Here is a 57,671-nt window from a genome sequence, read left to right as displayed (position 1 = left end):
TTAAAAAGTGAAATCGACCGCATGGACGTCGAAGCCATTGACCGGGTGGTGGCGCTGCTCAAGGAGAAAAAGGGGACGCAGACCCAAATTTTCTTGGCCGGCAACGGCGGGAGCGCCGCGACCGTCAACCACTTCATGTGCGATTTTTCCAAAAATGCCATTCCCGGCGATGTGGGACGCTTTAAGGTGATCTCACTGGCCAATTCGGTCAGCTCCATCACTGCTCTGGGCAACGACTACACCTTTGCGGACATCTTTTCCGAGCAACTGAAAAACCTGATGAACGACGGCGATATCCTGCTCGCGGTTTCCGCCAGCGGCAACTCCCCCAACATCCTTCAGGCTTGTGAGTACGTCAAATCCAGGAACGGCATTGTCATCGGTCTCACCGGTTTCGATGGGGGCCGCCTCGATCAGATGGCTGACTATCCGATCCACTGCGACTGCGACTGTATCGAGCAGGTGGAGGACATGCATCTCATGGTGCTCCATATTCTTGTCTGCGCTTTTAAATTAGGATTTTAGTGACAATCTTTTGGAAAAAGCGGATGGGCGATTGCCCATCCGCTTTTTTGCGCTCCAATTTTAAATTTTGATAGAAAGCCCATTAGGGCGAAGCTCGTTGCACGAATGCGCTTCGCATCGTCTTTTATGGCCGGGCGGTGCGCTCTTCTTGTGCCAAAAAGAAGAAAGCTGATTTTAGCCCCACCAGATGTATGGACGAAACCTCTCTCGCTTTGCTTGCAGCTAAAAGCGATTTTGCAAGCCCAGTCATAAAAAAAGGGTGCGCAATTTCTTGCGCACCCTTTTCGGAATTGTGGGTATGTATTAGAATTTCTGTCTGCTCTTCTTGACGATATCGAGGTAAACAGCCGCCAGGATGATCAAGCCTTTGACAATGTACTGCCAGAAGGAGTTAACGTTCATCAGGTTCAGGCCGTTGGACAGGATACCGATAACGAGAACACCGATGATGGTGCCGCCGAGTTTACCAACACCACCGAGGAAGGAAACGCCGCCCAGAACGGATGCCGCGATAGCATCGAGCTCGAAGCCGTTACCAGCGGAAGGCTGACCGGAATACATACGGGCTGCCAGGACGATACCGGACAGGGATGCAAAGATACCGGACAGGGTGTAAACGGTGATCTTAACTTTCTTAATGGAGATACCGGAGAATTTCGCAGCCTCTTCGTTGCCGCCGACTGCATACAGATGACGGCCGAATTTGGATTTGGTAAGAACCAAAGTCATGATGATGAAGAGGATTGCGGAAATGATAACAGGTACCGGGATGCCCAGGATGTAACCGACGCCCCAGAAGTTGAACTCGTCAACGAAGCAGCGGATCGGCTGGCCGTTTGCATAAACGTAAGCAGCACCACGGCCGATGTTCATCATTGCCAAGGTTACAACAAACGGCGGCATGCCAGTGTAGGCGATGATCAAGCCGTTGCAGATGCCCATAACAACACCGATGAGGAATGCAATGAGGATTGCCAGCCAGACGTTCATGCCGTTGTTGGAGATGAAGCCGGCGGCCAGGGTACCGGAAATAGCGACAACAGAACCGACGGAAAGGTCGATGCCGTTGATGATGATGCACATGGTCAAACCAAGAGCCAGGTTGCAGTTAACAGTTACCTGACGCAGAACGTTCAGTATGTTATCAACGCTCAGGAATACCGGGGACATAATCGCCAGTGCCACGCACATGACAACGAATGCACAAAGGATTGCCAGGTTTTCTTTTAAGTAAGTTACGACACCATGGCCAAATCTTACCATGGCATTTTCTTTCTTTACTGCTTGAGCTGCCATCTTATCTTCCTCCTGTTGCAAAATGCATTACTCTCTCTTGCGAGAAATCTTTTCTATCTACCACGCCAGTGATTTCGCCCTCATACATGACACAGATTCTGTCACACATACCAAGGACTTCGGGCAGCTCCGAAGAAATCATGATGATCGAAACACCCTGGTCAGCCAGATTGTTCATGATCTGATAAATCTCAGCTTTGGCACCGACGTCAACGCCTCTGGTCGGCTCATCCATGATTAAGATCTTGGGAGCAGCCGCCAACCATTTACCAATCAGAACCTTCTGCTGATTTCCGCCGGACAGGTTGCCGACCAGCTGGTTAACAGAAGGAGTTTTGATAGCCATAGCATCAACATAAGTATTGATGATTTCGGTTTCTTTGCTCTTTTTAACAGAAATACCTTTGATGAAGTCACCCAGGACCGCCAGCGTCAAGTTGAAGCCAACGGAGTTCTTCAGAAGCAGACCCTCTTTCTTCCGGTTTTCCGGAACAAGGACAAGGCCCTCTCTCTGTGCGTCAGTGACGCCGTGGAACTCTACCTTTTTGCCATCAACGAACACTTCGCCGCCTTCGCGGGGATCCAGTCCGATCATGTCCTTCATCAGCTCGGAACGGCCGGAGCCGACCAGGCCTGCAAAGCCAAGGATTTCACCCTTGCGCAACTGGAAGCTGGCGTCTTTAACCAGGCCGCCTTTGACATTCTTAGCTTCCAGAACCACGTCGCCCAACTCATGGAAGGTTCTGACGTAGTAGTTATCCAGTGTACGGCCAACCATCATGGAGATCAGCTCATCACGAGTGGTCTCAGCGGTGACCTTGGTACCAACATACTGACCATCACGCATAACGGTGATTCTGTCGCAGATGCGGAACAGCTCATCCAGCTTATGAGAGATGTAAACAATGCCGATGCCCTGTGCTTTCAGTTTCTCGATGATCTCAAACAGATAATCGACCTCGCTGTCTGTCAGGGAGGAGGTCGGCTCATCCATGACCACAATCTTCGCATTGATGGAGATTGCCTTCACGATAGCGACCATCTGCTGCTGTGCAATGCTCAGCGCCAGGATCTTTCTGCTGGCCTTCATCTCCAGTCCGAATCCGTCGATCAGCTCCTGAGATACGCTCAGCATCTTTTTGAAGTCAACAGTACCGAATTTGGTTTTCGGCTCTCTGCCAAGAAAGATATTCTCAGCAATTGTCATCTCGGGTACCGTCATGATTTCCTGGTGGATGATACTAACGCCAGCCGCGTCGGCATCCATAACCGTGTTGATCTTGACTTCTTTGCCGTCAATAATGATTTGACCTTGGTCGGGATGATAAATACCGCCAAGAACCTTGATCAGGGTCGACTTACCTGCACCGTTCTCACCGAGCAATGCATGTACTTCGCCTGCTTTCAGTTCGAAGTCAACACTATTTAAGGCATAGACTCCAGGAAACTTCTTATGAATGTTCTTCATTTCTAATACAGTTTTTCCCACAGATTCTCACCTTCTTCTGCTATGATAAAACGCACAAAAACTGCCGGAAAATCCATCAGTTCCTGTGGCGCTTCCGGATATGACGAATCCAAGTTTCCACTTAGGCTCCCCATTCCGCGCACCCGGCCTCCGCCGGAAAGATTGCTCTTTTGCTTTTCTCTTCGCTCCACAAAGAAACGCCAAGAAAAACAACCACTTATTTACAGCCTGCCGTCCTTAACACTTGTTTCATTTCCGAATGCCCAACACAAACACTTTTTTCAAACTGTCCGTACTGAACATACAGATGTAGCCGCTAGAGCCCTTAGCAACTCACGATAAAACTGTTTAAGTTCAACAAATCCGTAAATTCAATGTGATGTTATTATTATAGCTGTCGAACCACTGCTTTTCAATATACCATCCGTCGAATTTCATCACAAATTTTTATAAGTTATTCACAAACACTTCATATGGTTTTCTCATTTCTTTTGATTGTATCGTTATCATATGTACTACTTACAGTTTTCGACGGGAAGGATTATTTATTTCATGCATTTTACTCGGAAACTCGATAGCTAATACATGTATACGTAAGCTTGTACCCAAATATTACTAACGATTCTACCAAAAATATGCACACGCCTTTGACGCCACTCCCCCGTTCCTGCGGAAAAAAGAGGGAACCACCTCATTAAGTTGTCTGTACTTGATTTTTTAAAAACCATACAACTTTTTCGTCTATGCGCGTTCTGTTCTCTTTCTCCCTTACCGTCCCTGTTTGAAAAGAATTTTTCACCCTTTTTGCATGCTTGTCCATTGAAAAGCTTTATTATTGCAATTATTGAGCAGGGTCAGAACTTTTTTTGAAATATCATGCTCTTTTTTGATTGTTCCCAAAGAAAAACCGCTATCCGATTGGATAGCGGTTTCTTTCCATTGGTTAGACGTAAACCACTGACTGTAGCTTACTGCCAGCTGTCGACACCGAAATCATCAACATTTTCAGGATTGATGTTAAAGGTGGGAACCAACTGTTTGTGCTCGCCGACATCTTCACCGGCCAGCAGTTTGTATGCCAGTTCGATGGAGCCTTCTGCCAAGCCCTTCGGGGACTGGGCGCCGGAACCATGCATTTTACCCTCTTTCATGGCCTTTTTGCCTTCGGGGGCACCATCAACGCCGTAAACTTTGATCTGACCAACCTTCTTGGCTGCTTCCAGAGCGGCTACGCAACCCATTGCGGAGGGGTCGTTGATCGCAAAGAAGCAATCCAAATCCGGATGTGCCTGCAGGATGTTTTCAGCCGGAGCCAGAGCACTCTGGGTCTCGCCCTTACCATCCTGGGTCGCGACTACTGTGTAGCCAGCGCCTTCGCCACCGGCATCCTCAAGAGCCTGACGGAAGCCTTTTTCACGGTTGTTGGTAGCCTCGCCGACGGGGCTGTTCAGAATGGCGATCTTTGCGCCGTTGGGGAAGTCCTTGGCAACCTGCTCGCCCATGACGTAACCAGCGTTCACGTTATCGGAAACCAGGATGACGTCGACCATGTCGGTATCAATGACGTCGGTATCAAAGTTAACGATAAAGACACCTGCTTTTTTCGCAGCATCCAGTCCAGGTCTAATACCTGCGGAGTCAAACGGGCAGACCAACAAAACGTCGATGCCGGCCATGCACATATCTTCAATACCGGAAACCTGCTTGCTGGTATCCTGCTGCGGGTCACTGGTGATCAGCTCGTCACCTTCATGCAGTTTGGATTTCATAGTGTCTTCAATGTAAATGAAGAAGGGGTTGTTCATAGTTGGCGGGGAATAACCGAATTTGTAGGGGCCCTCTTTGTTGGTGGAGCCGCCGCTGGATGAATCACCCGCGACAGAACTGGACTGATCGTTGCTGGGAGCGGAGCTTTCCTCTTTTGCCGCGCAGCCTGCAAAAACAGTAATGACCATCAATACTGCCAGTACAAGCGCCAGTAGCTTTTTCATAGTATTCCTCCTTAAAACAAAAAAACATTCGCCTCACTTTGAGGTTGTCTATATTATAAACTCATAGCTGTCTGTTTTCTATGTGCAACTTTACTAAAATTACTTCACCAAAAAGAAGACTTATGCCAATTTCTTGCGAATTTGTCCGAATTCGACCTGATTTCCTCCTTCTTTTCATTTTTTATTCTGATAAAATTGCCTTTACTTTTTTTTCGATGGAAAAGTCCTGACTTTGAATTCCCAGAATATCACAGCTTAATCTCGTGAGAAACAAGTTTCAAAAAATGAATAAATCCAAAAGATTATCTTTTGGATTTGCTTCATAATTTAGTCATATTTTTTAACAGTAACATTTTTCACGCTTAATTCGTCTTTCTTTGTATTTTTTATTTTCACTTATGGGAAAAACACACAGAAGACAAGGAGCAATCAAAAAAGAAAAAAGGCTCCGCTAAGCGGAGCCTTTTTTTAATTTTCGATCAAAACTCGCATAATAGAGTTCCTATTACTGCCAGCTGTCGGTGCCGTACTGGTCAACGTTGCTGCCGTCGATCAGGAAGGTGTCAACAAGGATCTTGTGCTCAACAGTCTCACCAGCGAGGAGCTTGTAAGCTACTTCGATGGAATCCTCAGCGATAGCTTTCGGGGACTGAGCGCCGGTAGCGACCATCTCGCCAGCTTTGATGGCTGCTTTGCCTTCGGGAGCGCCGTCAATACCGTAAACTTTGATGTCGCCGACTTTGTTCGCTGCTTTCAGAGCTGCGACAGCGCCAACAGCAGACGGGTCGTTGATGCAGAAGAACAGATCCAGGTCGGGGTTACCCTGCAGGATGTTCTCGGCCGGAGCCAGGGAGTCCTGAGTGGAACCGCCGCCGTTCTGCTCGGCAACTTCTTTGTAAGCATCTTTGTTAGCGGCTTCGGAGATTGCTCTTCTGAAACCAGCAACACGGTCGATGCAAGCCTGAGCAGTGGGCTGATGCAGGATAGCGATCTTAGCGCCATCGGGGAAGTCTTTGACGACTTTCTGGCCAACAACGTAACCAGCGTTCTCATTGTTGGAAACCAGGATGCAGTCTACCATGTCTTTATCAGCAACGTCGTTATCGAAGTTAACGATGATGACATTGGCTTTTTTCGCAGCGTCGAGGCCGGGGCGTACGCCTTCGGAGTCAACGGGGTTGAGCATGAGGACATCGATACCCTGGGTAACCATGTCTTCAATCTGGGAGATCTGCTTAGAAACGTCGAACTGCGGGTCAGTGGTAACCATCTCATCGCCTTTATCTTCGACGATTTTTCTCATAACGCCTTCAATATAGGTGAAGAAGGGGTTGTTCATGGTTGCGGGGGTGTAACCGAATTTGTAGGGGCCTTCTTTGCTGTCGCCGCCAGTGCTGGAAGAATCACCAGCAGGGGTGGAACTGGACTGAGAAGAAGAGCTTTCTTCTTTTGCTGCGCAGCCTGCGAAGATGGTAACTACCATCAGGACAGCCAGCACAAGTGCTAACAACTTTTTCATAATTTTCCTCCTTAAATACCAGATAAGTTCTGGAATCTTTGTCCTCATCTCTGAGGTCTTCTCTATTATACGGTGATCAGTTGTACCTTTTCTATATGCAACCTATCCAAAAAAAGACGACGAAACATTGCAACAAGTTTCATCGTCTTTTTTCTATTTAATTCTTATAAAAATCATCAACAATTTTCTTATTTTTTCCCGTTTATCATAGACAAGTTTTCTTATTGCCCAAAATTGTCAATGATGCGTCCCTGTGTTGTTTCGATTTCGTTACTTTTTATTCCGGTGGAACCCCCTTTGTATGGTATATTCACAATTTAGTCATTATTTTTTCTCTGCAACAAGTTTCATGCAGTGTTGTGAAACTTGTACCATTTAGCCTGGCGAAAACCGTCTAAAATACCTCATATGTACACAACACTTTTTCCTCCATAACGGCGGTGCCCTCGTTTATTTATTTGATTATGCGTTCTTTACTGGAAATTTCAGCTATTATTTCCCTTTGTAAAGATAAATAAAAAATGCCCTGCTAAAAGCAGGGCATTTCTTTTCATCGTAAGCTGCGCTTCGATTGTCAGGAATCAAAGGACTCCTTCGATCTTACTGCCAGCTGTCGGTGCCGTACTGATCAACATTGGTGTCATCGATCAGGAACACGTCAACCAGGATGTTCTTCTCAACAGTTTCGCCAGCCAGGATCTTGTAAGCTACTTCGACAGACTGCTCAGCGATTGCTTTCGGGGACTGAGCGCCGGTGCCGTGCATCTGGCCCTTTTTGATGGCAGTTTTGCCTTCGGGAGAACCGTCGATACCGTAAACTTTGATCTCGCCAACTTTGCCAGCGGCTTCCAGAGCTGCGACAGCGCCCATTGCGGACGGGTCGTTACCAGCGAAGAATGCGCCGACATCGGGGTTAGCCTGGAGGCAGTTCTCAGCCAGAGGCAGGGAGTCCTGAGTGGAGCCCTTACCATCCTGCTGGTAAACGACAGGATATTTGTCCTTGCCGGCCTCTTCCAGAGCCTGCATGAAGCCCGCAACGCGGTCCAGAGTGGATTTCGCAGTCGGGGAATCCAGGATAGCCAGTTTGGTGCCGTCCGGGAAGTCCTTAACAACCTTCTGGCCTACCAGATAGCCGGCCTGTTTGTTGTTGGAAACCAGGATGGATTCGACCATGTCGGTGTCATAAACGTCAGCGTCGAAGTTGACGATGGGGATGTTTGCCTTCTGGCAGGCATCCAGCGCCGGGCGAATGCCCTTGTTGTCAACCGGGTTCAGAAGCAGGACGTCGATGCCCTGGGTAACCATGTCTTCGATCTGGGAGATCTGTCTGCTCTGATCAAACTGGGGGTCAGCGCTGACAAATTTGTCGCCTTTGCCTTCAACAACAGCTTTGGCGGTGTCGCCAATGTAGACGAAGAAGGGGTTGTTCAGAGTCATTGCGGAATAACCAAAGGTGTAGGGGCCCTCTTTAGCGTCGCCACCGGTGCTGGAAGAATCGCCAGCGGGAGTGGAGCTAGACTGAGAAGAAGAGCTCTCTTCTTTTGCTGCACAGCCTGCAAAGATGGTAACTACCATCAGTACAGCCAGTACAAGGGCTAACAGTTTTTTCATGGATTTTCCTCCTCTTTTTTCCAGCTATGTACTGGAATATTAATTCTCTCCTCACATTTTTTGAGGTTGTATTCATTATACCGATGAAGTTGTACAATTTACTAGTAACAACCTGCTAAATATTAGCCTTTGAAACTATCTATGTTTTCTAAATCAATGATTTATTTGTGATTTTATCCTATTATATCAATGGTTCTTTTAATTATGACTAAATTATTAAGAAACAAGTTTCTTTCCGCCCATACTGGCAAACTGTTAACTTTCTGTCACTTCCAAATATTACAACTGACAAAAACTGGACAAAGACACAAGTTCCGGTACAAGTTTCTTTTTTATTCACAATTTAGTCATATTTATTTTTGTGCAAACTTGCATGCTCCTTTTTGTTTTTTGACCATAATTTTGCACGAACTTGTCTGTATCAATTTAGTGAAAAACGAAAGTAAGAGCGTGTGTATAAAACACACGCTCTTACTTTCTTGTATTTTTTCCCAAAAACATCTTTTAAAATGACGAATATGGGTTTTTCCTATTTGGCTTCGCTTTGGCCACCTGTACTAGTAATTGGAGCGGTGAGACTGGGGGTTTCCCCCTCCGCCGGCTGCTGGATGGAAACGATGTAATACTGGTTCTTCTCCTTTTTCAGGATGTACTTCATATATTTATCCGGCTCGGTCTCGTAGGTGTTGCCCTGCAAGTCCGCCATCCACTCGTTTCCGGTGGGGACATAGCCCACAATGATATGGTATTCCCCGCCGCTCTCCTTCTGCATGCTCACCACCTTGGCCTTGTAGGTGGCCATGATCCCGGTGACAGGCACCTTGTAGACCTGCTCCGTGCCCTCATAGATATAGCTGACGTCGAAGTCGCCGAAGCTTTGGTGCTGGAGCTTGAGGGAGCTGCCGAAGAGTTTGGCGCCGCTGAGGTCCACGTCGCTGACTTTCAGTACCCGCATCCCGAAGTCGTCGAAGGACTGCTTCTCCTCCGGCTCGTTGATGATGGTGTACCAAAGGGCCGACTGAAGCACCACCAGGGGGTCGGCGTCCTCCACCTTCTCAAAGGGCAGGGGGTCGAACATGACCACCGGTTGGAGATAGCGTTCCAATTTTCCCTTCTGTTTGCCGTTGTCCATGATATTGCCGGTGAGCTTGATGCTGGACACCACCACCGCAATGACGCCCACCAGCGCCAACAGCAGCAGGATGAGCCCCGCCACCGCGTATTTATTCTTCCGCTTGTGCCGGCCCACGTTCCTTCCGTGGCCGGGCCGTATCTGTTCAGTCTCCCGGCCCGGCTCCTCGTCGGGCACCAGAGGCGTGTTTTTCTCCAAATCCATGCCTAAACCATCCATTCCGCCATTTCCTGGCAAGATTCTTCTCTTTGCTTAGCGCACCTGTCCATCGCCATAGATGATATACTTCACGGTGGTTAGCTCCTTGAGCCCCATGGGACCCCGGGCGTGGAGCTTCTGGGTGGAGATGCCGATCTCCGCGCCGAAACCGAACTCCCCGCCGTCGGTAAACCGGGTGGAGGCGTTGACATAGACCGCCGCGCTATCGACGGTGTCCACAAACCGCTGGGCGCATCCCAGGTCCCGGGTGACGATGCACTCGCTGTGGCCGGAGGAATAGCTCCGCACATGGTCGATGGCCTCCTCCAGGGAATCCACCACCCGCACAGCCAGGATATAGTCGAGAAACTCGGTGGCATAGTCCTCCTCGGTGACGGGCTTGACACTGGGCCCTAAAATGGACCGTGTGTTTTCATCCCCCCGCAGCTCTACGTGCTTGGTGTCCAAAAGGACCTTGGCCACCGGCAGGAACTCCTGGGCAATGTCCCGGTGAACGAGCAGCGTCTCGGCCGCGTTGCACACCGAGGGCCGGGAGGTCTTGGCGTTAAAGATGATGTTGGCGCCCATCTGCACGTCGGCGCTTTTATCGATATAAATGTGGCAGTTGCCGGTGCCCGTCTCGATGACGGGAACGGTGGCCTGCTCCACCACGGCGCGGATGAGCCCGGCGCCGCCCCGGGGGATGAGCACGTCAAGATAATCGTTTAACTTCATCAGGGCCGTGGCGCTCTCCCGGGAGGTGTCTTCTATTAAAATGACGCTGTCGGCGGGCAGTCCCGTGCTCTCGATGGCGTCCCGCATGACGCCGGCCAAAGCCGTATTGGAACGGATGGCTTCCTTTCCGCCCCGTAAAATCACCGCGTTGCCTGTTTTAAGACACAGGGCCGCGCCGTCCACCGTCACATTGGGACGCGCTTCAAAGATGATGCCCACCACTCCCATAGGGACGCGGGTCTTTCTGACCTGCAACCCGTTGGGGCGGACAAAGCCGGTTTCGATGACCCCCACCGGGTCCTCCAGGTCCACAATCTTCTCCACCGCCGCGGCGATGTCCTCAATCCGGCTTTCCGTCAGGGTGAGCCGGTCAACCATAGAGGGCGACATTCCCCGCTCTTTGGCCGCCACAATGTCCGCGGCGTTTTCAGCGAGAATGGCCGCCTTTTCCCGGCGCAGCGCCTGCGCAATGGAAGAGAGCGCCCGGTTTTTTTCCATGGTGCCCGCGCACATCAGCGTCTGGGAGGCCTTCTTGGCCCGCTTCCCGATTTCAATGATCTGTGTCACATCCATCAGCCTTTCCGTTTAAAATGGGTGCCCACCTGCTGTCCTTCAAACAGCCGGTAGAGGATATAGGGGTCCTTGCCGTTGACGATGGCCATATCGATGCCCCGCTCCATGGCAAACTCGGCGGCGTTGAGCTTGGTGATCATACCGCCGGTGCCCCGTCTCGTGCCCGCGCCCGACGCCTTGGCCCGCAGCGCGTCGTCCACCTGGTCCACCTGACGGATCAGCCGGGCGTTTTCACAGGTGCGGGGATCGGCGTCGTAGAGACCGTCCACGTCGGTCATCACCACCAGCGCGTCGGCCTGGGCGATGGCCGCCACAATGGCGGACAGGCTGTCGTTGTCGCCGAACTCGATCTCCTCGACGCTCACCGTGTCGTTTTCGTTGACGATGGGGATGGCGCCGTAGTCCATCAGACGCTCAAAGGTATTCATAATATGCTGCTTGCGGTCGGGATTGTCGATGGCGTCCCGGGTGATGAGCACCTGGGAAATGGTGTGGTTATATTCAGAGAAGAGCTTGTCGTAGAGGTACATCAGCTCACACTGCCCCACCGAGGCCGCCGCCTGCTTGGAGGGGGTGTCCTGGGGCCGCTCCTTGAGCCCCAGCTTACCCACGCCCACGCCGATGGCGCCGGAGGACACCAGAATGACGTCCCTCCCCGAGTTTTTTAAATCGGAGAGGGTCTTGACCAGTCTCTCCAGATGGCGGATATTGATGAGTCCCGTGTCGTAGGTGAGCGTGGAAGTGCCCACCTTGACGACCACCCGTCTCGCTTTTTCAAAACAGTTCATCTTCGTTGTTCCCCTTCCGCCCGCATCCCCCGCTCCCACGGGGCCAAATTTCGGACCCGAGAGCCTTCTTTATATATAGAAGGGATACGGCGCCTTTTCATTATAACAAAATCCCCTTGCGCCAAACAAGAAACGGAATATGAATTTTGCACGCTGTGCCTATTTGCGCAGCGGGCCCTTGTCGTTTTTCTTTCTCTTCTCGATGATGACCATGATCATGCCGATGACGCCCACGAAGGTCAGGACCACAATGGCGATGTCCTGCTCCCTGGTCGTCTTGGGACGGCCGTCGCTGTTGGTCTCCGGCAGGGTGGTGGTGCTCTGGGGCGCACTGGTCGTCACAGCGCTTTGCTCCTCCATCCGAATGACCGGCGCGGCAATAGCCGTTTGCACGCCGGTGAAGGCGAGAACCATACATAGGATGACAGCCATGAGCTTCTTTTTCATTTTACTTCCCCTTTCGGATGTTGCCTGTGGACGCTGACACCTTGCGCCGCTTCAAAAGAGCAGCCGCGCTGCCCGCACTTTTTCAGGCGGGGGGCCTTCTCCACGGCACTTCATGTAGACATCATTATAGCACAAATGCCTATGCCCTGAAAAGAATATTTGTGAAAAAGGCCCCGGACACGGCAGTGTCCGGGGCCTCTATCGAGAGCGGCTTCGCTCTTATTCTTTTTCTTTGTTCTTCTTTGCCTGGATTTCCATCAGCGCGTCTTTTCTGGAGAGGTTGATTCTGCCCTGGGAGTCGATCTCGGTGACCTTGACGATGATCTCGTCGCCCACGGTGACCACGTCCTCCACCTTCTCCACCCGCTTCATGTCCAGCTTGGAGATGTGAACCAGTCCCTCTTTGCCCGGAGCGATTTCCACAAAGGCGCCGAAGTTCATCAGTCTGGTGACGCGGCCCTTGTAGAGCGCGCCCACCTCAGGGTCGTTGGCGATGGTCTCGATGACCTGAACCGCCCGGCGGGCATTGTCGATGTCGATGGCGGAGACGAAGACCTTGCCGTCGTCCTCGATGTCGATCTTGACCTCGCACTCGGCGCAGATTCTCTGGATGACCTTGCCGCCCGAACCGATGACCTCGCGGATCTTCTCCGGATCGATGGTCAGGGTGAGCATCTTGGGCGCGTATTTGGAGAGCTCCTCGCGCGGGGCGGGGATGCACTTGAGCATGATCTCATTTAAGATGTAAAGTCTGGCCTTTCTGGTCTTCTCAAAGGCTTCCTTGATGATGGGCAGCGTCAGGCCGTCCACCTTGATGTCCACCTGGATGGCGGTGATGCCCTTTTCGGTGCCGCCCACCTTAAAGTCCATGTCGCCGTAGAAGTCCTCCAGCCCCTGGATGTCCACCATGGTCATCCAGTCGTCGCCGTCGGTGATGAGGCCGCAGGAGATGCCGGCCACCGGCGCTTTGATGGGCACGCCCGCGTCCATCAGGGCCAGAGTGGAGCCGCAGATGGAGCCCTGGGAGGTGGAGCCATTGGAGGAAAGCACCTCGGAAACCAGGCGGTAAGCGTAGGGGAACTCCTCCACCGGCGGGATCACCGGCTCGAGGGCGCGCTCAGCCAGCGCGCCGTGACCGATCTCGCGGCGGCCGGGGCCGCGGCTGGGACGGGTCTCGCCCACCGAGTAGGAGGGGAAGTTATACTGATGCATATATCTCTTGGAATCCTCGCCGTCGATGCCGTCGAGGATCTGGGAATCGCTGACAGGGCCCAAGGTGACGATGGTGAGCACCTGGGTCTGACCGCGGGTAAACATGCCGGAACCGTGGACGCGGGGGATGAGTCCCACCTCGGCGGCCAAAGGCCGGATTTCATCCAGCTTTCTGCCGTCGACCCGCTTGCCCTGCTTGAGCCAGGCGCGGACGATCTGCTTCTGGAGCTGGTACATGCACTCGTCGACGGTACCCACCAGCTCCGGATACTCCTCGTCGAACTGGGCGTGGATGTCCTCGACGATGGGGGCCAGTCTCTTGTCCCGCTCGTTCTTGTCGTCGGTGTCAAGGGCCTCTTTGACCCGCTCCTCGGCAAACTCCTTGATCTTGCCGAAGAACTCGGGATTGACCTCCATGGACTCGAAGGTGAATTTCTCCTTGCCGATTTCGGCCTGGACGCCGAAAATGAAGTCGACCATCTTCTTGATCTCTTCATGGCCCTGGGCGATGGCGTCGAGCATGACGTCCTCGGGGACCTCGTTGGCGCCCGCCTCGATCATGACAATCTTCTCTTTGGAGCCCGCCACCGTGACAGACATCTCGGAGACCTTCCGCTGCTCCTCGTCGGGGTTGATGACCACCTTGCCGTCCACCAGGCCCAGGCTGACGCCCGCGATGGGTCCGGCCCAGGGGATGTCGGAGATGGACAGGGCGAAGGAAGTGCCGATCATGCCCGCGATTTCAGGGGAGCAGTCCGGGTCCACCGAAAGGACGGTCATGACGACGGAGACGTCGTTTCTCATGTATTTGGGGAAGAGGGGCCGGATGGGGCGGTCCACCAGCCGGGAGGCGAGAATCGCCTTCTGGGTGGGGCGGCCCTCCCGCTTCATAAAGGAGCCGGGGATTTTGCCCACGGCATAGAGCTTTTCTTCAAAGTCCACCGACAGCGGGAAAAAGTCGATGCCGTCTCTCGGCTTCTTGGAAGCGGTGGTATTGACAAGGACCGTGGTCTCGCCATAGCGCACCAGCACCGACGCGTTGGAGAGAGCGCACATCTTGCCGGTTTCAAAGGTGATCTTTTTCCCCGCCAGCTCTGTTTCAAAGACGCGGTAATTCTCGAACATGGTTGTTACCTCCAGTTTTGCGGCGGGAAGGGTCCCTCTGGTTTAGCAATTCATCCGTTACGCAAGTCCCCTTGCGTCCCCGATGCACTGCTAAAGCCGCGAGTGAAATTTCCCCGCCTGTATTTTTTGTCCCCCGGTTTTCCCGGCAGGACTTTGGCACGTTTTCCCTTCGCCCGAGGTTTTTTCCACCTCCGGCGAAATGCATTTGAAGGCAGGTGCTTTTTTACACCTGCCTTCAGAGCATAACTTACTTACGAATACCCAGCTTCGCAATGATCGCACGATAGCGGTTGATATCTTTTTTGATCAGGTAGTTGAGAAGGTTTCTTCTTTTACCGACCATTTTGAGCAGACCCCGGCGGGAGTGATGGTCCTTTTTGTTGACCTTCAGATGCTCGGTGAGCTCGTTGATTCTCTTGGTGAGAATGGCGATCTGCACTTCGGGGGAACCGGTGTCGCCCTCGTGGGTCGCGTTCTCCGCGATGACCTGGGCTTTGACTGCTTTGTCCAGCATGAAAATGCACCTCTTTTTCTAAAATTCGCCAGTACCATAGAAGAGGGCGGGCGCCTTCCCGTTGGGGGCTTTCTCCCTAAACCATGCATACGGCGCGCTGTGAAATTTCGGACCAAAGGCCGAACTCCACTAACTATCATAGGATACCACAGCGGGTACCCGTTTGTCTATATTTTTTGTAAATTTCTTGTTCTTTTCCAGTCCCGCCAGATACGCCCCCGAAATGCGGCGGGCGTCCTCGCTGTCCATCCAAATGCGCTCCTTGAGCTCCTCCAAGGAGCCGAACTTTTCCTCGGGGCGCAAAAAGGAGAGAAGCCGCACCTCCACGTTTTTGCCGTAGAGGTCCCCAGTGAAATCCAGGATATAGGTCTCGGCCAGGGGGTCCTTGACCGCCACCGTGGGTTTGATCCCGACGTTAGTCACCGCCTCCCGCCACCGTCCGCCCGCAAAGGCCAGAGAGGCGTAGACGCCAAAGCGCGGGATGATGCATCCCGCCGGAAAGGGCTGGTTGATGGTGGGGAAATCCAAGGTGCGCCCCAGCCGCCGGCCGTGGACGACCCGGGTGCCGATGGAAAAGAGGCTTTCCATCAGGCGGTTTGCCTCCTCGATCTCCCCGTTCTCGATGTGATGCCGGATGCGGGTGGAGCTGACCGGATGGCCGCCGTCATCCACGTGTTCCACCACCCGGACCTCGATGCCCCGCTCCCCGCAAAGTTCCCGCAGCGTCTCCACGTCCCCGGCGGCCCCTTTGCCAAAGCGGAAGTCGTAGCCGCAGGCGACAAACTTGACCCACAGGCGCTTCATCAGGATTTCCTCCACATACTCCCGGGGCGTCAGGTTGCAGAAGGCGGAGAAGGGGGGGCAGATTTCATAAGCAAAGCCCAACTGGGAAAAGATTTCACTGCGCCGCTCGGGCGTCATGATGGCGAGATTCCCCTGCTTGGAGGGAGGGGCCCCGCCGTCGAAGGTGAAGGTGAAAACGCAGGGAATAAGGCCCCTTTCCCGCTGGGCCAGGGCCTGGGCGAGCACCGCCCGGTGACCTTTGTGGACCCCGTCGAAGAGCCCCAGCGCCACGGCGGTGGGTTCCTTCCCCTGTATGTCCAAGGTGTTCTCTCGAATCAAAGAATGCCCTCCCCCAAAAATAGCTTTCGTATCCGCAGCTCCCCCTTCTCCTCGTCCCGGTAGCCGAGGCCGCCGAAGGCCCCGTCCTCCCGGAGCACCCGCAGATCGCCGGCAGCCGCGGGACAAGCGATGCGGTCTAAGGAGAGCTTCGCGCCGTTACAAAATAAGAAAAACGCCCGCTCGGAGAGCCGCACCGCAGGATACGCAGCAAAGGCACGCTCCACCGGCAGGAGTTTTTGTTCGATTTTCCCCGCCGCCATCAGTTCTTCCACTTCCTCAAGCGTCAGACAGTCGTCCAGATGAAAGCCGCAGGCTAGGATGCGGGTGAGCGCCGTCATGGTCCCTCCGCACCCGAGAAGCCGCCCCATATCGTGGCAGATGGTGCGGACATAGGTACCCTTGGAGCAAAAGACCTCCATTTCCACCTCGTCCCCCTCGACGCCCAGCACCCGGATGTCCCGGACGGTGATGGGACGGGCGGGGCGCTCCACCGTGATGCCCTGGCGGGCCAGATCGCAGAGCTTCCGCCCGCCGATCTTGACCGCCGAGTACATGGGCGGCACCTGCATCCCCTCCCCGCGGAAGGATTCCGCAGCCCGGCAGATTTCCGCCTCGCCGGGGCGCAGATCGCTTTGGGAGAGGACCCGGCCGGTGATGTCCTGGGTGTCGGTGGAAAGGCCCAGCCGGAAGCGGACCCGGTAGCCCTTGTCCTGATCGGGCAACAGGTCGCAGGCCTTGGTGGCCGTGCCCACAAGCACCGGCAGGACGCCGGTGGCCATGGGGTCCAACGTGCCGCTGTGGCCGATTTTTCTCGTCTTTAAGATCCCCCGGAGCTTTGCCACCACGTCAAAGGAGGTAAAGTCCTGGGGCTTATTGATGCAAAGGATGCCGTCCATGGATTATTTCCCCTCCAGCTCCGGGCGCAGCGCCTCCAAAATGGCCCCCTTGGCTTCCTCCAAATTTCCCGCGATAAAACAGCCCGCCGCCCGGGCGTGACCGCCGCCGCCCAGCGCGCTGCAAACGGCGGTGGCACTGATATTGTCGGACGTGCGCAGGGAGATTTTGTAGCCGCCCTCTTTCTCCCTGAGGGTGATGCCAGCCTGCACCCCCTCGATCTGCCGGGGGATGGCGGAGATGCCGTCGAGCTCACTGTCGGTGATGCCGGTTTGCTCGATGGCGTCGAGCGTCACCACGATGAGGGCGCAGCGGTTATCAAAGTGGTATTCCATGGTGGAGAGGACCAGCTGCTCCATCCGGATGCGGCTGAGGCTCTTGGTTTCGAACATGACGCGGTTGATCATCCCCGCCATGGCGCCCTTTTCATACAGGTCGGCCGCAATCCGGTGGGTGCGTGCCGTCACGTTGGTGTATCGGAAGCATCCGGTGTCGGTGGCGATGCCGGTGTAGACCGCCGACGCCATCACCGGGTCAAATTCCACCCCCATGGCTTTGATGACCTCATAGATCACCTCGGCGGTGGCGGCGCTGTCCGCTTCCAAGAGAACGCGGCGCGCGTAATGGGTGTTGGAGGGATGGTGGTCGATGCAAAGGTCCACCTGGTCCCGATAGGGCCATAATTTTTCCCCGAAGAGCTGGGTGTCGGCGATGTCCACCGCCACAATCATTTGGGGGACAAAGCTCTCCTCGGTATAGTGGTCGGTCAGGTAATCGTACCGGTCGGCGATGGGGTCGCTGCACTCGATTCTCGCCCGCTTGCCGCATTTTTGCAGCGCGAAACAAAGCCCGAAGGCCGAGCCCAGGGTGTCCCCGTCCGGATGCTGGTGGGATAAGATCAGAACGTCCTCTCCCAAAAGGAGCATCCGGGCCGCTTCCTCCACCTTTATTTCCTGGCCTTCCCTTTCGTTTTTGTTTTCCATCTTCATGTCTTCCCCGCTCCTTTATTTTTCGTCTAAATCCTTGAGCAGGGTGGAAATATGGGCGCTGTGCTCAATGGAGTCGTCGGCGATGAATTTAAACTCGGGGGAAGCGCGCAGTTTAAGGCGGTGGTTGATCTCCCGGCGGATGTAGCCCGCCGCGCTCTTGAGGCCCTTGACGGCCTCCTTGGCCCCCTCGATGCCATCCATGGAGCTGACATAAACCTTCACCTGGGACATATCCCCCGACATTTCGGTGCGCACGATGGTGATGAGGCCGCTGATCCGCGGGTCCTTGAGGGAACGCAAAATGTCGGTGAGTTCCCGCTTGACGTCCTCGCTGATTCTGTCCACTTTAAATCCTGCCATATTCTTTCACATCCTATCTTTCCGCCCGGATGGACGGATGACAAATTACCAGCAGACATTTTCTGCCTGCTGGTATAAATGAAACGAAACCGTTCCTTTTTATTCTCTGTATTCTTCCACGACATATGCTTCGAATACGTCGCCCTCTTTGATATCGTTGAATTTTTCCAAGCTCATGCCGCACTCGTAACCGGAGGCCACCTCTTTGACGTCGTCCTTGAAGCGCTTGAGGCTGTCGAGCTTGTCGTCTGCGATGATGATGCCGTCGCGGACGATGCGGATGTTGGCGCTGCGGGTGATCTTGCCTTCCAGCACATAGCAGCCGGCCACAGCGCCCACGCTGGAAATCTTGTACACCTGGCGCACTTCGGCCCGGCCTAAGTCCACATCCTTGAACTTGGGAGCCAGCATGCCCTTCATGGCGGACTTGATCTCGTCGATGGCGTCGTAGATGATGCGGTAGAGGCGGATTTCCACCCCGTCGCGCTCGGCCATATCCTTGGCCACCGGGTCGGGACGGACGTTGAAGCCGACGATGATGGCGTTGGAGGCGTCGGCCAGCATGACGTCCGATTCGCTGACGGCGCCCACCGCGCCGTGGATGACCTTGACGCGGACTTCCTCGTTGGACAGCTTCTCCAGCGACTGGCGGACCGCTTCCACCGAGCCCTGAACGTCGGCCTTGATGATGATGGGCAGTTCCTTGACCTCGCCCTGTTCGATCTGGGAGAAGAGGTTATCCAGCGTCACCTTCTGATAGGTGCTAAACTGCTCCTCCTTCATCTCGTGGCGGCGCTGGTCCACCAGCTCCTTGGCGAGCCGCTCGTCCTCGACACAGTTGAAGATGTCGCCGGCCGAAGGCACCTCGGAAAGTCCGGTGATTTCCACCGGCACCGACGGGCCCGCCTCGGACACCTTGCGGTGACGGTCGTCGAGCATGACCCGCACATGGCCCAAAGCCGTGCCCGCGATGATGACGTCGCCGGTGTGCAGGGTGCCGTTTTGTACCAGCACCGTGGCCACCGGGCCGCGGCCTTTGTCGAGCTTCGCTTCAATGACGGTGCCCTTGGCAAGACGGTCGGGGTTTGCCTTGAGCTCCTTCATATCGGCCACCAGCTGGACCATCTCCAAGAGGGTATCGATATTGTCGTGGGTCTTGGCGGAGACCGGGACGCAGATGACGTCGCCGCCCCACTCTTCGGGAACCAGCTCGTACTCGGTCAGCTCCTGCTTGACCTTGTCGGGGTTAGCCTCGGGTTTATCCATCTTGTTGATGGCCACGATGATGGAGACCCCCGCCGCCTTGGCGTGGTTGATGGCCTCCACCGTCTGGGGCATGATGCCGTCGTCGGCGGCTACCACCAGGATGGCGATATCGGTGACCTGGGCGCCGCGGGCACGCATGGAGGTAAACGCCTCATGGCCCGGGGTATCCAGGAAGGTGACATATTTGCCGCCCACCTTGACCCGGTAGGCGCCGATGTGCTGGGTGATGCCGCCGGCCTCGGTGGCGGTGACGTCGGAGTTGCGGATGGCGTCGAGGAGGCTGGTTTTGCCGTGGTCGACATGTCCCATGACCACAACCACCGGGCTTCTCTCCTGGAGGGACGCCTCGTCGTCCTCGCTGTCGTCGATGAGGCGCTCCTCGATGGTGACGACCACTTCCTTCTCCACCTTAGCGCCAAAGTCCATGGCGATGAGGGCGGCGGTGTCGTAGTCGATGGTCTCGGTGACGGTGGCCATGATGCCAAGGCCCATCAGCTTTTTGATGACCTGGGCCGCCGGTACCATCAGCTTGGAGGCGAGCTCGCCCACCACGATGGCCTCCGGCAACGCCAGATGCAGCTGAGGCCGTTTGGCGCGCTCGGCCTCGATGCGGCGGAGTTTCTCTGCCTCGGTCTCCCGCTTTCTCCCGTACTGGCCACGGCCCCGCTGGGCGCTGCGCTGATTGAGCTTCTGCTTTTTCTGCACATTGTCCTTGTTGGCCGCCGCCGGGGCGATCTGCTCGTAATGCTCGTTATATTTATCCAAGTTGACCTGCGCGGCGCGCATGTCGACATATCTCACGTTCTTGTCCGCGTCGATGGTGGAGACGTTGGAGTTGCTGCCCACCGTGGTCGGCGCCTGTCTGGGCGGAAGCTGCTTGTTGAGCGCCGGGCGCTTGGGGTTCTGCTGGCCGGGACGTCCCTGGAAGGAGGGGCGCCCGCCCTGTCCACCCTGGTACGGCGGGCGATTCCCCTGCTGGCCGCCCTGATACGGAGGACGGCTGCCCTGCTGACCACCCTGGTACGGCGGGCGGCTGCCCTGCTGGTTACCCTGATACGGCGGACGGCTGCCCTGCTGGCCACCCTGGTAGGGCGGGCGGCTGCCCTGCTGATTGCCCTGATACGGCGGACGGCTGCCCTGCTGGCCGCCCTGATACGGCGGACGGCTGCCCTGCTGGCCACCCTGGTACGGCGGGCGGTTGCCCTGCTGGTTACCCTGGTACGGCGGGCGGTTGCCCTGCTGATTGCCCTGATACGGCGGGCGGTTCTGCGGGGCGGCCTGTGGCCGCGTCTCCTGGGGCTTTGCGGGGGCAGCACTCTGGGGCGCAGAAGCACTCTGAGGCGCTGCCGGCGCCTCTTTGGGCGCGGCGGCCGGGCTCTGTGCCGCGGCAGGCGCGGGAGCCGGGGTTTTGGCCGGGGCTGCGGGCGCCGTCGGAGCCGGTTTTGCCACGGGCGCGGCAGGAGCGGCTTGCGCCGCCGGAGCGGCCGGCGCCGCTTTGGGGGCGGGAGCCGCCTTGGGCGCGGGCTTGGGCGCCGGTTCCTTTCTCACGCCGGACGCGAAGTAGGCGTTAAAATTTTGCACCTGGCTTTTCTGGGTATAATGTTCAAAAACAAGATTGAGCTCCTGTTCTGTCAGCGCAGTCATATGCTTTTTGGGCGTATCGAAGTGCTCTCCGAGCAGATCGATGACATCCTTGCTGGGGACGTTCAGGTCTTTGGCGACCTCGTGGACTCTGTACTTTATGATCACTGGGCGTTACCTCCTTGTCATTGCGGCCATCAAAATTACACACATGGTTTCGTATCCTCATCCGATACGAGAAGTTGTCTGAGCCTCCCTGCCATACCGCGGTCCAATACCGCCAGTACGCCGGAGCGCTTTCCCACCACAAACCAAATTTCGTCCATGGTGGCCGGAAGGGGTTCCAAAGGAACTTGGCTCCGGGCGCAGATGAGGCTTACCTCCTTGTAGGTTTTCTGCGACAGGTCGGATGCACATAGGACAAGCGCTGCCCTGCGTGTGTGGACCGCCTCTTTTACAACATCAAATCCGAGAGCTAACCTGCCCGCTCTTTTTATCAGCGAGAGAAAGGATAGCAGCTGTTCATTCACTTGCCTGCATTTCCTCCTCCATCTTTTGATACACTTCGTCGGGAATGGCGCAGGAGAAAGCCCGTTCAAAGCCCTTTTGCTTTCTCGCTTTCTTAAAGCACTCCACATTCCTGCAAACATAGGCGCCCCGCCCCGATTTTTTTCCGGTGAGATCCAGGAATATTTCACCCGTATTGGTCTTGACCACCCGGACAAGCTCCTTCTTGGGTTTCATCTCCCGACATCCGGTACACATCCGCATGGGTACTTTTCTTGCCTGCATCGTTTCCTCCATCCTTTACCATCCGGCGAAAGAGTTTCTCATCTATTTGATCGCCCCGGTGGGGGCGCCGTTTCAAAATATAAGTAAGCCAAACTGATGGGACTATTGCATAACGCCCTCGCTGCGGATGTCGATTTTCCATCCGGTCAGCCGGGCCGCCAGGCGGGCGTTTTGTCCCTTATTGCCGATGGCCAGGGACAGCTGGTTTTCGGGGACCACCACATGGCAGGTCTTTAATTCCTCGTCCTCCACTTCCACGCTGATGACATCAGCCGGGGAAAGGGCGGCGGCGATAAACTCCGCCGGGTCCTCGCTGTATTTGATGACGTCGATTTTCTCGCCGCCCAACTCGTCTACAATCTTGGCCACCCGCACGCCCCGCTGTCCGATGCAGGCGCCCACGGCGTCCACATTGGGATCCTTGGTGTGTACGGCGATCTTGGTCCGGGAGCCGGCCTCCCGGGAAATGGCTTTGACTTCCACCACGCCGTCGTAAATTTCCGGCACTTCCATTTCAAAGAGGCGTTTGACCAGCCCCGGATGGGTCCGGGAAATCATGACCCTGGGTCCGCGCTCGGAATCGGCGACCTCCACCACATAGACCTTGATCCGCTCGCCCTCCCGGAGCTCCTCCCCGGGCACCTGCTCGCTCTTGGGGAGCACCGCTTCGTTGCGGCCGATCTCCAGGGTGGCGGTGCCGCGCTTTAGGTCGATGCGCTGGACAATGGCGGTGACGATCTCCTGCTCCTTGTTCTGGAACTCCTGGAGCATCTGTCCCCGCTCCGCTTCCCGGATGCCCTGGCGGATGACGTGCTTGGCCGTCTGGGCCGCGATTCTGCCGAACTGCTTGGTCTCCAAATGGATGTTGACCACCGAGCCGACCTGCGCTTTTTTATCATAGGCGAGGGCGTTTTCCAAGAGAATCTCGTTGGCCTCGTCCTCCACCTCGTCCACGACGTTCTTCACAATCGCCACGTCGAAAACGCCCTTGTCGGGATTGATGTCCACTAAGACATTTTCCACCCCCGCGTAATCGCGCTTGACGGCGATGACAATGGCGTTGCTGATCTTCTCCAGCAGGTAGTCCGCCGGGATGCCTTTTTCTCTTTCCAGCAGCGCCAGAGCCTCAAAAAACTCGGTGTTCATTCTCCGCATCCTCCCATTTCAAAATCGTCATACAGTCGTATAAATGCCGCCCCCGCTTTATCAAAGGAGAAAGCCGCACCATTTTCCAGCGTCATGGTGACCACCCCGTTCTCCAGCGACTGGAGCTCGCCGGTGTAGTCCCGGCATCCGTCCACCGGACGAATGAGCCTGACATTAATTTTATGTCCGAGAAACTGTTCAAAATGCCAATTCTTTACAAGATCCCGCTCCACGCCGGGGGAGGAGACCTCCAGATAATAGCTCTGGGCGATGGGGTCCGCATCGTCGAGGAGCTTGTCGATGCCGCGGCTGACACGCTCGCAGTCGTCGATGTCCACGCCGCCCTCTTTGTCGATGAAGATGCGCAGATACCAGTACGCGCCCTCTTTCTCAAACCGGACGTCCCACAGTTTAAGGCCCATCTGAGCGATCACCGGCTCCACGATGCCGGTCACAGTCTGGACGGTGTTGCCGCCCTGTTTCGCCTTCGCCACAAAAAATCACTCCAACATAAAGCGAAGAGTGGGCTAACCCACTCTTCACCTTCACTCTATTCTTACTTTATCTAGGATACACTGAAAAATGGCTTCTGTCAAGGTTTTTTCGCCCTTTTGCGGGGGAATGCGGCGGCTTTTGCCCCAGCCTTTCCCCCCTTCCCTGCCTGGAAAGAGCGTCCTTTGGCCGGTTATTCCTCCATCTGTTTGCCGAGGAAGGCAGCCGCCGCCTGGATGAGCTTGATTTCACTCTCCCCTACGGCGGAGGCGGGCTCGCTGGCTAAAAACATGACCGTGCCGGACACGTCGCCGCCGGATAAGATGGGGATGGCGACGCTGGCGAAGCGCTCCACGCCCTCCACCGGCTGGAGGCGTTTTTGCTCCTTGGAGGAATAGATATAGCCGCGGCGCTGCTCCATGATGTCCTCAAGGGAGGCGGAGACCCGCCGCTCAATCATTTCCTTTTTGGGGATGCCGGACACCGCCACCACGTGATCCCGGTCGCTGACGATGACCGGATGGCCGCCGATCTTATAGAGCACGTCGGCATATTGGCCCGCAAAGGAAGCCAGCTCTCCGATGGGGGAATATTTTTTGAAGATCACTTCGCCGTCGTTATCGGTGTATATTTCAAGGGGATCCCCCTCCCTGATCCGCATGGTTCTCCGGATTTCTTTGGGGATGACCACCCTTCCCAAATCATCAATTCTTCTCACAATTCCTGTCGCTTTCATTCGTTTGTTTCCTCCTATACATCCGGGCGCGCTGTCCGGAAATTCAAAATCATTAGCTGGACCGATTCCCAGCATACGGCTTGCCGCCGCGGTGTCCTTTCCGGACGCCCGGTCTGATGTTTCTACGGGAGGTCGTCCATATGCGCCGAATCTCTTGCTTCTATTATTTACTAACGCCCAAAACTTATGCGAAATCTTCTCAAAATTCTTTCCGCTGTTTTTCCTTTGAAATAAAACAAAAAAAGCCTATGAAAATCCAAAGATTTTCATAGGCTTTTTCCCTACAAAATAAGAAGCTACCTTCTCCTTGTAGACCGGCGGAATTTAAAAAACGACGCCCGACCGCAAAATCACATTGGCAAATGGGGTGCATTCCCCGGTGCGGATGGCAAATTTGACCCCGGCGCTTTTTTCTTTGAGTTTCTCGTGGGACATGGTGTCATAGGGCACGTCCGGGAGGCTCTTTTGCAGGAGGGCCCAAATTTCCGGATTGTTCCCGGCGGTCTCTTCGGCCGCATCGAAGTGCTCCACGCACATCTCTCCGAGCACCGCGTTCAGCACCTGGGCGAAGGTGGGGACCCCGGCGCAGACCGCCAAGTCCACGATGGTCACTCCCTGGGGGATGGGCATGCCCGCGTCCCCGATCATGACCTGATCTTTGTGCCCCAGCGCCGCGATGAGCCCTGAGAGCTGGCTGTTGAGAATCCCTGTCTTTTTCATAGGAAGACTCCTTTCTGTTTGCATGGAAGGTGCCGCTGGGTAGTCGGCAGCCGCAGCGCGGGTGCCGCGACAATGGTTTGCATTGGGGGCTTAGGGCGCGTCATGCCGACCGCAGGGCCGCTTTGGTGCGCTCGCAGCTGCAACGCGGGTGCCGCGACAACGTTACCTATAAAACCACAGGTTCGCGTCATCCTCCACCGGCAGGTGGTTATTTGGACAATACGACGGAGACGGCTTTCTGCCAGCCGGCCCGCTTTTTCTCCCGGGTTTTTTCACTCATCTGAGGCAGGTAGTCCCGGCGGGTCATCCGCTCAAAGATGCCCTGGTCGTAGAGGCCGAGGCTCAACCCCGCGGTGTAGGCCGCGCCCACGCCGGAAAGCTCCTCGACGCTCGCCACCCGCACGGGGATATTCAGGATGTCGCTTTGAAACTGCATCAGGTAAGCGTCCCGGGTGGCGCCGCCATCCACCCGGAGGGAGTCGATGGTGATGCCCGACTCCCGGCTCATGACGCCTACAATATCCGCAATCTGATAGGCAATGCATTCTTCAGCGGCCTTGACAATTTCATTTTTTCCGGTGGTCCGGGTCATGCCGTAGATCACCGCCCGGGCCTCGGAATCCCAGTAGGGCGCGCCCAGGCCGGTGAAGGCGGGCACCAGATAGGTCTCGTCCTCCCCATTGGCGGCCCCCGCCGCTTGGGAGGCCTCCTTGGGGGAGGACAGGAGGCCCAAGTCCTCCACAATCCACTTCATGACGGCGCCGGTGTAGTTGATGTTGCCTTCCAGCACATAGTCCACCTGGCCGCCCATGCTCCACGCGATGGAGGTGACCACGCCGCTCTTGCTGAGCATGGGGGTCTTGCCGATGTTCATCATCACCGAAGAGCCGGTGCCGTAGGTGGTCTTGATCATGCCCTTTTGCAGGCATCCCTGTCCGAAGAGGGCACCGTGGGAGTCGCCCAGTACGCCGCAGATGGGAATGGGGCGGGGCAGGAAACCCTCGAAGTCGGTCTCGCCGTAGTCGGCGTCCGAGTCGCAAAGCTCCGCCAGACATCCCGTGTCAATGCCGAAGAGGCCGCAGATCTCCTCGTCCCACCGCAGGGAGAAGATGTTCAACATCTGGGTCCTGGAGGCGTTGGAATAATCGGTTTTAAAGGACTTCCCGCCAGTCAGTTTATACACTTCCCAGCTGTCCATGGTGCCCATGCACAGCTTGCCCGCCTGCGCCTTCTCTTGGACGCCGGGCACATTCTGCAAAATCCAGCTGAGCTTTGCCGCCGAAAAATAGGGGGAGAGATGAAGGCCCGTGGCCTTCTTGACCATGGACGCGTGGCCTTTAGCCTCGATCTCCTTGCAGATGGCTTCCCCCCGGGCGCACTGCCAGACGATGGCGTTGTAGACCGGCTTCCCGGTCTCCCGGTCCCAGGCCATGGCGGTCTCCCGCTGGTTGGAGATGCCGACCCCCGCGATGAGCGCCTTGTCGATGCCCGCCTTCTCCACCACCGCCTTAACCGCCGCGATGGTGTTGCGGTAGATTTCCTCGGCGTCGTGCTCCACCCAGCCCCGCTCGTCGATGATCTGGCGGTGGCTGACGTCGCTGCGGCAGATGAGCGTCCCCTGGGCGTCAAAGAGTAACCCCTTGGTCCCCGCCGTGCTCTGGTCTATGGATAGGATGTACTTCTCCTGCATCGCGTTTCCCCTCTTTCTATGGTGCGCGGGGCCATGTCCTGTCCCGCCCCGCAGAATCTCCGCTTTTATCTGCCCAGCAGCTCCCGGGCCGCCTTCACAATGCCCGCTTTGTCCAGCCCATAGTAGCCGAAGACCTCCGCGGATTTTCCCGCGACGGCGGGCTCGTCGGGCAGGGCCAAATTGATAACCTTCTTGGGGCAGTTTCTCGCCACGATCTGGCTGACCATGGAGCCTAAGCCCCCGTAGATGCTGTGCTCTTCCACTGTCAGGATGGCGCCGGTCTCCCGAGCGGCTTCGATGACCGCCTCTTCGTCGATGGGCTTGACACAGTACATATCCAGCACCCGGCAGCCGATGCCCTCTTCCTCGAGGGCCTTGGCCGCGTCCAGGGCGGGGCGCACCATCTCGCCGGTGGCGATGATGGTCATGTCTTCTCCCTCGTGGATGTGGGTGGCTTTGTCCATCACAAAGGGAACGTTGCCCTCCTCATAGACGTCGTCCACCGCGTTTCTCCCCACTCGGATGTAGGCGGGCTTATTGTCCTTTAAAAGCTCCTTCATCAGCGCTTCGGTCTGCAGCCGGTCGCAGGGCAGATACACCCGCATATTGGGCACCGCCGACAGGGCCGCGATGTCCTGGGCCGAATGGTGGGTCATGCCCAAAGAACCGTAGCTGATGCCGCCGCTGATGCCGATGAGCTTGACGTTGGTGTTGGAATAGGCCACATCCACCTTGCACTGCTCAAAGCTGCGGGTGGAGAGGAAGCAGGCCGGGGAGGCCGCGTAGGCCTTCTTGCCGCAGGCGGCCAGTCCCGCCGCGATGGAGACGAGGTTCTGCTCGGCGATGCCGGTCTCGATGAACTGGTCGGGGTGAGCGTCGGCGAAATTGGTCAGAGAAGCAGAGCCCCTCGAATCGCTGCACAGCACCACAATGTCCTTGTCCCGGTTGGCTTCTTCCACCAGCACGTCGCAGATGACCTGTTTGTTTGCAATCTTACTCATAACGCCTGCGCCCTCCTTGCCTGTAATTCCTGTTTTGCAGCCGCGTATTCCTCGGCGTTCGGCACCTTGTGATGCCACGGCGCTTTATTTTCGATAAAGGAGACGCCGTAGCCTTTGGTGGTCTCGGCGATAATGACAGTGGGTTTCCCCTTGGTGGCTTTGGCCTCAGTCAGCGCCTTGTCCAGGGCGTCGATGTCGTTGCCGTCGCAGACGATGGCGTGCCAGCCGAAGGCTTCCCAGCGGGTCTTCTGGTCGTCCTGGCTCATGACCTCTTCGGTGGGCCCGGAAATCTGGAGCCGGTTGCGGTCGATGATGGCCGTCAGGTTATCGAGCTTGTAGTGGCCGCCCGCCATGGCGCCCTCCCAGACCGAGCCCTCCGCCAGCTCGCCGTCCCCCATGACGGTGTAGACCCGGTAGTCCTGGCCGTTCATCTTGCCGGCCAGCGCCATGCCCACGCAGACGGGGAGCCCGTGGCCCAGGGAACCGGAGCACATCTCGATGCCGTGAATCTTATTGTTGGGGTGGCCGATGTATTTGGTTTGGAACTGACAAACCGTCTCCAAATCGGCGTAGGGGAAGAACCCCCGGTCGGCCAGCACACAGTAGAGGGCCTCCACCGAATGGCCTTTACTGAGGACAAAGCGGTCCCGGTTGGGGTCGTGAAAGTTTTCGGGGCTCACATTCATGTGCTTTAAGTAGAGGGTGACCAGGATGTCGGTGACGCTAAAGTCGCCGCCGATGTGCCCGGCCTTAGCACGGTAGATCACGTCGAGCACATGCTCCCTGATCTCAAAGGATTTCGCTTTCAAGTTTTCCATCACAGCGCTCCATTTCTCCCGGGGCCTTTTGCCTTTTGTCTCCCCTCCGCCCGCCGCCGGGTGATGCGGAGGAATCATATCGTCAGGGCCTTATGCGCCCATGGATTCCGTAGGTGTTTTTAGCACGCGGACACTGTCCCTTTGGATGTACTCGGTTCCAATTTGGATTTTGCTGACGACCTTCCCCGGGGACTTCATCTTGTCGATGAGGCGGCCCACCGCCATCTGGCCCATCTCCTGCTTGAAGACCCGAATGGTGGAGAGGCTGGGGGAGGAAATCTCACAGAAGGGCAGGTCGTCGAAGCCGATGACCGACACGTCTTCGGGAATCCGGCAGCCGTGCTCCTTAAGCGCCTTCATGGCGCCCAAGGCGATGATGTCGTTGTCCGCGAAGAAGGCGGTGGGAAGCTTGGGGGCGCGCTCTAAATAGCGGGCCATATCCTTATAAGCGCCCTCCATGGTGGGGGTCAGCGCCGCCGTGAACTTGGGGTCGGCGGTCAGGTCCGCCCGCTCCAGCGCCCGGCGGTAGCCGATCTCCCGGTACAAAAAGTTTTGAATCCGCACGCTGCTTTTTAGATAGCCGATCTCCCGGTGCCCCCCCTCGATGAGCCCGGTCACCGAGCCGCACACCGAATCGGTGTTGTTGATGAGCACCGTGTCAAAGGGCAGGTTCTCGAAGCTGGCGTCCAGGACCACCACCGGGGCCACCGCGCGGGAAAAAGCCATGACGTCCTCGCCCGAAAGCTCGGTGGCAAGCAAGAGGATGCCGGAGCCCGGGTCGGTGAGGACTTGTTCGAGCCGCTCGTCGAAATCGTCGCTTTGGGCGCTCAGGTTGCAGATGATGGTGTCGTAGCCGGCGTTCCGGCTCCCCTGCTCCACCCCTTCGATGAGGGAGGAGAAGAAGGGGGTGTCCGAGAGGACCCAGCCGTGCTTTTTCAGCACCACCAGCTTGATGCTGGTCATCCGGTTCTCGCTAAGGTAGCCCGAATCCCGGGCAATCTTCATGATCAGTTCCGCCGTGTCCTTGTTGACGCCCTTCTTGCCGTTGAGGACGTTGGAGACGGTGGCCGGAGAGAAGCCGGAAAGTTCGCTGAGTTTTTTGATGCTGACTTTCATCTCTTCCCCTCCTTTCGTTCCCAGTATAAAATATTTATATAAATATTTCAATAGGGAATTTTCCCATTCCTGTCCAGAATTTGGCGTACCCCCTTGGTTACTCTGCTGTTTTCTGGGATTTTCTTCACAATATCCGGCCTTTTCGGGGGTATTCTCTAAATTTACTTCTAAATATTTTACACAAAAAGGGCAGGAAGCTTTTGCTTCCTGCCCTTTGGGGTCTTCTTATGCCGCCGGGAGCTCCCCGGTGGGGCTGAAGAGGAGGTAATCCTCGATTTGCTGCTCATGTAACGCCCTGAGCTGCTCGTCGACGTCCGCCTTGGCGTAGGTCTTGTTCTGGTCCGCCGCCAGCTTGCCGTCGGTGTAGCCCTGGACGAAGAACATCAGCTTCGTCCCCTCCGGCGCCACCTTCTTGATCTCCGACACCGCCAGCGTCAGGGACGCGTAGGGGGTCTTGGCCGGGGCGGCCACCGTCTGGCCTCCCGCCTCCAGTTTGGAGCCGAAGGAGGCGGGCATGGCGTTGACTAAGAGATTTTTGGCCCCCAGCGTCGCCGGGTTGACCCCGCCGTAGGCGGCGCTTCCGGTGGTGAGGAGGGGAGCGCTGGTCACATAGAGGGCCACTTCGGTCCCCGAGGGCTCCAAGGCCGCGGTGAGGGCCGCGATATAGTTTTTCAGACACGCGTCCTTGGTGACGGTATTGGTCGTCTCCCCGTAATTTGCCAGGTTGGAACCGGTCATGGTGGGGAAATAGCAGCCGTCCAGGACGATTTCCTTCACCCCCATGCTGGAAAGCTCCAAGGCGATGTCGGTGATATACTTCTGCGCCTGCGCGGAGTAGGGGTTGAGCCACGGCTTGCCGCCGTTTTGCTGGGTGTCGTCCAGCCACAGGTAATTCATATCACCGCTGTATTTGATGGCCATGTCCACATAGGTCCGCGACGCGATGTGGTCGACCCAGGCGTGGATGCGGGCCACCGGCGTCAGGTTCTTTGCTTGGAGTTTGGCGATGACGGCGGGCAGGTCCACAGCGCCCCCGGAAACGGCGCCCGCCTCCACCGCCTGACTGACCGCCGACTGATAGAGCAGGTAGCCGTTGGCGTCCTTGAGGTCCATCATCACGCCGTTTGCCCCCGCGTCCACGGCGCTTTGCAAAAAGGCGTCCAGCTTGGCCGGGTCCGTCAAAACCGCGTTTGGCAGATACATGAGCTTTTTGGCCGCGCTCGCTTTTTCCGGCGGGGTCTCCGGCTCGCTCTCCACCGGGGTGGTGACCGGCGGCTGGGAAACGCTCTGGGATTCGTCGGGCCCGGGGGCTTCGATATTGCCGGTAATGAGATTGTACACCGGCTGGTAGATGCTCCAGCCCACGAAGGCCAGCACCGCGCAGCCCAGGACCATCAGCACGATCATAAGCGGCGACGTCCGGCGGCTGCGGCGGCGGTAGACTCTGGTGTTCCTCTTAATTTTATACGGTTTTGACATTGGTGACGCCTCCCTTGTCATGGTCAGGGTCCAAAAATGATACTTAGCTGGGCAGCTGGTGGCCGATGAGGCCATAGAAGGCCAGGGACAGGATACCGATAAAGAGCAATGTGGCGGGCAGCCCCCGGAAGGAGCGGGGCAGCCTGGAAAGCTCCATCCGCTTTTGCCCCTCGCAGATGAGGAGGGCGGCAAAGGTAAAGCCGATGCCGGTGCCCAGGCCAAAGCCCAGGGTCTTGGGAAGATCGAAGCTTTGGTGCAGCGCCACCAGAATAGCGCCCAAGAGCGCGGAGTTAAAGGTGGCCATGGGCAACATTTTGCTCACGCGCTTGTAGGCTTTCGGCAAAAAGCGGGACATGAGCAGATGGATGACCGCGTAGACGGCTCCGATACAAAAGACGAAGACCAGCGGCTCCAAATATAAATAATATGGGAGCTTTCGCAGAAATATATTCGCCGGATAGCAAAGTAGTGAGGAAAGAAAGGTGATGGCGGTGAGCACCGCGCCGAAAAGGACGGTGCTGCGGGAGCTTCTCAGCTCGATGAGGGCGCGGCTGGCGCCCAGGGCTCGGGTGAAGATGGCGTTCTCGGTGAAGACCGCCACCAGCGCCATGAGGAAAAATTGGGTCACCGCATCCATCTACTTCACCTCCTCGGACTGTCTGTGATAGATTCGCTTGCGGAGCAGGTGGTTAAAGAATTGGGCGCCGGCGGCCAAAAACGCCACGAGCATAAAGCCCGCGAAGGGCAATAGCACGGCGGGGGTCCGCTGGTCGAGCCCGAGGGACACGCCCCAGATGCTGCCCGCGCCGATCAATTCCCGCAACACACCCAGCACGCACAGCACAAAGCCGAAGCCCACCGTGTAGCACAGCCCGTCGATGAGGGCCCACTGGGGCTGATTGCGGCGTGCAAAGCGCTCGGCCCGGGAAAGGACCACGGAGTTGATGACCACCAGCGGCAGATAGATGCCCATCAGATCCACGCCTAAGGGGTGGACCTGTCGCACCAGCGCCAGGGCCGGGATATAGAATACCGACGCGATCAGGGCGTAAAGGACCGTGCGCAGCCACTGGGGCAGACGGCTCTTAATTAAAGAGGCGGCCACCAGGGTGGGCAGTGTCACCACCAGGAAGGCCAAGGTCATGGCCACGGAATTTTTTAACGAGGTGGTGATCATGATGGCGGGGGCCAGGGCGAAACCGCAGATCAAGATGGGGTTTCGGTAGCTCATGCCCTCGATTAACCGCATCTTATTTCGATTTTTCTTCAGATAGCTGAGCATCCCCATGCATCCACCTCCTCAAATAGCGTGATAAACGGGTCGTCTCCCGGTCCATCACATGGGACAAGGAGTTTAAAATGAGGACGGCAAAGCAAAGCCCTTCCTCAAAGCCGCCGAAGTGGCGAAACAGCAGCGTCGCCACACCTGCCAGTATTCCGTAGAGCCAGCGCCCCGCCCGGGTTTTGGGCCCGGTGACCGGGTCGGTGACCACGAAGACCGCGCCGAAAAGAAGGCTGCCGGAAAGCAGTTCGTAGAGCACGGAGTACTCCGCCCCCAGCACAATGCGGGGAAAGAGGACGGCGATGAGGGCGCTCGCCCCCACAAAGCCCACCGGGATCCGCCAGTCCACGCTCTTTCGGTAGAGCAGGAAGAGCAGGCAGGTCAGGATGACCAGGATATTGGTGGCGCCCATGGGGCCGGGGTAGTTGCCCAAGAGCATCTGCACCGGGTCGTAGGTGGGCAAGCCCCCCAGCTTGAGGGTGAAGGCCGGGCTTTCCACCAGGGCGGCGGTCACATTGCCGAAGGGTTCGAGCTGGGCAAAGGGCACGGGGTAAGTAAACACGCTTTGGGGAAAGCTGATGGCCACGAAGGCAAAGCCCCCCGCCGCCGGGTTAAAGACATTGTTCCCAAGGCCCCCGAAGGGGTGCTTCATCACCAGGATGGCGAAGAGGCAGGCGAGCACCACGATAAAATAGGGCACCGACGCCGGCATCATGAGCACCACAATGAGCCCTGTGACGATGCTGGATAGGTCCTTGGGATTGGGGAGCTTCCCCCGGATGGCGTAGCCCGCCATATCCGCCGCGTAGCTGACCGCCACCGCCGTCAGGGTCAGCAGCGCCGCCCGCAGTCCATAATAATAGAAGGCCATCACGCACAGGGGAACGAGCGCGATGATCATGTCCCCCATGATCACCGCCGAGGTGTCCCTCGCCCTCAGCTGTGCCGTCAGCCGGGTTTTCTTACTCACAGATTTCTCCTCTCCTTTGCCTCCGGCGCTAGTCGAGCACCGACTGGATATAGGAAGCAACATCTATATTCGATGGGCATATATATGAACAAAGGCCGCATTTGATACACTTGTCCAGTTCCAGCCACCGGTACCGGCGGTTTTTCCCGTCGATGTAGCGGTAGGCCAGGTAGGGGTTAATCCCCACCGGGCAGGCCTTGACGCACCGCGCGCAGCCGATGCACTCGTACCGGGTGCGGCGTCCGTCGCTCGTGTCCGCGATCAGGCAGCGAAGCCCGTAGCGCACCGGCGTTTCGGTGTCGGTGATGCGGTAGCCGGCCATGGTGCCCCCCGCGATGAGGCGTTTGGGTTCCTTGGCAAGGCCCGCGAAGCGCAGCACCTCCCCCACCGGCGTGCCCAGGGCCACCTCCACATTGGCGGGGTTGGCCACGGCGTCCCCGGCCACGGTCACAAAGGTGGAGCTTTGCGGCTTTTCGTAGACCACCGCGCGGTAAAGATGGATGAGGGCGGGCACGGAAATGATGACGCTCTGCCGGCCCGGGTACCGCTTTTTGATCTCATTTTTTAGCCGCAGACGGGCCGGATAATGGCCCCGGAGTTTTACCACCGGGATCCCGGAGAGGGTCTTGGGAAAGCGCACCGCGTCCCCGCTGTCGCCAAAGACGGCAAAACAGCCCTCGGTGGCGTCCAACGCCCGCTGGACCAGGCGCAGTCCGCCCGCCGCCTCCGCCGTCAGCTTGAGCAGTGGCCCGACGCGGCTGGAAACCATGGGCTCGTCGTCAATGGCGTCGCCGACGATGACCAATTTCCGCTTGTCCTGGAGCCGCTCCAACTTTTGATAGAGAAACTCCCCGTCCATCGCATCGAGGACGGAGCATTTTTTTGCAAAGCCCAAAATCCGATCGGCTTCCACCGTCTCGGGGTCGTTGATCTGGATGACCTGGCGCTGGGTGGGCGTCACCGTGTTTCTCAGCGCCGCGTAGGTATGATCAGGGTCAAAGGAGGGGCGCAAAATCTCCTCCACCATGGCGTCGATGGGAGAAAAGACCGCCTGGTTTTTCACCGTGAACACCGGCTCGTCGATCTGCACCTGGTCGCCGTGCTTAAGCGCCGCGTCCCCGGGCAGCCGCAGATACGCCTTTTTCGGAAACAAATAATGAGCGATGGGACGGGAAATCGCCGGGTCTTTGCGCTGCTCGAGCGGGACTCCCTTTTTCCTCAGTTGCATGAATGTGCTTCACCTCTTCTTCCCCCGTTGGCATCGGGGCTTTCTTTCGCCGCGACCGGTCCCCCGCTTTTACCGGGACGTCCGCGGCGGCTTCCCGGCTTAAAGTCAAAGCCGGTTTCTTCTCGTTTGTCACCCATACTGCGGGCCCCGCCGCCGGGACCCGTTGGAGGTTTTATTCCATGAATATACAGCTGATCAGCAAAAATAAGCTCAAGGTCACCCTCAGCGGGGAGGACCTCAAGGGCCTAGGTATCTCTTACGACTCCCTCGATTACAGCGATCCCCACACCAAGGAGGTGCTGCTCCACATCCTAGGCAAGGCCAAAACCCAGGCGGGCTTCGCCCCCGGACGGCAGAAGCTGTTCATCGAAGTTTATCCCAGCAGCCAAAACGGCTGTGTCATCTATTTTACCCCGCTCTTTGACAAAAACCCCGCCATCCGGCGCTACCGGGTCAAGCGCTCCATCGGGGAACCGGCTGTCTACCGCTTCGGCAAGATCGATACGGTCATCGACGCATCGGTGCGGCTCTTCCAGCTGATGGGGCACCGGATTTTCAAAAGCTCCCTCTACCGAATGGGGCGGGCCTACTATCTGGCCATCTACCCGCTCGACGGCATCAGCGGCAAAACCGCCGGGTTTTTGAGCGAATACGCGCCCCTGGCGGGGCGGGGGCATCTGCTCGTCTCCTATTTGCAGGAGCACGGCCACGCCATCGTGGAGGACCGGGCCATCGACACCCTGTCCTACTATTTGGCGTAGGCTTCTTCCGCCGCCCGGCGCAGTTTCAAAATGCCCGCGGCGTAGTCGTCCTGCCTGAAGAGGGAGGAACCCGCCACCAGCACGTTGGCGCCCGCAGCCGCCACCAGCGGCGCCGTGGCGTCGGCGATGCCGCCGTCGACCTGGATGTCCAAATCGGTCTTGCCCAGGGCGTTTGCCTTCTCCCGGATCTGCCGGATTTTGGGGAGCATGTCGTCCATGAACTTCTGCCCGCCGAAGCCCGGCTCCACCGTCATGACGAGCACCATGTCCACTTCCTCCAGGAGCGGAAAAATCTCTTGGGCCGGGGTTTTCGGCTTCACCGAAACGCCCACCCGCTTGCCTGCGGCCCGGATGGCCCGGATCACTTCGCGGGGGTCGTCGTCGGACTCGTAGTGGAAGGTGATGATGTCGCTGCCGGCTTTGACAAAGTCGGGCAGATACTGAAGAGGATTCGTAATCATCAAATGCACGTCAAAGGTGATGGGGAGCTTCGGGCGCAAAGCCGCCACCACCGGCGCGCCCAGGGAGATGTTGGGGACGAAATGGCCGTCCATCACATCCACGTGGAGCATGTCCGCGCCCGCAGCCACCATGGTCTTGGATTCCCGTTCCAAATTGGCAAAATCGCTGGCCAGAATCGACGGTGAAATCTTAATCATCACAAAACCCCTCTTTCCCGCCGGGCCCGTCCCGGCGGATTTTTATGTCTTGGCTCCATTGTTTGCCGGAGTTTTGTTCCCCGCGCCCCGGCAGGCGACAGAACCCCATGGTAACCATATTTTCATCTTATTCATTCTAAACTACCCGTGGGTAAACGTCAACCTTTCCCCTTCCAAAAAGCGGGATGGTTTCAATAAATTCATATTTGTGTTATACTCTATTTACAACCGTCCGCGCCGCTTATCTCTCCAAAGAAAAGCGCGCTTTCACCGGCCGGGACAAGCACGCCCGGCAAATTTTTCAACAGTTTGGACACACGAAAGGAGAAGGACCTCCATGGAAAAAAAGCCAATGGAAAAGATCGCGGCCACCCCCTCCCTGCTGGGCTTCGGCTGCATGCGCTTTCCCAAGCTCCCCAACGGTAAAATCGACCGGCCCGCGTCTCAGAAGATGCTCGATTACGCCTATGCCCACGGCGTGAACTACTTTGACACCGCCTATATGTACCACGACGGCGAATCGGAGGAGTTTCTCGGGGACTATCTCACCCAAAAATACCCCCGCGAGAGCTTCTATTTGGCCAGCAAGCTGCCGGTCTGGTATTGCAAGACTCCCGACGACATGGAGCGCATCTTTAACGAGCAGCTTTCCCGTTGCAAGACCGATTACTTTGACTTTTACCTCTTACATAGCGTGGACCAAGAGAAGTGGACCCAGATCGAGGAATTTGCCGCCTATGACTTCATCCGCCGCAAGAAGGAGGAAGGAAAGGTCAAATACATCGGCTTTTCCTACCACGACGACCCCAAATACCTGACCAACATGGTGGAAACCCACCAATGGGACTTTGTTCAGCTCCAGGTCAATTACCTGGACTGGGAGATGCAGCGGGCTCGTGACAGCTACCAGATCCTTTGCGACCACCATATCCCCTGCTGGGTGATGGAGCCGGTCCGGGGCGGTTATCTGGCCACGTTGCCCGATGTGGCGGAGGACGTGTTCAAAAAGTACGAGCCCGACGCTTCGGCGGCCTCCTGGGCGGTCAAATGGGTGGCGTCTTTAGAAAACGTCAAGGTGGTTCTCTCGGGCATGTCCAGCATGGAGCAGGTCATGGACAACATCGCCCAGTTTGACCCCTTTGTCCCCATGACGGAAAGCCAATACCGGGTGATCGACGAGGTGGTGGAAGCCATCCACAGCGTCAAAACCGTCCCCTGCACCGGCTGCCGGTATTGCATGCCCTGCCCCGCCGGGGTGGACATCCCGGAGGTGTTTAAAATCTATAACACCCTTCAGCAGCGTAAGCGCTCCTCCCCGACGAAACTCATCTACACCAAGTTCCTCGACCCCGCCAAGCGGGCCGACAACTGCGTGCGCTGCGGCAAGTGCCTGGAGCACTGCCCCCAGCACATCCAAATTCCCGACCGTCTCGAGGAGGCGGACACCGCCATCAACGCCCTGCCCTAGGGCGCACCATCAAAGGCCCCGCCCGCGTTAAAACGCGGGCGGGGCCTTTTTACAAGAAAGCGCCGCTGGGATGAGGACGCCGGCCCGCCGCATGGACGTGAGGCGAGCGGCATAAGGAGGATGGAAGCGGCGCTTGGGCGTATTCCTCAGCGCGGGCATTCTCAGGGAAGCCCGCGCTCCTTATCAAAAAGCCGGAACGGTTGCCCGCCCCGGCTGGAACCTGTCTCTCCCTGGGAAAGACAGCGCGTGGACAGCTGCGCCCAGGCCCGCATCCGATGGATGGCGGGCGGGCGCCCTATGAAAAACACAGCAAAGTAGGCACAGCTTCCTTTTTGTTCGAGGTGTTTGTGCGTCCTTCGCTGTGTGATTGTATCCCCCGCTCCCCGCCTTGCGGCGCGGCACTGTCAAAAGGGGCGCGGGGGACCCCGGCGCTCCCTTATGGAGGCCGCCGGGGGAAAATGGAGTGCCAGTAGTATCTTATGCGCCCCGAACATTTGTGGCACCGGCGTGGAGGGGCGCGGGGGCCGTGCAGCGGCGGCCCTTTGGGGAAAAAAGGGGGCGAAGTTCCCCACTGGGCGCAAAAAAGGAGCCAAACTTCTCTCTCAAAAAAAGTTTGGCTCCTGTGTTTCTTCGTGTCAAATCAGCTGCGCCAGCATGACCACCAAGGGCAGGGTCACGATGGAGAAGACGGTGGTCACCGCTACCATCTGGCCGCCGTAGGCGGCGTCCAGGTCGAACTTCCGGGCCATGATGGAGCACATGGCCGCCGTGGGACAGGCCGCGGAAATGAGGCTGATGATGACCACCGTGTCGGCGCCCGCAAACCAGCCCATGACGCCGGTGAGCTTATAGATGAGGATGAGCAGCAGCGGGATGGCGACGAGCCTGAGCCCCGTCACCAGGTACATCTTCTTATTCTTCCATAGCCCCTTGAGCTGGGTCCCGGCTAAGAAGGTGCCGCAGGCGATCATGGCCAGGGGCGTATTCATGGAGGCGATAAAGTTGACGGTGGGGCCGATGGGGGCGGGCAGCCGGATTTGCAAAAAGAAAAACAGGATGCCCAGCGCCACGCTCCACACTCCCGGGTGGAGAATGATCTTTTTAAGGGACGGCGGGCGGCGCTCCCCCCGCATCTCCATCTCCCCCAACGTGAAGGCGAAGAAGTTAAAGCAAGCCATATAGGCGGTGGCGAAGATGACCCCCTCGTTGCCCATGGTGGCCTGGACCAAGGGCAGACCCATAAAGCCGGCGTTGGAATAGACCGCCGCAAAGCGTTCCACCCGGTAGCGGACGTCTTCCTTTTTGCGGATGCACAGCTTTGCCACCACGATGGCCAGGATGTGGGAGAAGATGGCCAGCCCGAAGGCCAGCAGCAGCCCCCGGACGATGGCCGGGTCCTTATCCACCTGGTAGACGTTGATGGAGAGACAGGGGATGACGATCATGAGCAGCAAATCGGAGAGCTGCCGGCTCCCGTCCTCGTTGATGATCCCCTTTTTCCCGCAGAAAAACCCCACCGCCATCAGTAAAAACATGACGAGCACCTGCTGTGCCAGCACCCATGAAAGCTGCATACCTCTTCCCCCTTCGCGGGCCGTCGGGCGGCCCGATTCCTATTGTATCTTACTACAATCCAGCGAAGAGGGCAACGCGGGGCCCCAAAAAGTAGCAGGATCACCAAAAATAAGCCGTAGGTCCAAGAACTTTCCGCCCGGCAAAAAAGCGCCGTCCGGAATAAAATTCTGGACGGCGCTTGGGGTGCTATTTCTTATCCCACAGTGGGAACGGTCTGGGGCAGGGCGCTTTCGATGTCCTCCTGCAAGACCACGCTGATTTCAAAGGTCTTCTGGGAACCGCTGCCCGTCTTGCGATAAATGGTCATCTTGATGGATTGTCCCGGTTTGAGCCCCTCGAGTGCCTCGGCCACATCGGCGTTTTTAAGAATCTCCTTGTCGTTTATCTTGGTAATGATGTCGCCCACGGCCAAATTCTTGGCCGCCGCGTCGCTGTCCGGGTCGATGGAGATAATCCGCACGCCCTGGGGCACCTCATTAAGCTTGGAAAGGGCCTCGGTGACCGGCTGGATGGTGATGCCGATCTTGACCCGGCCGGTGACCCGGCCGTTTCTCTTGAGCTCGTCGATGATGGGCTTTGCCTCATTGATGGGGATGGCGAAGCCGATACCCTCATAGTTGACGTTGGAAATCTTGGCGGAGTTGATGCCGATGACCTGGCCGAAACGGTTGATGAGCGCGCCCCCCGAGTTGCCGGGGTTGATGGCCGCGTCGGTCTGGATGTAGTTCATAGAGTTGCCGTCGGAACTTTTGACCAGGCGGTTGAGCCCCGAGATGATGCCCTCGGTGGTGCTGCCGCCGAACTCGATGCCGCCGGGGTAGCCGATGGCCACCGCCTTTTCGCCCACCTCGAGCTGCTCGGAGTTGCCAAACTCCGCGTAGGAGAGACTCTGCGCGTCGATTTTGAGCACCGCCAAATCGGTCTTGCTGTCGATGCCCACCAAGGTGGCCACATAATCCTCGCCGTTGGAGAGCACCACGCCGATCTCGTCGGCGCCGCTGACCACATGGGCGTTGGTGACGATATAGCCGTCGGCGCTCATAATGATGCCCGAACCCTCACCCACGGCCGCAAACGGATTTTCCGCCTGATATTTGATGACGCCCACCACCGAGGGGCGGACCTTCTTTTGAATCTGGGCGGTGGACAGGGAACCGTCGGCCTCCTGGCCGTCGTTGACCGTCGGCTTGTCCTGCAATTGCAGGCCGCTGTTTTCGGAGGGGGATGAATTTTCGCCGCTGGGAGACTGTGCGGACTGGCCATGGAACTTGCTCTCGTCCTTGGTGACGATCTGATAGATGCCAAGGCCCGCGAAGAACAGCCCCGCCAGCACAAACACCACGCACAGGATGGAAACAAAGGCGGTGACGCCCTTGTTTTTCCTCGGCTTGGGGGCGCGGGAGGCCGCCTCGTACTCGTCGAAGTTGTAGTGGTAGGGGTTGGGCTCCACCCGCTGCCGGCCGCCGTTTGGAGCCGCGCCCGGCGCGCGGTAATCGCTGTATGGCTGCTGATGATAGCCGCTTTGCCCGCTGTAAGCGTTGTATCCGCCCGGGGCTTGGCCCTGGCTCTCGCCGCCCGGGGCCTGGCCGCCGTACCAGGCGCTTTCCTGTCCCGGCGCGCTCCCGCCCCCCGGGGGAGGCGGCGTCTGGCCGCCATAGACCCACCCGGTTTCCTCACTGCCGGAGGAGGACGCTTCGCCGTCCCCTCCCCCGTCCCGGTTTTCCCAGCCGGGGGCCGAGGACTTCTCCGGGCCGGCTCCTTCCGGAGCGCCGGCTTCCCCTGTGTCGTCCCCGCCGGAGTGGTAGCCCGCCTCCTCCTCAGGACGCTCGGGGTATCCGCCGTATTTCATTTCGCTCATCAATCTCATCCTCCCGTGTCTCGCCGCTTCTTTCCGGACGGTTAGCCCGTGCCGTCCCGTTTGTCTTTATTGTAACCGGCGATTGTGGACACAAAATAAACAAAAGGTCAATCATTTCTCTTTGGGCTCATTTTTTTTGAATTTTGCCGCCGAACCGGTGGGGAGAGAGAAGACAAATTCGGAATATTCCCCTTCCACACTCCTGACTAGTATATCTCCGGCATGGAGATTTATAATCGAGCGCACAATATGCAGTCCCAGGCCCACCCCGTTTTTGTCCAGGCCCCGGGACCGGTCGGACTTATAAAACCGGTCGAAGACGTGGGGGATCTCCTCCTTGGGGATGCCGGCGCCCGAATTGCGCACGGCGATGTAGGTCAGGCTGCCCGCCACTTCGTAGCTCAGCTCGATATAACCGCCCTCGTTGACAAATTTCACCGCGTTGTCGATGAGGTTATAGACCACCTGATAGATGAGGTCCTCGTCGGCGCTCACCAGGATGCGGGGGCTATCCAGTCCCCGCACGTCCACGTGCTTCGCTTCAATCTGCTGTTCTAAGTTAAAGACCGTCTGGCAGATGACGGCGTTGATGTCAAAGTCGGTGGCGTTGATGGTGGTCTCCCCGGCCTCAATGCGGGAGATGTTGAGCATGGAGCGGACCATCCTCGAAAGGCGCTTGACCTCGTCGGAGACGATGCGCAGGTAGTATTTGTGCTTTTCCTCAGGGATAGTACCGTCCAAAATGCCGTCGACAAAGCCGCCGATGGTGGTCATGGGGGTTTTCAGCTCGTGGGAGACATTGGCCACAAAGGAACGGCGGGTGGACTCGGTCAGGGCCAGGGAGTTTGCCATATTGTTAAACGCGATGGCCAGCTGGGCAATCTCGTCGTAACCGGCCACCGGAACCCGGGCGGTAAAGTCGCCCTTGGCAAAGCTGCGGGTGGCCTGGGACATCTGGGCCAGCGGCTGGGTCATGCGCTTGGTGACAAAGTAGATGATCACAAAGGCGATGATGAGCACGGCCAAAGCGCTGACCACGAACATCTTGAGGGTGGTCATGAGGAAGGCGTGGAGGCTCTGGGCCGAGGTGGAAACGAAAATGGCGCCCACCACCTGGGTGTCCGCCAACAGCGGCACCGCCACCGTGTAATACTGGCTTTGATAGATGCCGCCCAGCTTGCCCACCTCGGTATAGGAATTGCCCGCTCTGAGCTGGGTCATGATACTTTCGGCCATCAGATAGTTGGCGTGCTGGCAGGCGTCCTCCTCAGTGCAGACCAGAGTCTTGCCGTTGAGATCGGTGAGGAAGAACTCCGCGCCAATGGCTTCCCCCATCATCTGAAAGCCTTGGAGTATGGCGGACTGGCTGATGAACTGGTAGCCGTTGCTCTCGTAGTTACTCATGGTGATGTCCGCCGCGTGGGTGGCGTTTTGATAGAGCATATCCAGTTTTTCATTGCGAAAATTCTGGGAGGCAAACATGAGAAAAACGCCGCCGAGAATGGTAACGCTCATCAAAATGATGATGGCGCACACCGTAAAATAGCGGGTAAATACGCTTCTTTGCACAGTCTTTCCTCCCTTGTCCCGCGCCTGCCCCCGCTTGGAGGCGCGCGGCTCACCCTCACAGACGAAGGGCTGCACCAGAATTCGGTACAGCCTGTCCGCTTTATTCTTTTACTTCAAACTTGTAGCCCACGCCCCAGACGGTCTTGAGAGACCACTGGTCGGAGACCCTTTCCAGCTTTTCCCGCAGACGTTTGATGTGCACGTCCACCGTTCTGGAATCGCCGTAATACTCAAATCCCCACACCTCGTCGAGGAGCTGGTCCCGGGTATAGACCCGGTTGGGGTTGCTGGCAAGGTGGTAGAGAAGCTCCAATTCCTTGGGCGGGGTGTCCACCGTCTTGCCGTCCACCTTGAGTTCATATTTGGTCATGTTGACGATGAGCTTGTCGTAGCGGACCTCCTTGACGTCGCCCTCGGCGGCGTTTTTCCCGGTGCGGCGCATGACCGCTTTGATCCGGGCGATGATCTCCTTATTGTCGAAGGGCTTGACCACATAGTCGTCGGCGCCCAGCTCCAGGCCCAGCACCTTGTCGAAGGTTTCGCCCTTGGCCGTGATCATGATGATGGGGCAGCTAGATTTCTTCCGGATCTCCCGGCAGACCTGCCAGCCGTCCAAACCCGGCATCATGATGTCCAAGAGCACCATATCCGGGCTCTCGGCGTTAAATTTGGCGATGGCCTGGGTGCCGTCGCCCGCGATTGCCACCTCGTATCCTTCTTTTTCCAGATAGAGTCTGAGCAGCTCGCTGATATTTTTATCGTCATCGCATACTAACACTTTGCCCATGGACATGGTTGTAACCCCCGTATCGTTTCGTTATGATTCATGGTTTTTGATACTCCTTGGCTCTCCAATCAACCGATATTCCTATTATACAATAAAAAGCCCCTGAATAGTGAATAATTTTTTAAAGAATCCCCGATTTCGGATGAACAGCCCCTTGCCCGCCGCGGAAAATATGGGTATAATGGTAATGTTTTGAGCAGACGCCCGCTTTTCGGGCGTCTGAAGCTATCTGCGCAATCTATCACAGAGAATGGAGTATCACTTATGAAGCTAGGTATCGTCGGCCTTCCCAACGTGGGAAAGAGCACCCTGTTTAACGCCATCACCAACGCCGGTGCGGAATCCGCCAACTATCCCTTTTGCACCATTGAACCCAACGTGGGCGTGGTGGCTGTGCCGGACAAGCGTCTGGACGTGCTGGCCGAAATGTATCATCCGGATAAATATACCCCTGCTGTCATCGAGTTTGTGGACATCGCGGGGCTAGTGAAGGGCGCCTCCAAGGGGGAGGGGCTGGGCAACAAATTCCTCTCCAATATCCGGGAGGTGGACGCCGTCGTCCACGTGGTGCGCTGCTTTGAGAGCACGGAGATCATCCACGTCGACGGGGAGATCGGCCCGGCCCGGGACATCGAGACCATCAACTTGGAACTGATCTTCTCCGATATCGAGCTGGTGGACCGGCGCATCGATAAGGCCCTGAAGATGGCCAAGGCGGACAAAAAATACGCCGCAGAGGCCGAGCTCTTCCAGCGCCTCAAAGCCCATTTGGAGGAGGGAAAATCCGCCCGGGGCTTTGTCTGCGACGAGGAGGAGCGGGCGCTTATCGACACCGTGCCCCTGCTCTCCAATAAGCCGGTGATCTACGCGGCCAACCTCTCCGAAGACGACTTTGTCAAGGGGCTGGACAAGCAGGCATATTTTGCTCAGGTGAAAAAGATCGCCGAGGAAGAGGGCGCGGGGGTTCTTCCCATCTGTGCGAGCATCGAGGAAGAAATTTCCGACATGGAGCCCGACGACAAAGCCATGTTCCTCTCCGAGCTGGGGCTGACCCAGTCGGGACTCGACCGGCTCATCCAGGAGTGTTACAGCCTTTTGGGCCTCATCTCCTATCTGACCGCCGGCAAGCCGGAGGTCCGTGCCTGGACCATTGAAAAAGGCACCAAAGCCCCCCAGGCGGCGGGCAAAATCCACTCCGACTTTGAAAAGGGCTTCATCCGCGCCGAGGTGGTGGCCTTCGACGACCTGGTGTCTTGCGGCTCCATGGCGGCGGCCAAGGAAAAGGGCCTCGTGCGCAGCGAGGGCAAGGAGTACGTCATGCAGGACGGCGACGTGGTCCTTTTCCGCTTCAACGTCTAACGGCAAGTTGCCGCTTCCATACCGCGCTGTGATGCATCCATAACCTAAGTACGGGCAACGCAGCAGTGGAGCGGACGGAAGCCCAAGGCGCGTTGTCCCGCACCGGCAGATGCCGCAGGTGTCGCAACACTGTTTCAGCTTGTACCCGAAAGCGCGTCATACCCGCCCCGGTAGGTGCCGCGGTATCCCGCACCGGCAAGGGCCGGCATTCTCTCCGGTAATCGCGCGGACGGCTTTCCTTCCATAGCACCGAAAGCACAAAAAAAGCGTGCGGATGTTTCCGCACGCTTTTTTGACCGCTTTTTGGGGATGCAACTTAATAATTGGTGGCTTTGACCTGGAAGTAGCTCTGGGGGTGCTTGCACACAGGGCAGACGGCGGGCGCCTCGGGGCCGGTGTGCTCCCTGCCGCAGAAACGGCAAATCCAGACGGTTTGGCCGTCGTCCTTCTTGAAGACCTTCTGGTCCTGGACGTTCTGCTTGAGCTGATTGTAGCGCTTTTCGTGCTCGGCCTCGATCTGGGCCACCAGCTCAAACTTGGTGGCGATTTCGGTGAAGCCCTCTTCCTTGGCCACTTCGGCAAACTCCTTGTACATGGTGGTCCACTCGTAGTTTTCCCCCTGGGCCGCTTCCTCCAGATTGGTCTGGGTGTCGGGCAGCTCGCCGCCGTGGATATATTTTAACCACTGGTAGGCGTGGGCGTACTCGTTGCCGGAGGTCTCCTCAAACAGGGCGCCAATCTGCTCGTAGCCGTCCTTTTTGGCCTTTTTGCCAAACATCTGATACTTGCATCTGGCCTGGGACTCCCCGGCGAAGGCCGCCAGAAGATTCGCATAAGTTCTGCTGTCTTTCAGTTCCATTTCATCACGTTTCCTTTCCTCTCGCGCCCGGTCCGGCGCTTTGTTTGTCCAGAAAAATTGACGGATTTTCCTACACAGGTTATAATTGCCAAAGGAACGTGTTTTATGCAGCCCATCGCCCCGAAAGAGAAAAAGGAGAGGTCTTATCATGCAACAAAATACCACCCGACGGCTGACCTATGCCGCGCTCATGCTGGCACTGGGCATCCTCATCCCCATGGTTTTCCATACCTTCCAGATTTCCGGCGGCATCTTTCTCCCCATGCACATCCCCGTGCTGCTGTGCGGATTTCTCTGCGGCCCCCAGTTCGGCGCTTTGTGCGGCCTGGTCGTCCCGCTGATTTCCTCCCTGATTACCGGCATGCCCCCCATGTATCCCACCGCGGTGGCCATGGCTTTGGAGCTGCTGGCCTACGGCCTCATGACGGGACTATTGCGCAAAAAGTGCAATGTCTACCTGGCGCTCATCCTCTCCATGCTGGTGGGGCGGGCCGTGTCCGGCTGCGCCAACTTGGTCCTGCTGGGCCTGGCCGGGAAAAGCTACACCCTGAACGTCTTTTTGAGCAGCGCCTTTGTCACCGCCCTGCCCGGCATCATCATCCAGCTCATCCTGGTCCCCCTCATCCTGATCGTCATGAAGAAAGCGGGGCTGACCGACCTTGGAAAATAAAATCCAGGCCTATTTCGACGCGCTGGCCCCCCGTTGGGACCAAATGTGCTCCCACGACCAGGAGAAAATCCACCGCATCTTGGACGCCTGCGCCATCGCGCCCACCGACCGGGTGTTGGACATCGCCTGCGGCACCGGGGTGCTGGCCCCCTACCTGCGCGAGCGGAACCCCGCCGCCGTCACCGCCATCGACCTCTCCCCCCAGATGATCGCCCGGGCCAGGGAGAAGCACCCGGAAGGGGTCCGCTTCCTGTGCGGCGACGTGCTGGAGCTTCGTGGGGAAACTTTTGACGTGTGCATCGTTTATAGCGCCTTTCCCCATTTTCTCGAGCCGGAACGGCTCATCCAAAAGGCGTGGGAGCTTCTCTCCCCCGGCGGACGGCTGGTGGTGGCCCACTCCCAGTCCCGGGCCCAGATCAACGCCGTCCACGGCGGCAGCGCCAGCGAAATATCCATGGGGCTCATGGAGGCTTCCCGTCTTCAAAGCCTGATGGAGCCTCTCTTCACCGTGACGGAGCGTATCGACAACGAAGAAATGTACCTCGTGCGCGGGGTAAAGTAAAAACAGCCGCTTAAAGCGGCTGTTTTTTTGCGCCTCCAGGGGAGCGCAAGGCGCGTATGACCTGCGCGGCCGTTATTACCCATCTGCCCTGGGCTAAGAAGAGCCCGTCCAAAAGGACGGGCTCTTTATCTTACCCTTAATGGGTGTAGTCGATGATGCGGATTTGTTCCCCCAAATCCCCCGCGATAAGCTCCCTCATCTTCTTAGCAAAGGGGCAGGGGTAGCCGATGGGGGTGCCCTTCCCGATACAGGAAGCAAACACGATGGTGTCCGCGCCCCGCTTTACAAGCTCCCGGGCCCGGAGGACGGCTTTCTTCCCCGGACAGCCGCCGCAGCCGATAAAGCCGACGATCTCGATGTCCTCCTCGATGCCCGCAAAGGCGCCCTTCCTTTCGCGGATCATGCAAAAGTCGGTGGTGCCGGGACAGTAGTCCTCGGTCTGGGCGCAGCGGATAATGCCAACCTTCATTTCCTTTCCTTTCTGCTAAAAATCCCCCCTGTCTGGCAGAGGAGATTTTTACTTGCATTAAAGTTTGGGCGAGACACGCGTTTAAGTTCTGGCAATGGGCCGCCTTCGCCATTTCCCGCCTTACAGGGCCAGGCGCAGAATGGCCGCCACATCCTCTTTGTACAGCGGCTTAAAGTTGCCCAGAGGACCGTACATAACCGCTTTTTCCGCCATTTCGTCGATGCGCTCGTCACCGATGCCGATGTCGGAAAGCCGGGTGGGCATGCCGATGGATTTGGAGAAGCTCTCCAGACGGCGGATGCCCTCCAAGGCGATCTCCTCGTCGTCGGCGAAGCTCAGATCCACGTCGAACATGCGCACGGCGTACTGGACAAAGCGCTTGATGTCGGTTTTGTAGACGTATTTCATCCAGGCCGGGAAGACAATGGCCAGTCCCGCGCCGTGGGCGATGTCATAAATGGCGCTGAGCTCATGCTCGATGTTGTGGGAGCCCCAGTCGGGAATTCTGCCCATCTGGAAGAGGTTGTTGTGGGCCACGGTGCCCGCCCACATGACTTCCGCCCGGGCGTCGTAGTCGTTGGGGTTGCGGAGCACCTTGGGGGTGTTGTAGAGCATGGTGCGGAAGGTGCCCTCGATGAGCCGGTCGGTGACGTCCACATGGCCGACGGTGGTAAAGTAGCGCTCCATCAGATGGGCCATGATATCGGTGGCGCCGCAGGCGGTCTGGTAGGGCGGCAGGGAGAAGGTGTTCTCCGGGTTCATGATGGTAAATTTGGGGATCATCTCTTCGCTGCTGGCCGGGTGTTTGAGGTTGAGGGTGTCGTTGGTGATGACCGAGCCGTCGGAGGACTCGCTGCCCGCCGCCGGGATGGTGAGGACCGACGCCACCGGCAGCGTGACATGGGGGACGAGCTTATTGTCAAAGAAGTCCCAGACGTCGCCGTCGTAGGGCACGCCGATGGCGATGGCCTTGGCCGAATCGATGGTGCTGCCGCCGCCCACGGCCAGGATAAAGTCCACGTCCTCCTTACGGCACAGCTCGATGCCTTTGTAGACTAAGGAAAGCCGGGGGTTGGGCTGGACGCCGCCCAATTCCACAAACGGGATGCCCGCCTCGTTTAAAATGCCCACGATTTTGTCGTAGAGCCCGGTCTTTTTGATTGATCCGCCGCCGTAGTGGAGGAGCACCTTGTGGCCGTATTTCTCAATCTGTCCCGGGAGCTCACGCTCGGTGTCCTTGCCGAAAATGATGCGCGCGGGATTACAGTAATTAAAGTTGACCATGTATTATCATCCTTTCTCGCGGACTCGGGCGGATGGAAGATCCATCCCACCACGTTCCAAGTCCCATTATATTCCTTTCCTTTCGAATGTAAACCTTTTGCCCTGTGAGCGCTCCAATTTCGTATCATTATCCAAAGAAGTCCGCCCCGACCCCGCCACATTCCACAAGGGACTGGGGGAAGGGTCCGCCAATGCCTTGACGGGAAGATTTTTCGCCGTATAATGAGAATAACAAGAATAAGGGAGGACGGGCCATGTTCCGCCAAAAAAAAGAGGAATTTATCACTGTAAAAAATAAGCGCCGGGTCAATCTGGCTGTCATTTTGGTGCTCTTGGTGCTCGTTTCCGCCGTCATGGGCATCATGAGCCTCTTCCTCGCTTCCAGCATCCGCACGAGCAACCTCACCAGCCTCGGGGAAAGCAGCGTGGACACCGGCCGGGGCATCGCCGCCAGCCTCAAGCGCTTTGCCCTCTCCGACATCCGCGCCCTCATTTCCCAAAAACAGGTCACCGACACCTACCGCTCCCTGTGCGAATATCTGGGGGAAATCAGGGAGGTCAATGGTTACAAATATCTCTATGTGATCTACAAGGAGTCCGACGGCTACCACGTCCTTCTCGACGCCCAGTACTCCCCCAGCCTCATCGCGGGCACCGATTACATCGCCATCGGCGGGGGCTATTACCCCAAGGCCATCTCCAAACAGGCTGAGAAGCTGCTTTCCCGAGTCTATGAGGGGAGTATGCCCCTTGCCTCCACCAACACCGTCTCAGAGAGTGAGAACCGGGGCTCCACCATCACCTCCTACATCCCCATCCAGGACGCCGCCGGGAACATCGCCTGCATCCTTGCCATCGACACCGCCGTCTCCACGGCGGACGTAAGCAACGGCTTCATCACCTTCTACCAGGTGGCGGCCGGCTTCTTCGGCTTCCTCTTTGCCGGGAGCTTAATTGTCTCCATCCTTTACTTCCGCGCCCAAAAGCGGAGGAAAGAAGAGGCAACCGACCTGATGGAATTGAAATAAACGCCCCGCCGTGCTATAATTGCTTCATTCTATGTTGATTTTCGCTCATGAGCCCCCGATTTCGAGAAAGGTGTGATTTCTATGAAATGCCCCCAATGCGGCACGGAAGTAGAAGAGCAGTATCATTTCTGCCCCCAATGCCAGGCGAAGCTCCACGTGGACGCCGGCACATCCGATTGGGCCGACACCCCCGCGGCGCCCTCCCAAGCACAGGACTCCATGACCGTCTCCCAGGAGCCCAGCAATTCCAGCGGCGATTCCACCGCATCGGGCTCAGGGCCCCAAACGCCCGGCGGTCCTTATGCAGGCGCCTACCAGCAGAATTACCAGCAAAACGCCGCATCCGGCCGCTACGGTCCCGTGTCGGGCACGGCATATGATTATTACACCCAAAAGAACCGCGCCGCCAATCAGGCGGCCCGTCAGCCGGGTTACAGTGCGTCCAACGGCCAGCAGCCGGGCGCGCCCCACCCCACCGTCAACTACCAGCCGCCCAAAAAGCACACCGGCCTCATCGTGGCCATCGTCATTGTGGCGGTGATCGTGGTGGTGTCCCTCTTCACGGGCCTCTTTGCCATCATCCGGTGGGCGGAATACCACTATGAGGACAGCTATTATCAGTATCAATACGGCTGGGACGACGATTACTGGGAGGCCACCAGCGTCCAGCATACCATCCCCCTGCCGGGCGGGCACTGTGTGACAATACCCAAAGACATCTAAAAAAGCGCCATGGATTGTATCCATGGCGCTTTTTCTTTTGATTTGACGGGATGTGCGGCTTCCTTCCGTGCATTCCTTAACGGTTTGTCCATAGACGGCGACCTTCCGCCCGGCCGAGCGCTCTGGTAGAGCCCGGCGATGGGGCGCCTCCTCCAGCGGATAGACGCTAGTTCCGTCCGCTTTCCTCTCCACGGACCACCCCAGCCCGGTGAAACCCAACACGCAGGGAGAGCCCGGCGACAGAGCACGCCCCTTTTCCCGATAAAGGAACGCTGTCGCGCCCGCATTTTTCATCAGTGGGCCGGTAAGGTTTGGTCGCCGGTAGTCCCTTCCGGTTTGGCGCTTTGTTCCCTTGTTGACTTTTGCTCAGCAGAGGGCGGACAGATCCTCCACCACCTTTTGGGCCCGGTTTTCCCAACGGTTTTCTTCCATCGCCTTTACCACATTCCGGCGGTAGACGTCGATCTGCTCCGGGGAACTATAAAAGCGCTCGATGGCGTCGGCCAAAGAGGCGGCGTCGTCCTTGCAGGTGAAGCCGCAGCCGTACCGGTCGATGATGCGTTTGGTCTCCACACAGTCGGTGGCGATGAGGGGCAGGCCGTAACCCATATATTCAAACATCTTCACATGCACGGCAAAGTCCATATAAAAGTCCCGCTTCATGGGCAGGATGCCCGCGTCCGCCTGGGCATAGAGGGGGGCGAGCTCCTCGTCCCCGCTGGCGTGCCGGACGTCGAGCCAGTCCATTTTGAGATAGCGCTCGTCGAGATGTTCCCTTTCCGCCTCCCGGCAGACAAGGGTCAGCTTGATGTCCAGCCCCTTTTCCTGGAGCCGCTCCACGGCCTCGAGCAGCGGGATGCTCCCGTACTTCTCCGAGATGCCGCCCACATAGACGATCCGGTGAAAAAGCTCGGTATGGGGGGCGCAGTGGACATCGCCGCCCGGGGGCAGGGGCTCCCGGCGGGGGAAGGTAAAGAGGTCGGCCATACTGGGGCTCGGGAAATAGAGGATGTCGCAATCCTTCCCAAAGGCCCGCAGGTCCCGTTTGTGCATATGGATGAGCACCCACTTTTTGGGGCCGGTGACGCCCCACCACTTGGCAAACTTCCAGTAGGCGTCCCGGTAAAAGAGGGCGATGGGCACTCCCATCCGATGGACCCGGCGCAATAGCTTTAAGTCGATGCGGTTAAAGAAGGGGCCCGCCGGGGGCTCCACATAGCAGATGTCGGGCTTGTGGGTGTCGAGCCAGGAGAGAATCTCTTCGACCCGCTGCCGGCGCTCGGCCCTTCGGTTTTGCTGGCCCTCCAGGAGCTTTACCTCATGCCCCAAGCTCTCAAAGGCGTGGAACATCTTCTGGGGCCGGACGCTGGAACCGGATTTGAGCTCCCCGAAATCGATAAAAGTGATATATAAAATGGTCACGATGCCGCTCCCTTTCTAGCCTTGATAGGCGCTGAGGATTTCGGTGATCTTTTCCGCTGCATGGCCGTCCCCGAACTGGTTTTGATGCCTGGAAAAATCGGGCCGGACGCTGAGTTTTCGGAGAATCTCCTCCTTGTCAGGACGGCAGAGCTGGTTGACATTGCCCTCCAGGGTTTCGGGCCAGGGCGGGTTGTCCAGCAGGGTGATACACTGCCGCCCCAAAAACCACGCCTCCCGCTGCAAGCCGCCCGAGTCGGTGACCACCTGATCGGCATGGCTGACCAGATACAGGGAGGTGAGATACCCCACCGGCTGGGTGAGCAGGATGTTACGGTAGCCTTTCTCTTGGCACAGACGCTGGGCCCGCTCGTGGTTGCGGGGATGCACCGGATAGACCACCGGGACGGGAAGGGCCTCCATGGCGGAAAAAATCTGGTCGAGGGGCTCGTCGGTGCCGGTGTTCTCCTCCCGGTGGCAGGTCAGGAGCACATACTTTTCGGGCAGGGCGACTTCCTTCCCCGAAAAGTCCATGAGGTCGCCGGGCCGCGGGGCGGTCAGACGCTTGCCATAGTAAAGGACCGCGTCGTACATCAGGTCCCCGGTGTTGTAGACCCCCCGCGTGATGCCCTCGGCCCGCAGATTGCCGATGGCGGTTTCGGTGCAGCATAAAAGCAGGGCGGAGATGCGGTCGGTGAGCACCCGGTTGACTTCCTCCGGGTTTTGCAGCGTCTCCATCCGCACCCCGGCCTCCACGTGGCAGATGGGCAGGTGGAGTTTGACCGCCGCCAAGGCACCTGCCAGGGTGGAGTTGGTGTCCCCGAAGACCAGCACCATATCCGGGCGCTCCTTTTGGAGCACCTCCTCGATGGCGATGAGCATCTCCCCCGTCATCTTACCATGGCTGCCGCCAGCGATTCCCAAGTTATAGTCGGGTCTGGGAATGGAAAGCTCGTCAAAAAAGATATCGGACATATTGTGGTCGTAGTGCTGTCCGGTGTGGATGAGCACTTCCTCATGCTGCCTCCGCAAAACCCGGGACAATGCCGCCGCCTTGATAAACTGGGGCCTCGCCCCCACCACCGTACATATTTTCATCGGAGTTCTCCTTTTCTCTTCCTGCTGTCTCTCCCCCGGCGGTTCTGCCGCGCGGGGGTATTCGCTAAGTTATTATATTTCTATTTTCCCAAAAGGTCAATAAAATACCAGCAGAGAACGCAAAAAGCCGCTGAACCTGCAAAAAAATCGTTGCTCGAGGCTGCGCGTCCCCCTTCTGCGACGTCCCGCCCCTTCATGCCAAAGAGCGTGGCAGTGGGCAGACAGCGCCTTGGTTTATTCTCTGCGCGCGCCTTGGGACGGTATGACCCGCCGCGACTGTCCGGCATCCCCGCTGGCAGGCGGACCCACAACGGGGCAGATGCGCAAAAAAGCAGCCGCAATAAGCGGCTGCTTTTTCCATTCTTACGCCTCAAACCGGGCCCGCAGGTCTTCGGGCACATCCTCGATGTGAGCTCTAATATACGCCATGGTTTCCTCTCTGGATTTGACGCCCAAAGTGGCCCCCACGGCCTGGCAGTTCATGGAGCCCACGGCGTTGCCGAACACCGCCGCCTCCCAGATGCTCCAGCCCCAGGAGATGGCCGACAGGAAGGCCGCGCAGAAGCTGTCCCCGCAGCCGGTGACGTCCCGCACCTGGTCCACATGGAAGGTGGGGATGGTGCGCCGCTCTTTAAAGTCGGTGACAAAGACGCCTTTTGCTCCCAGCTTGACAATCAGGTTTTTGATGCCGAAGGGCTTATAAAACGCCTCGAATTCCTCACAAGTCTGCTTGCCCGAAATTTCCGCCGCCTCGTTGTCGCTGGGGAGGAAGTAATCGGTGTAGGGCAGGGCGTATTTGACGTAATCGAGCGCCACGTCGTCGTGGTTAAGGACGCAGACGTCCATGGCGGTGACGACTCCCGCCTCCTTGCAGGCTTTGAACACCTGGCCGATGCCCTCGCCGTCCAGCTTGGGGGCGAGTCCCGCGCTGCCGTAGTGGACGATTTTCGCCTGCTTGACATAATCGAGATCGATGTCGTCGATGGTAAAGTTCTTGTTGACCCCGCGGGTGTGGGCGCAGCCACTGCGCTCACCGCTGTTTTCGATGCACAATACCGCCATGGTGGTGGGCATCTCGGGATCCTCTTTGGCACGGCTGATGTCGATGCCGTATTTCTCGCTGGTCTCCCGCACGAGCCGCCCGTAGATGTCCTTGCCGGTTTTAAAGATGCAGCCGGTGTCCACCCCCAGCTTGGAACAGTCGATGGCGCAGTTGAGCGCGTCGCCGCCGGTGGTGGTGGTGGCGGAGTCGAAGAGATAGACGTCGTAGTCGAACATGTTGGCGGGGATGGGCTTGATGGCGATATCCACCATGCCCATGCCGATAGCTAATATATCAGGCATCATGTTGCTCCTTCCTCTAGGTAAACCGGGCCCGCAGATCCTCAGGCACAGCGTCGATGTGTTTTTGAATATAGGCTAATACCTCCGCTTTGGGTCTGACGCCCCGGGTGGCGCCCACCACCTGGCAGTTCATGGAGCCCACGGCGTTGCCGAACACCGCCGCTTCCCAGATACTCCAGCCCCAGGAGATGCCCGACAAGAAGCCCGCGCAGAAGCTGTCCCCGCAGCCGATGGTGTCGATGGCAAGCTCCACCGGGAAAGTGGGAATCATGCGGCTTTTCTCAAAGTCGCTGACAAACACGCCCTGGGGGCCCATTTTGATGAGCATCATCTTCATGCCGTAGGGGCGGAAAAATTCCACGATTTCCTCGCAGGAATCCTTGCCGCTGATGTCGGTGGCCTCGTCCCAGCTGGGGAGGAAGTAATCGGTGTGGGTGAGGGCGTCTTTGATCTTTTCATAGCCCGTCTCGGTGCCCCCCATCAGGTCCATGGTGCCGGAGACGTCGATGGAGGTTTCCACCCCCAATTTGTGAAGCTTTTCAAACATGGTGGCCACGCCCCGGCCGTCCAAGGCCGGGCAGAGATGGATACTGCCGTAGTGGACGATCTTCGCGCTCTTTAGATACTCGTAGTCCAAGTCCTCCTCGGTGAGCAGGACATCCGGGTCCAGATTGAAGGCGCTATGCCGTCCGCCCTTGCCGTCGAGCAAGTGGACCGACAGCGTACTTCTCCCTTTGGGCGACACCACCGTGCCGCTCATATCCACATGGTCCTCTTCGCCGATCTGGCGGATGCTGCGGCCAAACAGGTCGTCGCCCACCTTGCACACACAACCCACATCCACCCCGATGCGGGCACAGGCGGCCGCCACGTTCATGGCGTCCCCGCCGCTGGAGACTTCCCAGAACTTGTAATTGTGAAACTCCCCGTCAAAAATGTCCTTGGCGATGGGGGTCAAAGCCAAGTCCTGCATAGCGCTGCCCACAGCGATAATATCCATCTGATTGCCTCCCTTGTTTTATATTATTGGAACCGGGCCCGCAGGTCCTCCGGTACCTCGTCAATCCGCTCTCTGATATAGTCCATGGTCTCGTCGAAGGTGCGCACGCCCAGATTGGCCCCCAGCACCTGGCAGTTCATGGAGCCTACGGCGTTGCCGAGCACCGCGCATTCCTCCATGCTCCAGCCCTTGACGATGCCGGTGAGGAAGGCGGCCACAAAGGAGTCGCCGCAGCCGGTGACATCCACCACTTTGGGGACGTTAAAGGTGGAAATATATCTTCTCTTTGTAAAATCGGTGACATAGACGCCTCTGGCCCCCAGCTTGATCACCAGGATTTTAATGCCGAAGGGGCGGAAGAACTCCTCGATATCCTCGCACTTGGTCAGTCCCCCGGTGAGGATTTCCGCCTCGTAATCGCTGGGGAAGAAGATATCGGTGTAGTGCAGCACGTCCTTTACATTGTTGTAGCACACCTCGGGGGGCAGATCGCAGGTGACGTCCATGGAAGTGATGCACCCGGCCTCCTTGCACGCTTTAAACAGACGGGTGATGCCGTCCCCGTCCAGCTTTTCCAAGCCGTTGGCGCTGCCGTATTGGACCACTTTGGCCTGTTTAAAATAGTCGAGGTCCAGGTCCTCGTAGTTGAGCTCCGCGTTGGCGCCGGTGAGCACCACCGTGTGGCGCTCGCCGTCCTCCTTGAGGAAGTGGACGGAGCAGGCGGTCCCCGCCTTATCGGTGGTGACGACCCGGCTGATGTCCACGCCTTCCTTGGCCACCTCCCGTCTGACAAAGTCGCCGTTGGCGTCGGTGCCGGTCTTGGCCACATAGCCCACCTGCATCCCCAGCCGGGCGCAGTCGATGGCGGTATTGAGGGCGTCGCCGCCGGTCACGGTGGCGATGGACGGGATGTTGACCGCGTCAATCTGGAAAAAATCGTCGGGAATCGGTTTGAGCACAATATCGGCGACCGCATGGCCCACTGTAACAATATCCATATCCTTCATCCTTTATGTAGATTTTCTTTTACTGGAACCGGGCCCGCAGATCCTCGGGCACCTCGTCGATCCGGTCTTTGATATAGGCCATGGTCTCCTCGAAGGAGGCGACGCCCATGTTGGCGCCGATGGCCTGGCAGTTCATGGAGCCCACGGCGTTGCCGAGCACCGCCGCTTCCTCCATGCTCCAGCCCTTGGACAGGCCGGTGAGGAAGGCGGCCACGAAGGCGTCGCCGCAGCCGGTGACGTCCACCACCTTCTCCACCTGGAAGGTGGATAGGTAGCGCCGGGTGGTAAAGTCGGTGACAAAGACGCCCTTGGCGCCCAGCTTAACCACCAGGATTTTGAGCCCAAAGGGACGGAAAAACTCCTCAAATTCCTCGCAGGTTTTCAGCCCGTTTGTGATGATTTCCGCCTCGTAGTCGCTGGGGAAGAAGATGTCGGTATAGTGCAGCACATCCTTGATGTTCGCAAAGCACTCCTCCGGCGGCAGGTTGCAGTTGACGTCCATGGAGGTGGTCAGCCCCAGCTCCTTGGCCCGTTTAAAGACCTTGGTGATGCCCTCGCCGTCCAGCTTTTTGTGGACGTTGGCGCTGCCGTACTGGATGAATTTGGCCTTTGCCACATAGTCAAAGTCCACATCCTCATAGGAGAGCTCGTCGTTGGCCCCGCAGGTGTGCACCACGTGCTTTTCCCCCGACGGCTCCAGGCAGACAAAGGAGAGGCTGGTCTCCGCATTTGGGTCGGTCATGACCTGGCTGTGGTCCACCCCCCGCTGCTCCAAGTGCTCATGGATGACATGGGCGTAGTGGTCGTCGCCCACCTTGGCGATGAGTCCCGCGCTCATGCCCAGCTTCACGCAGTCGAGCGCCGTGTTGAGGGCGTCCCCGCCGGTGGTGGAGACGATCTCGGGGATCCGCACGCCTGCGTCCTGGTTGAGCAGGGTATTGGGTACCGGTTTGAGCACCATATCGTTGACGGCGCTTCCAATGGTGACAATATCCATAGTTTCCATCCTTTTTTATAAATTAAGAGCGGTGACAGACGGTCCCCAGACCCGGCGTCCTCCAAAGGACGGCGATAGCCCCAGGCGTCCCGTTCCCGCCAGCCGTGAGAAAAAGGTGTTTTATCGCAGGACAATAAAACACCAAAATACAAGTTATATGATAGGACAATCTGGATTTTTTGTCAATATCGGTTTGATTCTTCGTCCTCCCTTTGCACATTTTTGTGAAATCCACCGAAAAATCACTATCATTTTTCTCCAAGGAACAAGTACCTCTCCAAAAAAAGCGCAAAAGAAAAGAGGAATGTTTTCACATTCCTCTTTTTTCTCTCTTACAAAAACCGGGCCCGCAGGTCCTC

55 protein-coding genes (2 of these 55 running past the window's edge) are annotated in these 57,671 nt (G+C 57.5%); 8 read left to right on the top strand and 47 right to left on the bottom strand.

What is annotated here, in order from left to right; genetic code table 11:
* Positions 1 to 525, top strand: the 3' portion of a protein-coding gene (locus tag H8709_RS06410; RefSeq protein WP_262397546.1) for a D-sedoheptulose-7-phosphate isomerase. The gene continues 30 nt to the left of window position 1, outside the view; the window shows 525 of its 555 coding nt (coding positions 31-555); the start codon falls outside the window, past its left edge; the stop codon is at positions 523 to 525.
* 124 nt (positions 526 to 649) lie between these two features.
* Here H8709_RS06410 and H8709_RS06405 read toward each other — a convergent pair whose 3' ends face one another.
* From H8709_RS06405 to H8709_RS06250, 32 genes are all read right to left on the bottom strand, one after another.
* Positions 650 to 775, bottom strand: coding sequence for a hypothetical protein (locus tag H8709_RS06405; RefSeq protein ID WP_262397545.1), 126 nt, complete (start codon positions 773 to 775; stop codon positions 650 to 652).
* A 53-nt stretch (positions 776 to 828) separates the two neighbouring features.
* Positions 829 to 1,821, bottom strand: coding sequence for an ABC transporter permease (locus H8709_RS06400; RefSeq protein ID WP_392391664.1), 993 nt, complete (start codon positions 1,819 to 1,821; stop codon positions 829 to 831).
* A gap of 1 nt (position 1,822) precedes the next feature.
* Complete coding sequence (locus tag H8709_RS06395) at positions 1,823 to 3,310, bottom strand: sugar ABC transporter ATP-binding protein (protein WP_392391663.1); 1,488 nt, start codon at positions 3,308 to 3,310, stop codon at positions 1,823 to 1,825.
* 947 nt (positions 3,311 to 4,257) lie between these two features.
* On the bottom strand, positions 4,258 to 5,280 hold the full coding sequence (locus H8709_RS06390) for a sugar ABC transporter substrate-binding protein (protein ID WP_262397544.1): 1,023 nt from the start codon (positions 5,278 to 5,280) through the stop codon (positions 4,258 to 4,260).
* A 505-nt stretch (positions 5,281 to 5,785) separates the two neighbouring features.
* Positions 5,786 to 6,799, bottom strand: coding sequence for a sugar ABC transporter substrate-binding protein (locus tag H8709_RS06385; RefSeq protein ID WP_262397543.1), 1,014 nt, complete (start codon positions 6,797 to 6,799; stop codon positions 5,786 to 5,788).
* Between the two features lie 600 nt (positions 6,800 to 7,399).
* Positions 7,400 to 8,374 carry a sugar ABC transporter substrate-binding protein gene (locus H8709_RS06380; RefSeq protein WP_392391667.1) on the bottom strand — a complete coding sequence of 325 codons (975 nt, stop codon included), beginning with the start codon at positions 8,372 to 8,374 and terminating at the stop codon, positions 7,400 to 7,402.
* A 565-nt stretch (positions 8,375 to 8,939) separates the two neighbouring features.
* Positions 8,940 to 9,761, bottom strand: a complete 822-nt coding sequence (locus tag H8709_RS06375) for a hypothetical protein (RefSeq protein WP_262397541.1) — start codon at positions 9,759 to 9,761, stop codon at positions 8,940 to 8,942.
* Positions 9,762 to 9,794: 33 nt separating this feature from the next.
* Positions 9,795 to 11,048, bottom strand: a complete 1,254-nt coding sequence (locus H8709_RS06370) for a glutamate-5-semialdehyde dehydrogenase (protein ID WP_316248748.1) — start codon at positions 11,046 to 11,048, stop codon at positions 9,795 to 9,797.
* Positions 11,048 to 11,836: a glutamate 5-kinase gene (gene proB, locus H8709_RS06365; protein ID WP_262397540.1), complete on the bottom strand. Its 789-nt coding sequence runs from the start codon at positions 11,834 to 11,836 to the stop codon at positions 11,048 to 11,050. The genes H8709_RS06370 and proB overlap by 1 nt, the downstream gene beginning before the upstream one ends.
* 159 nt (positions 11,837 to 11,995) lie before the next feature.
* Positions 11,996 to 12,283 carry a hypothetical protein gene (locus H8709_RS06360; protein ID WP_262397539.1) on the bottom strand — a complete coding sequence of 96 codons (288 nt, stop codon included), beginning with the start codon at positions 12,281 to 12,283 and terminating at the stop codon, positions 11,996 to 11,998.
* Between the two features lie 219 nt (positions 12,284 to 12,502).
* The gene (locus H8709_RS06355) at positions 12,503 to 14,620 is read right to left on the bottom strand and encodes a polyribonucleotide nucleotidyltransferase (RefSeq protein ID WP_262397538.1); all 2,118 of its coding nucleotides are present in this window, start codon (positions 14,618 to 14,620) and stop codon (positions 12,503 to 12,505) included.
* Positions 14,621 to 14,867: 247 nt separating this feature from the next.
* The gene (gene rpsO / locus H8709_RS06350; RefSeq protein WP_262397600.1) at positions 14,868 to 15,131 is read right to left on the bottom strand and encodes a 30S ribosomal protein S15; all 264 of its coding nucleotides are present in this window, start codon (positions 15,129 to 15,131) and stop codon (positions 14,868 to 14,870) included.
* 132 nt (positions 15,132 to 15,263) lie between these two features.
* A complete protein-coding gene (ribF, locus tag H8709_RS06345) occupies positions 15,264 to 16,256 on the bottom strand; it encodes a riboflavin biosynthesis protein RibF (RefSeq protein WP_262397537.1) in 993 nt (330 codons plus the stop codon).
* A complete protein-coding gene (gene truB, locus H8709_RS06340; protein WP_262397536.1) occupies positions 16,253 to 17,152 on the bottom strand; it encodes a tRNA pseudouridine(55) synthase TruB in 900 nt (299 codons plus the stop codon). Before truB ends, ribF begins: the two co-directional genes overlap by 4 nt.
* A 3-nt stretch (positions 17,153 to 17,155) precedes the next feature.
* On the bottom strand, positions 17,156 to 18,139 hold the full coding sequence (locus H8709_RS06335; protein WP_262397535.1) for a DHH family phosphoesterase: 984 nt from the start codon (positions 18,137 to 18,139) through the stop codon (positions 17,156 to 17,158).
* A gap of 15 nt (positions 18,140 to 18,154) precedes the next feature.
* Positions 18,155 to 18,499 (bottom strand): 30S ribosome-binding factor RbfA, encoded by a 345-nt coding sequence (rbfA, locus tag H8709_RS06330; protein WP_262397534.1) that lies wholly within the window; start codon positions 18,497 to 18,499, stop codon positions 18,155 to 18,157.
* Positions 18,500 to 18,598: 99 nt separating this feature from the next.
* Entirely contained in the window at positions 18,599 to 21,514 is a 2,916-nt protein-coding gene (infB, locus tag H8709_RS06325) for a translation initiation factor IF-2 (protein WP_262397533.1), read from the bottom strand.
* A gap of 35 nt (positions 21,515 to 21,549) precedes the next feature.
* A complete protein-coding gene (locus H8709_RS06320; RefSeq protein ID WP_262397532.1) occupies positions 21,550 to 21,876 on the bottom strand; it encodes a L7Ae/L30e/S12e/Gadd45 family ribosomal protein in 327 nt (108 codons plus the stop codon).
* Positions 21,869 to 22,138: an RNase P modulator RnpM gene (rnpM, locus tag H8709_RS06315; RefSeq protein ID WP_262397531.1), complete on the bottom strand. Its 270-nt coding sequence runs from the start codon at positions 22,136 to 22,138 to the stop codon at positions 21,869 to 21,871. The genes H8709_RS06320 and rnpM overlap by 8 nt, the downstream gene beginning before the upstream one ends.
* A gap of 102 nt (positions 22,139 to 22,240) precedes the next feature.
* The gene (nusA, locus tag H8709_RS06310; RefSeq protein WP_262397530.1) at positions 22,241 to 23,284 is read right to left on the bottom strand and encodes a transcription termination factor NusA; all 1,044 of its coding nucleotides are present in this window, start codon (positions 23,282 to 23,284) and stop codon (positions 22,241 to 22,243) included.
* Positions 23,281 to 23,778 carry a ribosome maturation factor RimP gene (locus H8709_RS06305; protein ID WP_262397529.1) on the bottom strand — a complete coding sequence of 166 codons (498 nt, stop codon included), beginning with the start codon at positions 23,776 to 23,778 and terminating at the stop codon, positions 23,281 to 23,283. The genes nusA and H8709_RS06305 overlap by 4 nt, the downstream gene beginning before the upstream one ends.
* A 191-nt stretch (positions 23,779 to 23,969) precedes the next feature.
* Positions 23,970 to 24,512: a stage V sporulation T C-terminal domain-containing protein gene (locus H8709_RS06300; protein WP_262397528.1), complete on the bottom strand. Its 543-nt coding sequence runs from the start codon at positions 24,510 to 24,512 to the stop codon at positions 23,970 to 23,972.
* A 324-nt stretch (positions 24,513 to 24,836) separates the two neighbouring features.
* Complete coding sequence (gene rbsD / locus H8709_RS06295) at positions 24,837 to 25,232, bottom strand: D-ribose pyranase (RefSeq protein WP_262397527.1); 396 nt, start codon at positions 25,230 to 25,232, stop codon at positions 24,837 to 24,839.
* Between the two features lie 208 nt (positions 25,233 to 25,440).
* On the bottom strand, positions 25,441 to 26,922 hold the full coding sequence (locus H8709_RS06290) for an FGGY-family carbohydrate kinase (protein WP_262397526.1): 1,482 nt from the start codon (positions 26,920 to 26,922) through the stop codon (positions 25,441 to 25,443).
* 65 nt (positions 26,923 to 26,987) lie between these two features.
* Entirely contained in the window at positions 26,988 to 27,923 is a 936-nt protein-coding gene (locus H8709_RS06285; RefSeq protein WP_262397525.1) for a transketolase family protein, read from the bottom strand.
* Positions 27,920 to 28,741, bottom strand: a complete 822-nt coding sequence (locus H8709_RS06280) for a transketolase (RefSeq protein WP_262397524.1) — start codon at positions 28,739 to 28,741, stop codon at positions 27,920 to 27,922. Before H8709_RS06280 ends, H8709_RS06285 begins: the two co-directional genes overlap by 4 nt.
* Before the next feature lie 90 nt (positions 28,742 to 28,831).
* The gene (locus H8709_RS06275; protein WP_262397523.1) at positions 28,832 to 29,857 is read right to left on the bottom strand and encodes a LacI family DNA-binding transcriptional regulator; all 1,026 of its coding nucleotides are present in this window, start codon (positions 29,855 to 29,857) and stop codon (positions 28,832 to 28,834) included.
* A 225-nt stretch (positions 29,858 to 30,082) separates the two neighbouring features.
* Positions 30,083 to 31,336 (bottom strand): putative glycoside hydrolase, encoded by a 1,254-nt coding sequence (locus H8709_RS06270; RefSeq protein ID WP_262397522.1) that lies wholly within the window; start codon positions 31,334 to 31,336, stop codon positions 30,083 to 30,085.
* A gap of 43 nt (positions 31,337 to 31,379) precedes the next feature.
* Positions 31,380 to 31,973 carry an Rnf-Nqr domain containing protein gene (locus tag H8709_RS06265; protein ID WP_262397521.1) on the bottom strand — a complete coding sequence of 198 codons (594 nt, stop codon included), beginning with the start codon at positions 31,971 to 31,973 and terminating at the stop codon, positions 31,380 to 31,382.
* Positions 31,974 to 32,624 carry an Rnf-Nqr domain containing protein gene (locus H8709_RS06260; protein ID WP_262397520.1) on the bottom strand — a complete coding sequence of 217 codons (651 nt, stop codon included), beginning with the start codon at positions 32,622 to 32,624 and terminating at the stop codon, positions 31,974 to 31,976.
* Entirely contained in the window at positions 32,587 to 33,588 is a 1,002-nt protein-coding gene (locus H8709_RS06255) for an RnfABCDGE type electron transport complex subunit D (protein ID WP_262397519.1), read from the bottom strand. The genes H8709_RS06260 and H8709_RS06255 overlap by 38 nt, the downstream gene beginning before the upstream one ends.
* Before the next feature lie 28 nt (positions 33,589 to 33,616).
* Entirely contained in the window at positions 33,617 to 34,816 is a 1,200-nt protein-coding gene (locus H8709_RS06250; RefSeq protein ID WP_262397518.1) for a 4Fe-4S binding protein, read from the bottom strand.
* Between the two features lie 179 nt (positions 34,817 to 34,995).
* On the opposite strand from H8709_RS06250, the gene H8709_RS06245 reads away from it, so the two are divergent.
* Positions 34,996 to 35,577, top strand: coding sequence for an adaptor protein MecA (locus H8709_RS06245; RefSeq protein WP_262397517.1), 582 nt, complete (start codon positions 34,996 to 34,998; stop codon positions 35,575 to 35,577).
* On the opposite strand, the gene rpe is transcribed toward H8709_RS06245, so the two are convergent.
* Positions 35,565 to 36,236 carry a ribulose-phosphate 3-epimerase gene (rpe, locus tag H8709_RS06240; protein ID WP_262397516.1) on the bottom strand — a complete coding sequence of 224 codons (672 nt, stop codon included), beginning with the start codon at positions 36,234 to 36,236 and terminating at the stop codon, positions 35,565 to 35,567. The genes H8709_RS06245 and rpe overlap by 13 nt on opposite strands.
* A 337-nt stretch (positions 36,237 to 36,573) precedes the next feature.
* Between rpe and H8709_RS06235 the strand changes: the two genes are divergently transcribed.
* Positions 36,574 to 37,704 (top strand): aldo/keto reductase, encoded by a 1,131-nt coding sequence (locus tag H8709_RS06235; RefSeq protein WP_262397515.1) that lies wholly within the window; start codon positions 36,574 to 36,576, stop codon positions 37,702 to 37,704.
* A gap of 635 nt (positions 37,705 to 38,339) precedes the next feature.
* On the opposite strand, the gene H8709_RS06230 is transcribed toward H8709_RS06235, so the two are convergent.
* The 4 genes from H8709_RS06230 to H8709_RS06215 all read right to left on the bottom strand — a co-directional run bounded on the left by H8709_RS06230 (position 38,340) and on the right by H8709_RS06215 (position 43,499).
* Positions 38,340 to 39,278: an AEC family transporter gene (locus H8709_RS06230; RefSeq protein ID WP_262397514.1), complete on the bottom strand. Its 939-nt coding sequence runs from the start codon at positions 39,276 to 39,278 to the stop codon at positions 38,340 to 38,342.
* A 194-nt stretch (positions 39,279 to 39,472) separates the two neighbouring features.
* Entirely contained in the window at positions 39,473 to 41,137 is a 1,665-nt protein-coding gene (locus tag H8709_RS06225) for a S1C family serine protease (protein ID WP_262397513.1), read from the bottom strand.
* A 111-nt stretch (positions 41,138 to 41,248) separates the two neighbouring features.
* Positions 41,249 to 42,706: a sensor histidine kinase gene (locus tag H8709_RS06220; RefSeq protein ID WP_262397512.1), complete on the bottom strand. Its 1,458-nt coding sequence runs from the start codon at positions 42,704 to 42,706 to the stop codon at positions 41,249 to 41,251.
* 100 nt (positions 42,707 to 42,806) lie between these two features.
* A complete protein-coding gene (locus tag H8709_RS06215; protein WP_262397511.1) occupies positions 42,807 to 43,499 on the bottom strand; it encodes a response regulator transcription factor in 693 nt (230 codons plus the stop codon).
* Between the two features lie 258 nt (positions 43,500 to 43,757).
* On the opposite strand from H8709_RS06215, the gene ychF reads away from it, so the two are divergent.
* Positions 43,758 to 44,852, top strand: a complete 1,095-nt coding sequence (gene ychF / locus H8709_RS06210) for a redox-regulated ATPase YchF (protein ID WP_262397510.1) — start codon at positions 43,758 to 43,760, stop codon at positions 44,850 to 44,852.
* A 316-nt stretch (positions 44,853 to 45,168) separates the two neighbouring features.
* Here ychF and rbr read toward each other — a convergent pair whose 3' ends face one another.
* Entirely contained in the window at positions 45,169 to 45,711 is a 543-nt protein-coding gene (gene rbr / locus H8709_RS06205; RefSeq protein WP_262397509.1) for a rubrerythrin, read from the bottom strand.
* 148 nt (positions 45,712 to 45,859) lie between these two features.
* Here rbr and H8709_RS06200 point away from each other — a divergent pair, with 148 nt between their 5' ends.
* Complete coding sequence (locus H8709_RS06200) at positions 45,860 to 46,381, top strand: ECF transporter S component (protein ID WP_262397508.1); 522 nt, start codon at positions 45,860 to 45,862, stop codon at positions 46,379 to 46,381.
* Positions 46,371 to 46,943: a class I SAM-dependent methyltransferase gene (locus tag H8709_RS06195; protein ID WP_262397507.1), complete on the top strand. Its 573-nt coding sequence runs from the start codon at positions 46,371 to 46,373 to the stop codon at positions 46,941 to 46,943. The genes H8709_RS06200 and H8709_RS06195 overlap by 11 nt, the downstream gene beginning before the upstream one ends.
* A gap of 136 nt (positions 46,944 to 47,079) precedes the next feature.
* On the opposite strand, the gene H8709_RS06190 is transcribed toward H8709_RS06195, so the two are convergent.
* Positions 47,080 to 47,412, bottom strand: coding sequence for a CGGC domain-containing protein (locus H8709_RS06190; protein WP_262397506.1), 333 nt, complete (start codon positions 47,410 to 47,412; stop codon positions 47,080 to 47,082).
* A 120-nt stretch (positions 47,413 to 47,532) separates the two neighbouring features.
* Entirely contained in the window at positions 47,533 to 48,696 is a 1,164-nt protein-coding gene (locus tag H8709_RS06185; protein ID WP_262397505.1) for an iron-containing alcohol dehydrogenase, read from the bottom strand.
* 254 nt (positions 48,697 to 48,950) lie between these two features.
* Between H8709_RS06185 and H8709_RS06180 the strand changes: the two genes are divergently transcribed.
* Both H8709_RS06180 and H8709_RS06175 read left to right on the top strand, forming a co-directional pair.
* Positions 48,951 to 49,724 (top strand): hypothetical protein, encoded by a 774-nt coding sequence (locus tag H8709_RS06180; protein WP_262397504.1) that lies wholly within the window; start codon positions 48,951 to 48,953, stop codon positions 49,722 to 49,724.
* A gap of 81 nt (positions 49,725 to 49,805) precedes the next feature.
* Positions 49,806 to 50,447, top strand: a complete 642-nt coding sequence (locus H8709_RS06175; RefSeq protein WP_262397503.1) for a DUF7577 domain-containing protein — start codon at positions 49,806 to 49,808, stop codon at positions 50,445 to 50,447.
* A 366-nt stretch (positions 50,448 to 50,813) separates the two neighbouring features.
* Here the strand turns inward: H8709_RS06175 and H8709_RS06170 are convergent, their stop codons facing one another.
* The 7 genes from H8709_RS06170 to H8709_RS06140 form a co-directional block, all read right to left on the bottom strand.
* Positions 50,814 to 51,869, bottom strand: a complete 1,056-nt coding sequence (locus tag H8709_RS06170; protein ID WP_262397502.1) for a glycosyltransferase — start codon at positions 51,867 to 51,869, stop codon at positions 50,814 to 50,816.
* 15 nt (positions 51,870 to 51,884) lie between these two features.
* Positions 51,885 to 52,964, bottom strand: coding sequence for a non-hydrolyzing UDP-N-acetylglucosamine 2-epimerase (gene wecB, locus H8709_RS06165; RefSeq protein WP_262397501.1), 1,080 nt, complete (start codon positions 52,962 to 52,964; stop codon positions 51,885 to 51,887).
* Positions 52,965 to 53,327: 363 nt separating this feature from the next.
* Positions 53,328 to 54,311 (bottom strand): carbohydrate kinase family protein, encoded by a 984-nt coding sequence (locus tag H8709_RS06160; RefSeq protein WP_262397500.1) that lies wholly within the window; start codon positions 54,309 to 54,311, stop codon positions 53,328 to 53,330.
* Between the two features lie 13 nt (positions 54,312 to 54,324).
* Positions 54,325 to 55,308: a carbohydrate kinase family protein gene (locus H8709_RS06155; RefSeq protein ID WP_262397499.1), complete on the bottom strand. Its 984-nt coding sequence runs from the start codon at positions 55,306 to 55,308 to the stop codon at positions 54,325 to 54,327.
* 23 nt (positions 55,309 to 55,331) lie between these two features.
* On the bottom strand, positions 55,332 to 56,306 hold the full coding sequence (locus tag H8709_RS06150; RefSeq protein ID WP_262397498.1) for a carbohydrate kinase family protein: 975 nt from the start codon (positions 56,304 to 56,306) through the stop codon (positions 55,332 to 55,334).
* Positions 56,307 to 56,334: 28 nt separating this feature from the next.
* Positions 56,335 to 57,312 carry a carbohydrate kinase family protein gene (locus H8709_RS06145; protein WP_262397497.1) on the bottom strand — a complete coding sequence of 326 codons (978 nt, stop codon included), beginning with the start codon at positions 57,310 to 57,312 and terminating at the stop codon, positions 56,335 to 56,337.
* Between the two features lie 332 nt (positions 57,313 to 57,644).
* A protein-coding gene (locus H8709_RS06140) for a carbohydrate kinase family protein (RefSeq protein ID WP_262397496.1) crosses the window boundary here: on the bottom strand, positions 57,645 to 57,671 show its final stretch. 945 nt of this gene lie beyond the right edge of the window; only the last 27 of its 972 coding nucleotides appear in the window; its start codon lies off the right edge, out of view; it ends in the stop codon at positions 57,645 to 57,647.

Source organism: Zongyangia hominis (assembly GCF_014385095.1).
Classification (GTDB): domain Bacteria; phylum Bacillota; class Clostridia; order Oscillospirales; family Ruminococcaceae; genus Zongyangia; species Zongyangia hominis.
The sequence above is the reverse complement of the archived record's forward strand: the minus strand, read 5'-3'. Positions and strand labels throughout refer to the sequence as shown.

Coding starts and splice junctions, on each gene's coding strand:
- rpe (WP_262397516.1), bottom strand. CDS start 36,236: ATGATTAAGATTTCACCGTCGATTCTGGCCAGCGATTTTGCCAATTTG.
- H8709_RS06400 (WP_392391664.1), bottom strand. CDS start 1,821: ATGGCAGCTCAAGCAGTAAAGAAAGAAAATGCCATGGTAAGATTTGGC.
- H8709_RS06160 (WP_262397500.1), bottom strand. CDS start 54,311: ATGATGCCTGATATATTAGCTATCGGCATGGGCATGGTGGATATCGCC.
- H8709_RS06300 (WP_262397528.1), bottom strand. CDS start 24,512: ATGAAAGCGACAGGAATTGTGAGAAGAATTGATGATTTGGGAAGGGTG.
- rbr (WP_262397509.1), bottom strand. CDS start 45,711: ATGGAACTGAAAGACAGCAGAACTTATGCGAATCTTCTGGCGGCCTTC.
- H8709_RS06150 (WP_262397498.1), bottom strand. CDS start 56,306: ATGGATATTGTTACAGTGGGCCATGCGGTCGCCGATATTGTGCTCAAA.
- H8709_RS06290 (WP_262397526.1), bottom strand. CDS start 26,922: ATGCAGGAGAAGTACATCCTATCCATAGACCAGAGCACGGCGGGGACC.
- H8709_RS06265 (WP_262397521.1), bottom strand. CDS start 31,973: ATGGATGCGGTGACCCAATTTTTCCTCATGGCGCTGGTGGCGGTCTTC.
- H8709_RS06270 (WP_262397522.1), bottom strand. CDS start 31,336: ATGTCAAAACCGTATAAAATTAAGAGGAACACCAGAGTCTACCGCCGC.
- H8709_RS06375 (WP_262397541.1), bottom strand. CDS start 9,761: ATGGATGGTTTAGGCATGGATTTGGAGAAAAACACGCCTCTGGTGCCC.
- H8709_RS06245 (WP_262397517.1), top strand. CDS start 34,996: ATGAATATACAGCTGATCAGCAAAAATAAGCTCAAGGTCACCCTCAGC.
- proB (WP_262397540.1), bottom strand. CDS start 11,836: ATGAACTGTTTTGAAAAAGCGAGACGGGTGGTCGTCAAGGTGGGCACT.
- H8709_RS06215 (WP_262397511.1), bottom strand. CDS start 43,499: ATGTCCATGGGCAAAGTGTTAGTATGCGATGACGATAAAAATATCAGC.
- H8709_RS06355 (WP_262397538.1), bottom strand. CDS start 14,620: ATGTTCGAGAATTACCGCGTCTTTGAAACAGAGCTGGCGGGGAAAAAG.
- H8709_RS06285 (WP_262397525.1), bottom strand. CDS start 27,923: ATGAGTAAGATTGCAAACAAACAGGTCATCTGCGACGTGCTGGTGGAA.
- H8709_RS06385 (WP_262397543.1), bottom strand. CDS start 6,799: ATGAAAAAGTTGTTAGCACTTGTGCTGGCTGTCCTGATGGTAGTTACC.
- H8709_RS06390 (WP_262397544.1), bottom strand. CDS start 5,280: ATGAAAAAGCTACTGGCGCTTGTACTGGCAGTATTGATGGTCATTACT.
- H8709_RS06200 (WP_262397508.1), top strand. CDS start 45,860: ATGCAACAAAATACCACCCGACGGCTGACCTATGCCGCGCTCATGCTG.
- H8709_RS06405 (WP_262397545.1), bottom strand. CDS start 775: ATGACTGGGCTTGCAAAATCGCTTTTAGCTGCAAGCAAAGCGAGAGAG.
- H8709_RS06230 (WP_262397514.1), bottom strand. CDS start 39,278: ATGCAGCTTTCATGGGTGCTGGCACAGCAGGTGCTCGTCATGTTTTTA.
- H8709_RS06280 (WP_262397524.1), bottom strand. CDS start 28,741: ATGGAAAACTTGAAAGCGAAATCCTTTGAGATCAGGGAGCATGTGCTC.
- H8709_RS06370 (WP_316248748.1), bottom strand. CDS start 11,048: ATGGATGTGACACAGATCATTGAAATCGGGAAGCGGGCCAAGAAGGCC.
- H8709_RS06145 (WP_262397497.1), bottom strand. CDS start 57,312: ATGGATATTGTCACCATTGGAAGCGCCGTCAACGATATGGTGCTCAAA.
- H8709_RS06250 (WP_262397518.1), bottom strand. CDS start 34,816: ATGCAACTGAGGAAAAAGGGAGTCCCGCTCGAGCAGCGCAAAGACCCG.
- H8709_RS06380 (WP_392391667.1), bottom strand. CDS start 8,374: ATGGTAGTTACCATCTTTGCAGGCTGTGCAGCAAAAGAAGAGAGCTCT.
- H8709_RS06335 (WP_262397535.1), bottom strand. CDS start 18,139: ATGAAGATGGAAAACAAAAACGAAAGGGAAGGCCAGGAAATAAAGGTG.
- truB (WP_262397536.1), bottom strand. CDS start 17,152: ATGGACGGCATCCTTTGCATCAATAAGCCCCAGGACTTTACCTCCTTT.
- H8709_RS06185 (WP_262397505.1), bottom strand. CDS start 48,696: ATGGTCAACTTTAATTACTGTAATCCCGCGCGCATCATTTTCGGCAAG.
- H8709_RS06360 (WP_262397539.1), bottom strand. CDS start 12,283: ATGAAAAAGAAGCTCATGGCTGTCATCCTATGTATGGTTCTCGCCTTC.
- H8709_RS06190 (WP_262397506.1), bottom strand. CDS start 47,412: ATGAAGGTTGGCATTATCCGCTGCGCCCAGACCGAGGACTACTGTCCC.
- H8709_RS06235 (WP_262397515.1), top strand. CDS start 36,574: ATGGAAAAAAAGCCAATGGAAAAGATCGCGGCCACCCCCTCCCTGCTG.
- ychF (WP_262397510.1), top strand. CDS start 43,758: ATGAAGCTAGGTATCGTCGGCCTTCCCAACGTGGGAAAGAGCACCCTG.
- rbsD (WP_262397527.1), bottom strand. CDS start 25,232: ATGAAAAAGACAGGGATTCTCAACAGCCAGCTCTCAGGGCTCATCGCG.
- H8709_RS06155 (WP_262397499.1), bottom strand. CDS start 55,308: ATGGATATTATCGCTGTGGGCAGCGCTATGCAGGACTTGGCTTTGACC.
- rbfA (WP_262397534.1), bottom strand. CDS start 18,499: ATGGCAGGATTTAAAGTGGACAGAATCAGCGAGGACGTCAAGCGGGAA.
- H8709_RS06180 (WP_262397504.1), top strand. CDS start 48,951: ATGTTCCGCCAAAAAAAAGAGGAATTTATCACTGTAAAAAATAAGCGC.
- H8709_RS06275 (WP_262397523.1), bottom strand. CDS start 29,857: ATGAAAGTCAGCATCAAAAAACTCAGCGAACTTTCCGGCTTCTCTCCG.
- H8709_RS06225 (WP_262397513.1), bottom strand. CDS start 41,137: ATGAGCGAAATGAAATACGGCGGATACCCCGAGCGTCCTGAGGAGGAG.
- H8709_RS06175 (WP_262397503.1), top strand. CDS start 49,806: ATGAAATGCCCCCAATGCGGCACGGAAGTAGAAGAGCAGTATCATTTC.
- nusA (WP_262397530.1), bottom strand. CDS start 23,284: ATGAACACCGAGTTTTTTGAGGCTCTGGCGCTGCTGGAAAGAGAAAAA.
- rnpM (WP_262397531.1), bottom strand. CDS start 22,138: ATGCAGGCAAGAAAAGTACCCATGCGGATGTGTACCGGATGTCGGGAG.
- wecB (WP_262397501.1), bottom strand. CDS start 52,964: ATGAAAATATGTACGGTGGTGGGGGCGAGGCCCCAGTTTATCAAGGCG.
- H8709_RS06260 (WP_262397520.1), bottom strand. CDS start 32,624: ATGGGGATGCTCAGCTATCTGAAGAAAAATCGAAATAAGATGCGGTTA.